General features: G+C 53.9%; 53 protein-coding genes and 2 pseudogenes (2 of these 55 running past the window's edge). 11 read left to right on the forward strand and 44 right to left on the reverse strand.

Features of this window, described 5'->3' with window-relative positions; all coding sequences use genetic code 11:
* The 14 genes and pseudogenes from JQR86_RS20245 to JQR86_RS20310 all read right to left on the reverse strand — a co-directional run.
* Positions 1 to 387, reverse strand: partial view of an RHS repeat-associated core domain-containing protein gene (locus JQR86_RS20245; protein ID WP_407363692.1) — the 5' portion only. The gene continues 228 nt to the left of window position 1, outside the view; 387 of the gene's 615 nt are visible here — the first part of the coding sequence; it begins with the start codon at positions 385 to 387; its stop codon lies beyond the left edge, outside the window.
* 6 nt (positions 388 to 393) lie between these two features.
* Positions 394 to 471: pseudogene (locus tag JQR86_RS20250) on the reverse strand (RHS domain-containing protein); the annotation flags it as partial.
* A gap of 418 nt (positions 472 to 889) precedes the next feature.
* Positions 890 to 1,420 carry a DUF4303 domain-containing protein gene (locus JQR86_RS20255; RefSeq protein WP_407363693.1) on the reverse strand — a complete coding sequence of 177 codons (531 nt, stop codon included), beginning with the start codon at positions 1,418 to 1,420 and terminating at the stop codon, positions 890 to 892.
* Between the two features lie 13 nt (positions 1,421 to 1,433).
* Positions 1,434 to 2,216 carry an RHS repeat-associated core domain-containing protein gene (locus JQR86_RS20260; protein ID WP_434155313.1) on the reverse strand — a complete coding sequence of 261 codons (783 nt, stop codon included), beginning with the start codon at positions 2,214 to 2,216 and terminating at the stop codon, positions 1,434 to 1,436.
* Positions 2,217 to 2,491: 275 nt separating this feature from the next.
* Positions 2,492 to 3,097 (reverse strand): hypothetical protein, encoded by a 606-nt coding sequence (locus JQR86_RS20265; RefSeq protein ID WP_407363695.1) that lies wholly within the window; start codon positions 3,095 to 3,097, stop codon positions 2,492 to 2,494.
* Positions 3,094 to 4,161, reverse strand: a complete 1,068-nt coding sequence (locus JQR86_RS20270) for an RHS repeat-associated core domain-containing protein (RefSeq protein ID WP_407363696.1) — start codon at positions 4,159 to 4,161, stop codon at positions 3,094 to 3,096. Before JQR86_RS20270 ends, JQR86_RS20265 begins: the two co-directional genes overlap by 4 nt.
* Positions 4,162 to 4,175: 14 nt before the next feature.
* Entirely contained in the window at positions 4,176 to 4,502 is a 327-nt protein-coding gene (locus tag JQR86_RS20275) for a hypothetical protein (protein ID WP_407363698.1), read from the reverse strand.
* A 94-nt stretch (positions 4,503 to 4,596) separates the two neighbouring features.
* Complete coding sequence (locus tag JQR86_RS20280; protein ID WP_434155314.1) at positions 4,597 to 5,163, reverse strand: tyrosine-protein phosphatase; 567 nt, start codon at positions 5,161 to 5,163, stop codon at positions 4,597 to 4,599.
* A 99-nt stretch (positions 5,164 to 5,262) separates the two neighbouring features.
* Positions 5,263 to 5,700, reverse strand: a complete 438-nt coding sequence (locus tag JQR86_RS20285; RefSeq protein ID WP_312271702.1) for a hypothetical protein — start codon at positions 5,698 to 5,700, stop codon at positions 5,263 to 5,265.
* Positions 5,701 to 5,712: 12 nt separating this feature from the next.
* Positions 5,713 to 6,429: pseudogene (locus tag JQR86_RS20290) on the reverse strand (RHS repeat domain-containing protein); the annotation flags it as partial.
* Positions 6,430 to 6,783: 354 nt separating this feature from the next.
* The gene (locus JQR86_RS20295) at positions 6,784 to 7,380 is read right to left on the reverse strand and encodes a hypothetical protein (protein ID WP_434136419.1); all 597 of its coding nucleotides are present in this window, start codon (positions 7,378 to 7,380) and stop codon (positions 6,784 to 6,786) included.
* Between the two features lie 16 nt (positions 7,381 to 7,396).
* Entirely contained in the window at positions 7,397 to 11,650 is a 4,254-nt protein-coding gene (locus tag JQR86_RS20300) for an RHS repeat-associated core domain-containing protein (RefSeq protein WP_434136418.1), read from the reverse strand.
* 62 nt (positions 11,651 to 11,712) lie between these two features.
* A complete protein-coding gene (locus JQR86_RS20305; protein WP_434155315.1) occupies positions 11,713 to 12,153 on the reverse strand; it encodes a DcrB-related protein in 441 nt (146 codons plus the stop codon).
* Between the two features lie 20 nt (positions 12,154 to 12,173).
* Positions 12,174 to 14,120, reverse strand: coding sequence for a type VI secretion system tip protein VgrG (locus tag JQR86_RS20310; protein WP_407363703.1), 1,947 nt, complete (start codon positions 14,118 to 14,120; stop codon positions 12,174 to 12,176).
* 398 nt (positions 14,121 to 14,518) lie between these two features.
* Between JQR86_RS20310 and JQR86_RS20315 the strand changes: the two genes are divergently transcribed.
* Positions 14,519 to 15,607: an NAD(P)-dependent alcohol dehydrogenase gene (locus JQR86_RS20315; protein WP_434155318.1), complete on the forward strand. Its 1,089-nt coding sequence runs from the start codon at positions 14,519 to 14,521 to the stop codon at positions 15,605 to 15,607.
* A gap of 107 nt (positions 15,608 to 15,714) precedes the next feature.
* Here the strand turns inward: JQR86_RS20315 and mapR are convergent, their stop codons facing one another.
* Positions 15,715 to 17,124, reverse strand: a complete 1,410-nt coding sequence (mapR, locus tag JQR86_RS20320; RefSeq protein ID WP_434155319.1) for a GntR family transcriptional regulator MpaR — start codon at positions 17,122 to 17,124, stop codon at positions 15,715 to 15,717.
* 121 nt (positions 17,125 to 17,245) lie between these two features.
* Entirely contained in the window at positions 17,246 to 17,368 is a 123-nt protein-coding gene (locus JQR86_RS20325) for a hypothetical protein (protein ID WP_010799001.1), read from the reverse strand.
* Between the two features lie 758 nt (positions 17,369 to 18,126).
* On the opposite strand from JQR86_RS20325, the gene JQR86_RS20330 reads away from it, so the two are divergent.
* The 3 genes from JQR86_RS20330 (at position 18,127) to JQR86_RS20340 (ending at position 22,702) form a co-directional block, all read left to right on the forward strand.
* Positions 18,127 to 20,418 carry a cellulase family glycosylhydrolase gene (locus JQR86_RS20330; protein WP_434155321.1) on the forward strand — a complete coding sequence of 764 codons (2,292 nt, stop codon included), beginning with the start codon at positions 18,127 to 18,129 and terminating at the stop codon, positions 20,416 to 20,418.
* A 270-nt stretch (positions 20,419 to 20,688) separates the two neighbouring features.
* Positions 20,689 to 21,546: an RNA ligase family protein gene (locus JQR86_RS20335; protein ID WP_407363707.1), complete on the forward strand. Its 858-nt coding sequence runs from the start codon at positions 20,689 to 20,691 to the stop codon at positions 21,544 to 21,546.
* Between the two features lie 16 nt (positions 21,547 to 21,562).
* Entirely contained in the window at positions 21,563 to 22,702 is a 1,140-nt protein-coding gene (locus JQR86_RS20340) for an AAA family ATPase (RefSeq protein ID WP_407363708.1), read from the forward strand.
* 3 nt (positions 22,703 to 22,705) lie between these two features.
* Here JQR86_RS20340 and JQR86_RS20345 read toward each other — a convergent pair whose 3' ends face one another.
* Together JQR86_RS20345 and JQR86_RS20350 are read right to left on the reverse strand one after the other, a co-directional pair.
* Positions 22,706 to 23,491, reverse strand: coding sequence for a hypothetical protein (locus JQR86_RS20345; RefSeq protein WP_122043799.1), 786 nt, complete (start codon positions 23,489 to 23,491; stop codon positions 22,706 to 22,708).
* 526 nt (positions 23,492 to 24,017) lie between these two features.
* Complete coding sequence (locus tag JQR86_RS20350; RefSeq protein ID WP_407363709.1) at positions 24,018 to 24,791, reverse strand: helix-turn-helix transcriptional regulator; 774 nt, start codon at positions 24,789 to 24,791, stop codon at positions 24,018 to 24,020.
* Positions 24,792 to 24,898: 107 nt separating this feature from the next.
* Between JQR86_RS20350 and JQR86_RS20355 the strand changes: the two genes are divergently transcribed.
* A complete protein-coding gene (locus tag JQR86_RS20355; RefSeq protein WP_434155323.1) occupies positions 24,899 to 25,711 on the forward strand; it encodes a carbon-nitrogen hydrolase family protein in 813 nt (270 codons plus the stop codon).
* Between the two features lie 103 nt (positions 25,712 to 25,814).
* Positions 25,815 to 27,137, forward strand: a complete 1,323-nt coding sequence (locus tag JQR86_RS20360; protein WP_434155324.1) for an APC family permease — start codon at positions 25,815 to 25,817, stop codon at positions 27,135 to 27,137.
* Positions 27,138 to 27,227: 90 nt separating this feature from the next.
* Here the strand turns inward: JQR86_RS20360 and JQR86_RS20365 are convergent, their stop codons facing one another.
* The 7 genes from JQR86_RS20365 to JQR86_RS20395 all read right to left on the reverse strand — a co-directional run bounded on the left by JQR86_RS20365 (position 27,228) and on the right by JQR86_RS20395 (position 33,884).
* Complete coding sequence (locus JQR86_RS20365; RefSeq protein WP_019366225.1) at positions 27,228 to 27,647, reverse strand: SRPBCC family protein; 420 nt, start codon at positions 27,645 to 27,647, stop codon at positions 27,228 to 27,230.
* Positions 27,648 to 27,749: 102 nt separating this feature from the next.
* Positions 27,750 to 28,553, reverse strand: coding sequence for a 2,5-didehydrogluconate reductase DkgB (gene dkgB, locus JQR86_RS20370; RefSeq protein WP_286787960.1), 804 nt, complete (start codon positions 28,551 to 28,553; stop codon positions 27,750 to 27,752).
* A 209-nt stretch (positions 28,554 to 28,762) separates the two neighbouring features.
* Complete coding sequence (locus tag JQR86_RS20375) at positions 28,763 to 30,175, reverse strand: MFS transporter (protein ID WP_434155328.1); 1,413 nt, start codon at positions 30,173 to 30,175, stop codon at positions 28,763 to 28,765.
* Positions 30,176 to 30,548: 373 nt separating this feature from the next.
* Positions 30,549 to 30,875, reverse strand: coding sequence for a DUF2790 domain-containing protein (locus tag JQR86_RS20380; RefSeq protein ID WP_019366228.1), 327 nt, complete (start codon positions 30,873 to 30,875; stop codon positions 30,549 to 30,551).
* 215 nt (positions 30,876 to 31,090) lie between these two features.
* Positions 31,091 to 31,891, reverse strand: coding sequence for a sulfite exporter TauE/SafE family protein (locus tag JQR86_RS20385; protein WP_019366229.1), 801 nt, complete (start codon positions 31,889 to 31,891; stop codon positions 31,091 to 31,093).
* A gap of 13 nt (positions 31,892 to 31,904) precedes the next feature.
* Complete coding sequence (locus tag JQR86_RS20390; protein WP_434155331.1) at positions 31,905 to 33,470, reverse strand: TIGR01244 family sulfur transferase; 1,566 nt, start codon at positions 33,468 to 33,470, stop codon at positions 31,905 to 31,907.
* Between the two features lie 78 nt (positions 33,471 to 33,548).
* A complete protein-coding gene (locus tag JQR86_RS20395; protein ID WP_010799015.1) occupies positions 33,549 to 33,884 on the reverse strand; it encodes an ArsR/SmtB family transcription factor in 336 nt (111 codons plus the stop codon).
* Between the two features lie 96 nt (positions 33,885 to 33,980).
* Between JQR86_RS20395 and JQR86_RS20400 the strand changes: the two genes are divergently transcribed.
* Entirely contained in the window at positions 33,981 to 34,844 is an 864-nt protein-coding gene (locus JQR86_RS20400; protein WP_434155333.1) for an MBL fold metallo-hydrolase, read from the forward strand.
* An 8-nt stretch (positions 34,845 to 34,852) separates the two neighbouring features.
* Here JQR86_RS20400 and JQR86_RS20405 read toward each other — a convergent pair whose 3' ends face one another.
* Both JQR86_RS20405 and JQR86_RS20410 read right to left on the reverse strand, forming a co-directional pair.
* Positions 34,853 to 35,161 carry a hypothetical protein gene (locus tag JQR86_RS20405; protein WP_312602122.1) on the reverse strand — a complete coding sequence of 103 codons (309 nt, stop codon included), beginning with the start codon at positions 35,159 to 35,161 and terminating at the stop codon, positions 34,853 to 34,855.
* 142 nt (positions 35,162 to 35,303) lie between these two features.
* Positions 35,304 to 35,621, reverse strand: coding sequence for a hypothetical protein (locus JQR86_RS20410; RefSeq protein WP_312602123.1), 318 nt, complete (start codon positions 35,619 to 35,621; stop codon positions 35,304 to 35,306).
* 384 nt (positions 35,622 to 36,005) lie between these two features.
* Between JQR86_RS20410 and feaR the strand changes: the two genes are divergently transcribed.
* Positions 36,006 to 36,947 carry a transcriptional regulator FeaR gene (gene feaR, locus JQR86_RS20415; protein WP_434136406.1) on the forward strand — a complete coding sequence of 314 codons (942 nt, stop codon included), beginning with the start codon at positions 36,006 to 36,008 and terminating at the stop codon, positions 36,945 to 36,947.
* 26 nt (positions 36,948 to 36,973) lie between these two features.
* Here the strand turns inward: feaR and JQR86_RS20420 are convergent, their stop codons facing one another.
* Entirely contained in the window at positions 36,974 to 38,476 is a 1,503-nt protein-coding gene (locus JQR86_RS20420) for an aldehyde dehydrogenase family protein (protein ID WP_434155335.1), read from the reverse strand.
* 357 nt (positions 38,477 to 38,833) lie between these two features.
* On the opposite strand from JQR86_RS20420, the gene hpaR reads away from it, so the two are divergent.
* Positions 38,834 to 39,310, forward strand: coding sequence for a homoprotocatechuate degradation operon regulator HpaR (hpaR, locus tag JQR86_RS20425; protein ID WP_219652150.1), 477 nt, complete (start codon positions 38,834 to 38,836; stop codon positions 39,308 to 39,310).
* A 63-nt stretch (positions 39,311 to 39,373) separates the two neighbouring features.
* On the opposite strand, the gene hpaI is transcribed toward hpaR, so the two are convergent.
* The 8 genes from hpaI to JQR86_RS20465 form a co-directional block, all read right to left on the reverse strand.
* Complete coding sequence (gene hpaI, locus JQR86_RS20430; protein ID WP_312271683.1) at positions 39,374 to 40,177, reverse strand: 4-hydroxy-2-oxoheptanedioate aldolase; 804 nt, start codon at positions 40,175 to 40,177, stop codon at positions 39,374 to 39,376.
* Between the two features lie 63 nt (positions 40,178 to 40,240).
* Entirely contained in the window at positions 40,241 to 41,044 is an 804-nt protein-coding gene (gene hpaH / locus JQR86_RS20435; RefSeq protein WP_122043778.1) for a 2-oxo-hept-4-ene-1,7-dioate hydratase, read from the reverse strand.
* Between the two features lie 2 nt (positions 41,045 to 41,046).
* A complete protein-coding gene (locus JQR86_RS20440; protein ID WP_434155338.1) occupies positions 41,047 to 42,354 on the reverse strand; it encodes an MFS transporter in 1,308 nt (435 codons plus the stop codon).
* A 47-nt stretch (positions 42,355 to 42,401) separates the two neighbouring features.
* Positions 42,402 to 42,794 (reverse strand): 5-carboxymethyl-2-hydroxymuconate Delta-isomerase, encoded by a 393-nt coding sequence (locus JQR86_RS20445; RefSeq protein WP_434155340.1) that lies wholly within the window; start codon positions 42,792 to 42,794, stop codon positions 42,402 to 42,404.
* Between the two features lie 67 nt (positions 42,795 to 42,861).
* Complete coding sequence (hpaD, locus tag JQR86_RS20450; RefSeq protein ID WP_434155341.1) at positions 42,862 to 43,719, reverse strand: 3,4-dihydroxyphenylacetate 2,3-dioxygenase; 858 nt, start codon at positions 43,717 to 43,719, stop codon at positions 42,862 to 42,864.
* A gap of 134 nt (positions 43,720 to 43,853) precedes the next feature.
* Complete coding sequence (gene hpaE / locus JQR86_RS20455) at positions 43,854 to 45,314, reverse strand: 5-carboxymethyl-2-hydroxymuconate semialdehyde dehydrogenase (protein ID WP_434155342.1); 1,461 nt, start codon at positions 45,312 to 45,314, stop codon at positions 43,854 to 43,856.
* 1 nt (position 45,315) lies between these two features.
* Positions 45,316 to 46,089: a fumarylacetoacetate hydrolase family protein gene (locus tag JQR86_RS20460; RefSeq protein ID WP_010799028.1), complete on the reverse strand. Its 774-nt coding sequence runs from the start codon at positions 46,087 to 46,089 to the stop codon at positions 45,316 to 45,318.
* A 10-nt stretch (positions 46,090 to 46,099) separates the two neighbouring features.
* Positions 46,100 to 46,756 carry a fumarylacetoacetate hydrolase family protein gene (locus JQR86_RS20465; protein ID WP_197871687.1) on the reverse strand — a complete coding sequence of 219 codons (657 nt, stop codon included), beginning with the start codon at positions 46,754 to 46,756 and terminating at the stop codon, positions 46,100 to 46,102.
* 151 nt (positions 46,757 to 46,907) lie between these two features.
* Between JQR86_RS20465 and hpaA the strand changes: the two genes are divergently transcribed.
* The gene (gene hpaA, locus JQR86_RS20470; protein ID WP_122043769.1) at positions 46,908 to 47,840 is read left to right on the forward strand and encodes a 4-hydroxyphenylacetate catabolism regulatory protein HpaA; all 933 of its coding nucleotides are present in this window, start codon (positions 46,908 to 46,910) and stop codon (positions 47,838 to 47,840) included.
* A 47-nt stretch (positions 47,841 to 47,887) separates the two neighbouring features.
* On the opposite strand, the gene hpaC is transcribed toward hpaA, so the two are convergent.
* Together hpaC and hpaB are read right to left on the reverse strand one after the other, a co-directional pair.
* Positions 47,888 to 48,400, reverse strand: a complete 513-nt coding sequence (gene hpaC / locus JQR86_RS20475) for a 4-hydroxyphenylacetate 3-monooxygenase, reductase component (RefSeq protein WP_010799031.1) — start codon at positions 48,398 to 48,400, stop codon at positions 47,888 to 47,890.
* 54 nt (positions 48,401 to 48,454) lie between these two features.
* Positions 48,455 to 50,017, reverse strand: a complete 1,563-nt coding sequence (hpaB, locus tag JQR86_RS20480) for a 4-hydroxyphenylacetate 3-monooxygenase, oxygenase component (RefSeq protein WP_407363739.1) — start codon at positions 50,015 to 50,017, stop codon at positions 48,455 to 48,457.
* A 174-nt stretch (positions 50,018 to 50,191) separates the two neighbouring features.
* Here hpaB and JQR86_RS20485 point away from each other — a divergent pair, with 174 nt between their 5' ends.
* Positions 50,192 to 50,875, forward strand: a complete 684-nt coding sequence (locus JQR86_RS20485; RefSeq protein ID WP_434155467.1) for an SDR family oxidoreductase — start codon at positions 50,192 to 50,194, stop codon at positions 50,873 to 50,875.
* A gap of 61 nt (positions 50,876 to 50,936) precedes the next feature.
* Here the strand turns inward: JQR86_RS20485 and JQR86_RS20490 are convergent, their stop codons facing one another.
* The 6 genes from JQR86_RS20490 to JQR86_RS20515 all read right to left on the reverse strand — a co-directional run.
* Entirely contained in the window at positions 50,937 to 52,379 is a 1,443-nt protein-coding gene (locus JQR86_RS20490; RefSeq protein ID WP_434155344.1) for an amidase, read from the reverse strand.
* A 24-nt stretch (positions 52,380 to 52,403) separates the two neighbouring features.
* Positions 52,404 to 53,624: an MFS transporter gene (locus JQR86_RS20495; RefSeq protein ID WP_434155346.1), complete on the reverse strand. Its 1,221-nt coding sequence runs from the start codon at positions 53,622 to 53,624 to the stop codon at positions 52,404 to 52,406.
* A gap of 9 nt (positions 53,625 to 53,633) precedes the next feature.
* A complete protein-coding gene (locus tag JQR86_RS20500; protein ID WP_019366249.1) occupies positions 53,634 to 54,563 on the reverse strand; it encodes a SphA family protein in 930 nt (309 codons plus the stop codon).
* Positions 54,564 to 54,616: 53 nt separating this feature from the next.
* Positions 54,617 to 55,621 carry a helix-turn-helix domain-containing protein gene (locus JQR86_RS20505; protein ID WP_019366250.1) on the reverse strand — a complete coding sequence of 335 codons (1,005 nt, stop codon included), beginning with the start codon at positions 55,619 to 55,621 and terminating at the stop codon, positions 54,617 to 54,619.
* Between the two features lie 112 nt (positions 55,622 to 55,733).
* The gene (locus JQR86_RS20510) at positions 55,734 to 56,534 is read right to left on the reverse strand and encodes an SDR family oxidoreductase (protein ID WP_407364011.1); all 801 of its coding nucleotides are present in this window, start codon (positions 56,532 to 56,534) and stop codon (positions 55,734 to 55,736) included.
* An 87-nt stretch (positions 56,535 to 56,621) separates the two neighbouring features.
* On the reverse strand, positions 56,622 to 57,364 hold the 3' portion of the coding sequence (locus JQR86_RS20515; RefSeq protein WP_074826026.1) for an SDR family NAD(P)-dependent oxidoreductase. 43 nt of this gene lie beyond the right edge of the window; only the last 743 of its 786 coding nucleotides appear in the window; its start codon lies beyond the right edge, outside the window; its stop codon occupies positions 56,622 to 56,624.

A 57,364-nucleotide genomic window follows, 5' to 3' on the forward strand; every position in this document is an offset into this window, starting at 1 on the left:
TCCAGGTAAAAAGATGCCATTGGGCGCGCCGTCACCATCGAATCCAATTGCTTTAAGCTTGGAAAATAATTTCTCATAAGCTTTGTGCTTCATCAGTTCTTCGGGGATAAGATGGTGATTTGCCATACCATCGCCAGACCTAGCACCCATATTTTGCCCAAGTTTCGTTGAGCACCAGCCTAAAGGGTCTAGCCAGCTTTGCGGATTTTTCCCGTACTGATAGAGATTCTCCCCACCCAACAAACCAATCGGATCCTGCGTTGTAAACCGTCCCACAACCGGATCGTAATAACGAAACGTGTTGTAGTGCAGGCCCGTCTCGGCGTCGCAGTATTGCCCCTGAAACCTTAGGCTCTGCTCGATTTCTCTGGGAGCCAGCGCTTCCAACGCACCTCATGTCTTGTAATAGGCGCGCCATACCATACCGCCGGTATCGTCCGTGACCTCAAGCGGCGTACCAATCTGGTCGGTATGGAAGTAGTAGCGCTAGGGCTCAGCGTCTGCTTTGCTTGGCTCTGTATCTACACGAGCGAGCGGGGCGTAGTTACTTGGCTCAAAGTGATTTGAGTCAGCTCGATATTTAGAGCCGCTAACAAAACCACTTTGTGGTTAGCTGATATAGGCAAGCATAAGCTTGATACTCGCTGAAATTTGTTATCTTCGGCCCTCTGCTTGTGCTTATTGATCAGGTTTTGGTGGTGGTTCTTAGTCGGGAATTTTAAAATAACTGGTCGACCTAAATTAAAGGCATAAAACATAATATCTTTATGCCTTTTTAGAAAATTCCATAAGAATATGTTTCAGAGCTTTCTATAAAAATATTTTATTGATTGTTATTCATCTGTATTTATATTCCAAATTGTAGTGGCGTTGTTATTTTCTTGAAAAATTAATCTTCAAGGGATTTCAACCATTCAGAGAATTCTTTGGCCTTATGTTTTTCATTTAAAAGACTAATCCATCGGACTTCTTCCTCTGGATTCTCGTAATCAGAGGCAGAGAAAACTAAGCAAAACTCAGAACTAGTCTCTTTGAATAAGCCTTCTGCTTTCAATTGAGATAAAGCGTTAACGCAGGCGCTAAAGAATTGGTTACGATATTCATCAAATCCCGCTTCGCTTATTTGGGGCGACTCTGTAGCTAGAGCTGAATTAATAATTTCAAAAAATTCATTTTGCTCTGGAGTTATGTCCCATTCTCCTACACTCCACCTATAATATTCAGCATCGTCACCATCTTCTTCAATGTGGTGTTTAAGGTTTCTAAGGGAATTTCCTAGTGCTTGGATGCTCATAACTCCAGAGTCAGAATAAAGTGCGAATCCGGAAACCTCGTTGCCATAATTTACTTTGAGCTCTAGAAAAGCATCTCTTGCAGCATTCTTCAAAATTTCTATCAATTTTTCGGAATCATTAACCATTAGAGTTTCCTTATTAGAATAGCGTGTGAATTGTATCATCTGCGAAATGCTTTCCAAGCGTGCTTAGCGTTTCGACTATAGACTCACGTGTGCCGATTTTATCTGCTTCCACTAAAGCGTCTCGCACCGCTTTTGCCGCTTGAGTACTATGGTTTTTGTTAGGTGCCCAAGTTAAATTTTCTTTTCCAAAAAGCCAGTCGATATCATACTTTTCAAGTATGGATTTGCTTTCAGCAAGATATTCTTTCATTTTCTTACCGCGGCCATTCTTGAAAACAATATGATGTGCGTGAGGATTCAGCATTGTAGCCGGTGGTTCTCCTCCCCCAATTTTTTTGAGATGGCCGCCCCAATTGATATTCTCGCCGCACCAACCCAAGGGATCGAACCAAGTTAGCGCATTAACTGTATACCTATATAGGTTAAGTCCGCCAATTAAACCTATTGGATCCTGAGTTATATATCTGCCTACGACTGGATCGTAATAACGAAACGTGTTGTAGTGCAAACCCGTCTCAGCATCGTAGTACTGCCCTTGAAAGCGCAGGTTCTGCTCGATTTCTTTGGGTGCTAGAGCTTCCAGCGCACCCCATGTCTTGTAGTAAGCGCGCCATACCATGCGACCGGTATCGTCCGTGACCTCAAGCGGGGTACCGATCTGGTCGGTATGGAAGTAGTAGCGCTTAGGCTTTTGATCAGGCTGGCTCGGATCAGTATCTAACCGGGCTAGCGGGGCGTAGCTGCCGGTTTCGTAGATATACAGGCTGTACAGATCCGCTTTTTGCTCCTGCAGCATGCGTAGGCCTTGCCAGAGGAAGCGGGTGGTTTCGGTTTTGTCCTTTGTTAGAAGATGCTTGGCGATACGGCGGCCAAGGCAGTCGTATTCGTAGCTGGCTTGGGTTTACTACCGTTTATTATAAATTTTATCTTTAACCCAAATCGTGTCATACACTAAGGAAAAGGTGTGTTTCGAATTTATGTGAAAATATACAACTGCCATGAGTATCTTGCATGTATTATTTATTTTAACTCTCTCTCACGCTGTGTTATTGGTTTAATTAATATGTAAATTTAGCTGGCTTTAAATGTATATATTTTTTCGCCATTAAACACATGATACAGGTTTTCTATGCCGCCTTTTGAGTTGTAAGTAATCTTTTTTCTTGCATATGGTTTTAAATGATTTGTTCCGCAGACAAGTGCCTCAGAGATTATATCTTCGGAATAAATATATTTCTCGAACGTATATTCTCCGTCTTCATTTAATTCTATAGATGATGTATATTTTCCGTTTTTTTTATTTACTTTGAAAATACGGATGGGTTCCTCCATATCGTCATACTGGATAGTAATAATTGAGTCTCCCTTTTGATAGGATATGTACTCGGAAACTATACGGCCATGTCCGTCGAAGTCAAAGATATTAGAAGGGAATCCCCCTTTCGTAATTCTTGCCGCGTAGACGTTTTTTAGAGTTTTTGGTTTTCTTTTTAATATAGAAGTAGTTTTGATTCCCCTAGACTCATTAAAAAATGGTATTGGGAAAAATGGCAAAGATTTAGACCAAATCAGATCATCTTGCTCAGGATCAAATATAGTGGGTCTAATCTCAGTGGAAGCTAAGATTTCTTTGATTTCTAAAAGAGCGTCAGCCACTTCTGTTTCATTAATAATCATTTGTTAAATACCATTCCTTTGTTAAGGCTTGACTTTATTTCCGAAAGTTCGGTAAGAAAAGACTTTTTATCAGCTGTATTGATAAGTTTATCGTAGACATATTGTTTATAAATGTTGCTATGAACCCCTTCGCCTTTGTGGGCAGTAGTTGTAGTTCCAGGTACTCGTGCTTTGCTAGTGTTTGGCAGCCAAATACCGTTCTTTCTATAATTGATATCGATGCCTAAGTCTTCCATTTTTTTGCGCAAGGCAACCATTCGCCAATCTCTTGAATTAGACATAATTATGTGATGAGCATCATACTGCCCACCGCCGATGGGCCTAGGTCCTAGGTTTGAAGCTAATTTACGAGCATCACTGGAACAAGTGAGTCCTGTAGGATCAATCCAAACGGCCGGATTGTCACCATAATTATAGAGGTTAATTCCGCCAAGCAACCCTATGGGATCTTGCGCTGTAAAGCGGCCTACGGCCGGATCGTAATAACGAAACGTGTTGTAGTGCAGGCCCGTTTCGGCGTCGTAGTACTGTCCCTGAAAGCGCAGGTTTTGCTCGATTTCCCTCGGGACCAGGGCTTCCAGCGCGCCCCATGTTTTGTAATAAGCGCGCCATACCATGCGGCCGGTATCGTCCGTGACCTCAAGCGGGGTACCGATCTGGTCGGTGTGGAAATAGTAGCGCTTGGGCTTTTGATCAGGCTGGCTCGGATCAGTATCTAACCGAGCGAGCGGGGCGTAGCTGCCTTGCTCGTAGATATACAGGCTGTATAGATCCGCTTTTTGCTCCTGCAGCATGCGCAGGCCTTGCCAGAGGAAGCGGGTCGTTTCGGTTTTTTCCTCTGTTAGGACATGCTTGGCAATACGGCGGCCAAGGCAGTCGTATTCGTAGCTGGCTTGGCTGAGCGAGTCATGGCCGCGATAGGTTTCGGCTTTAACCAAGCGGTTTTCACAATCGTAGGTAAAACGCTGATAACCACTGGAGCTGTGCCGCTCGCTCACGTTGCCCCAGGCGTCGTAGGTGAGGCGCAGGTCTTTCCAGGCCTTGAGACGGTTGTCTGGGCTCAAGGCTTGGGAGCCAGTCAGGTTGCCGGCAGGGTCGTAGCCGAAGTCCTCATACCGAGCTGAGGGTGGTGTGGTTCGCGGCTACGCAGTTGACCAATGGCATCGTATTTGTAATCCGTAATACCGCGGTGCTTATCAGCCTGCCGCAACAGTTCGCCCGCCTTGCTGTACTCATAGCGACGATGGATCAGCGTGGCGGGATGTTCAGGATGGCCGAGCAGGCTGTTCTTTTGCTCGTTGAGTTGCGAGAGCTGTTCATGTGGCAACCCAATAGCGGCTTGCCAGCGTTTACGGCCAAAGCTGTCGTATCCAAAGCGGCTGGTCAGGCTGCCCTGGGTGCGCAAGGTCTCCCTGTGTAGGGCGTCACGCTCAAAATCGCTGATCTATAAGCCAATATCGTGTTCTAGAAATACGATTATAAGTGATTTTAAAAATAGCTTAGTTTGGGGGAGAAAAGGCTTTAAAAATATTTTCAAAATCTACTTGGTCAAAATAAACTTTAGGGTTTCCTATCATTTCTAATGAATGCTTAATCCAGTCTCTATTGATATGCCCATCGCTAAGCAAATATTCATCTATTATAATCTCATTAGGAATATCAAGAATTTTTAACAAAGAAGCTATTACCACTCCTGTCCTGTCCTTTCCAGAATTACAGTGTACTAATATTGGATAACAAGTTGTAGATAAGGAAAGAGTTGCTAGAACTCTATTTAGCCACCTTCTTACATTTCGATCGGCTGTGTTATATTTATCTAAATTCTTTGATATGGGGAAATGAAAATTTTTAACGCCAGGTATATTAGGATCTTTACTGTTTCTTAGATTAATTATTGTGGGAGGGTAAGTTAGCGATACTGCTGCAGCTTCTTCTGTAAATTCTATTTTGCCTCCTCGTAAAATTTTGTTTTCCAATATAATTTGCTTCGAAGCAATCAGGTTAACAAAAGCCCCGACATCCCTAAAGTTTAAAATTTCATTTAAATTATATGAGGTTTCTGTCATGTTGATTTATGTGTGCTCTACCTAGCTGTAATTGTCTATATTGAAATATCATAATGTTATGACTATGTAATATAGATCGTGATGAATGAATATAAGGTTTTAGTATATTTCATAGTTGTACTCTGGGGATATTATTTCATAATAGCTATCATTGCCGGTGACTAAAAAGTGCTTTAGATTTAGCCTTTTTAAAGGGTCATAGATCGCGTTGAGTTTGTGTAGTTTTTCTGACTTAGATATCATATAAAAGCCAGGGTCTGGATGTATTTTATGTGTTGCCCAATATTTTTCTATATCATCTGCGCCTAGGTCTTCTAGTATTGTAAATTCACCATATTTAAATTCATAAAAGTTTGATGAAATGCACTTCATTTCTGCTATTAGGCTAAAGTGTATTTTCGCTGATCTGAGCAAAACTTTGTTTTGCTCTATGACTTTTACCCCAAGGCTTATAGAAAGGCCATCTAGTTCACTTAGAGATAGCTCAACACCTGTTGTGGATATTTTAAACGAGACTTTTTCTGGAATTAATTCCATTGGGTAACTCTCCTATTTGCAGCTTCCAATCTTTCTGATTAAGCCAGACCCGTCTTTGTTTTTGGTTACCGATATTGTTTTCATCGGAGACCTATTTTTAATGTCTGAAACAAGGTGTTTTGGAACTTTATCGTATGGTATCAAAATCGCATGATCTGGGAACTTTCCGGCTTCAACTAGAGCCGCAAGACCACGGTTGTTTATAGTCACAGCCTTTCCACTGGCCGGATCTATTGTATAGGAGATGGTGAAAATATTCGGATTGATTTTTCCTGACCTAATATCTTGTGCAACATCTGAAATAGGGCGTCCTACAATTGAATGATGGGCTTGGGAGGCTATAGTACTAAAATTTGGTGAAATTCTATCTTGTCCGAAATAGACATCTTTAGGGAAAGAGGTAATTTCACCGAACTCAAATGGGTCGAAGCTACTTAAACCCAATGGATCTAGCCTTGTAATGGAGTTGATTGCATATTGATGTAGGTTAATTCCACCCAATAGTCCTATAGGATCTTGCGCCGTAAACCGTCCTACGACCGGATCGTAATAACGAAATGTATTGTAGTGCAGGCCCGTCTCTGCGTCGCAGTATTGCCCCTGAAACCGTAGGTTTTGCTCAATCTCTCTCGGAGCCAGCGCTTCCAACGCACCCCATGTCTTGTAATAGGCGCGCCATACCATACCGCCGGTATCGTCCGTGACCTCAAGCGGGGTGCCGATCTGGTTAGGCTCTTGACGGATCAGTATTTAACTGCGCAAGTGGGCGTAGATGCATAGGCTACGTCGGTCATGCGCCTGCGTTACCGACAGATGCAGAGCCTCCTCGATGAAGTGGGCATTGCGGATGAAGTGGTCTGCCTGAACAAATACTTGTAAGAAGACGTAACAGTGCATAGTGCTTTTTTAAAGAGCGGAAAATATTTAGCTAAACACTTGCTCATACATTAGTGAAAAAAGTAGATCACCGATAAATTAAAACACTGAATTCATGAAATTGTGTCCATATATAATTTAATTTTATTTCGGGTTCTTGTAAATATATTTGCTTGATAAATAATTTTACGATGCGTTGTATATAGTTTAACCATAAAAATAGTCGAAAAAATTTCTATAATTTTCCTTCCCTAGCAAAGGTTCTATTCTTTGCTGTAACTTTTCAATAAAGTCTTCATAAAGCCCATCATCATCTCCAACTTCAAATATTTCGAATTCACCATAGACAATATCAATAAGAATAGCTAAAGCATCAATAAAATCAGCTAGGTTGTTAGCTATACGTATAGCTGGAGATGCATCGATACTAGCATATACGGAGGTCCCATTAGACTCTGTCGCTGCTATTATTGGATTTCCACCTCCAACGTTTTCTGCAATTACTAAAAACTCCGCTGGCCAGCTTCTAATATATTTTAAGTTTCCTGCTTCGTTTTGCCATTTATAGCCAATTTGCTTACCTTTCAGATCGCTTGCGCTGAATATAATTATTGGAATGATTCCAGTTTCAATTTTTACCCCTATAGGCTCAAAGTTTTCATATAGAAATATTAACTCAGGTGAGAGAGGCAATTCTTTTGGCCAGTTTTTTTCAATTTCGTGATTTTTTTGAAAACCACCATTAAGCTGATATTTTTGATGTAACAAAACTAGATTATTTAGCGAGTTCTCTATTTTTTTCATGGTATACCTCTATATATTAGCTGCAATTTCCTAACTTAATAGCTGTTTTGGCTCGATCAATTAGGCGGCCCCTTCCAGGGTTTTGGTAGTTTCCGCGGTGACCTTGGAGGCTATTAAGATGTTCATCAATACCGCTTGGATGATTAGCATTTTGTAAGAATACAATATTGCGTGGGTCTCCTTTCCATTCGGCTCCGATTTTACCATTACCCTCGACACTATTAATGTGGTGACCCGTATATCCAATATCCGACATAATAGAAGCGAGTTTGTTATTATTTCTTGTGTTCAGAATTATTTCTCGCTCTGCTGCATTCCAGTTCCTTGACCCACCACCTTGTGCAACTAAATCTCTCTCCTCGCCCCATGCACGGCTAATGGCAGTACTCCTTGCTCCCGGCTTCGGTGTAACAGAGGATCTCGGCTTATAACGGATTAGATCTTCAGGGCTTAAGCCAGCAGGGTCAATCCAATTAACAGCATTCTGTGCATACCTGTATAAGTTATTCCCGCCTGCTAATCCAATTGGATCCTGCGTCGTAAACCGTCCTACGACCGGATCGTAATAACGAAATGTATTGTAGTGCAAACCCGTCTCAGCATCGTAGTACTGCCCTTGAAAGCGCAGGTTCTGCTCGATTTCTCTGGGTGCTAGAGCTTCCAGCGCACCCCATGTCTTGTAGTAAGCGCGCCATACCATACCGCCGGTATCGTCCGTGACCTCAAGCGGCGTACCGATCTGGTCGGTATGAAAGTAATAGCGCTTAGGCTCATCTGCTTGGTTTGGCTTTGTATCTACACGAGCGAGCGGGGCGTAGCTGCCTTGCTCGTAGATATACAGGCTGTACAGATCCGCTTTTTGCTCCTGCAGCATGCGTAGGCCTTGCCAGAGGAAGCGGGTGGTTTCGGTTTTGTCCTCTGTTAGAACATGCTTGGCGATACGGCGGCCAAGGCAGTCATATTCGTAGCTGGCTTGGCTGAGCGAGTCATGGCCGCGATAGGTTTCGGCTTTAACCAGGCGGTTTTCGCAGTCGTAGGTAAAACGCTGATAACCATTTGAACTGTGCCGCTCGCTCACATTACCCCAGGCGTCATAGGTGAGGCGTAGGTCTTTCCAGGCCTTGAGGCGGTTGTCTGGGGTCAAGGCCTGGGCGCCGATCAGGTTGCCGGCAGGGTCGTAGCCGAAGTCCTCATTACCGAGCTGGGGGTGGTGCGGTTCGCGGCTGCGCAGTTGACCAATGGCATCGTACTTGTAGTCTGTAATACCGCGGTGCTTATCGATCTGCCGCAGGAGTTCGCCGGCCTTGCTGTACTCATAGCGGCGATGGATCAGCGTAGCGGGATGTTCAGGATGGCCGAGCAGGCTGTTCTTTTGCGCGTTGAGTTGCGAGAGCTGTTCATGCGGCAACTCAATGGCCGCTTGCCAGCGCTTACGGCCAAAGCTGTCGTATCCAAAGCGGCTGGTCAGGCTGCCCTGGGTACGCAAGGTCTCGCGGTGCAGGGCGTCACGCTCGAAGTCGCTGATCAGCAAGCCGTCGAGGTTTAGTTGGTGCAGATGCCCGCTGCCGTAATACAGATGATTGAGCGTACGACCATCCGGCAGGCTGAGCTGAGTAAGATTACCTAGCGCATCGTAAGTGTAAGCCAGTGCGCCCAAGGCTGACTGCTCTTCTGCCAAGCGGCCAGCCTTGTCGTAGCTGAAGCTAAGAAAATCCGGCCGTATGCCCAGCGTTTTACCGTGTTCGCTGGGCTGCCGTTCGATGGCTACGACCCGATCCAGCTCGTCATAGATGTAATCCAGGCGAGCATCCTGGGTCATTTTGCTAAGTAAACGACCTATGGCGTCGCGCTCAAATTCGCTTGAGCGTGTCTGGCCCTGTCTCGTCTGGTCAGCGGTATGCTCATCCATGCGGATTAGTGCGCCGGATACGTTGTAGTGGAAACGGCGACGCAGACCGTCTATACGAACTTCTTCAATTAGGCGGTCAGCTGAGTCATAGGCGAAGCGATAGGCCGCCCCGTTCTCGTTTACTAGGGCAGCCAGACGCAGCGCCTGATCATAGTGGTAACGAACCCGCTGGCCTTTGGCGTCCTTGCGCTCTACCGGCAAGCCCCGAATGTTTCGGCTTAGGTAAGTTGTATGGCCGTCAGCATCCGCATGGCTGAGTAGATGGCCTAGTGCGTTATAGCTGTAGTGATCTGTCGTGGCATCTGGATGCTCCACCCGCAGGATTTCGCCATCGGGTTTACGGTGCAGGCGGGTGGTCTGCCCTAGGGCATTGGTGATGGCACACAGGTGCTGGTGTTCGTCATAAGTATAGTGGGTACGGTTGCCTGAACAGTCCTGGGACTGAAGCACCTGCCCCAGCTCGTTCCACCACATATGGGTCTGGTTGCCGAGAGGGTCGCGTATGGTATGGATTCGACCGTCGTCATCGCTTATATAGTGAGTTTGTTCGCCAAGCGTATCGGTTTCTTTTAGAAGTATGCCGTTACGGTCGTACTGCCATTCATGAGTGCTGCCATCTGCGTGCTCAAGGCGAACGAGTTGTTCGTTATGGCGATTGTACTCATAGCGGGTTATACGGCCGAGGGGATCGGTTTCAGCAACCAACCGGCTGAATTCGTCGTATTCAAACTGCATGCTGCTGCCGTTTGGCAGGGTGATGCTCGTTGTGTTGCCTGCATCGTCTATATCAAAGGCATACGATTCGCCACCGAAGTACTGACAGGCCACGACTCGTTTGGCTTCGTTATAGCGAACCTTGGCACTACGACCTAGACCATCTGATACATAAGTAACCTGTTGCTTCAGGTCATAGTTGAACTGGTAGTGCTCACCATCGTTTGTCCAGTGTTCGATGACGCGATAAGTGCTGTCTGGAAACTCTGCATAGCGGTAGTGGCAGTGCAGCCCTAGCGCACTTTCGTGCAGGCTCATACGCCCTTGATCATAGGCGAAGCGCCGAATGATATCGCCGTTCCGGTTGGTTACAGATACCAACTGGCCCAAGGTGTCATAGCCATAACGAACCAGGGTTTCGACGGGGCGTTTGTTTACGATACGCTCAATGCGTACTAGACGATCACGTGCCTCGTTATAGCTCAAGTGCAGGTGTAATTCACCTGAGGCATAGAGATCGGTCAGCAGGTTATCTCGGTAGAGCAGGGCGATGTAATGGCCTAATGCATCTTCAATACGCTGTAAGCGGGCCGGCTCAGCATTCCTATGAAGTTCACCGAAATATAGGTAAACATCGTCCAGCGTTTTTAATAAGTAGTGGCCGCCTTCCGTACAGACCAAGGTGATTTTTTCATCAGGGTAGTAGATGCTCTCGCCGGGCTTCAAAGCATCGAGCCTGACGTCTCGCCCCTGACTGTCTTTCAGTAGGACAGCATCACCTTCGAGTTGCAGTGTTTGTTCCCAAGGCAACACCCAACCGCGACCTAGTAGACCTATTTGCTCAATGTCGCTCGCATAGAAGCGCGACCATGTAATAGGTAAAAGGCCGGGTAAGGCGAAATCTGTTTCAGACTCATCGAGTAGAACCTTACGCCCATTAACAGCGTCTACGGGGTTACCAAATAAACCGCTTGCAGCATGAAAAAGAGAGTTGGCACCAGCGCTCAAGGCCATGTTAAGCGCATAGCCTCCAGCAAAGACAGCAGCAAACTTCATGAGGCAGGGCTTAAGTGCCCTTACGTTTTTAAGCGATGCAAAGCTTAGGCCTCCGCGACCCAGTCCAGCCAGGAACATCCCAACGCCAACGCCGATTCTGAGCGCTGTGGATACTTCCTCCTCGACTTCCAGGTAGGCGCGACTTTCTGCCCCGATAAACACGTTGTGTGAGCCACTTTCAATAGTGGCTCCACACGTCGTACGGTCCCCCTTGCGCGCAGCGCCCAAGCCATTGAGCAAGACTTTTTCAGAGCCCTCCGCTACAAGCGGCTCATCGCTATGCTTGTCGCAAATGACTTCACTTTGTTCGGCATACGCGGCATTGCGCCCATTGATGAATACATTGGGAGACCCACTAAGGATGCTGCCTGTTACTGTCTGGTCTTTCTGCTTTATCTCTTCGCCCCACTCGGGCAGAAGCGTACCTATTGTGCTCAAGGCCAAACCTAATACAATGCCGCCCAAGCCAAATGTGCATGCTGCAAAGGCGCCGCCTATTACAAAAGCGGTACCAATGGCTGCGCCTATCAGAAAGCCTGTCAACGCCTCGGTATGGACAATGCTGTCGTGCAGCCTGGCTGCTTCGTACATCAACTATTCCCTGTCTGTTTAGCAACGGAACGCTTGCCTGCGTTAATGCGTCAACGATGCGATTAGGAAGGATCCTCCGACGCCAACTCAAACGTCGAAAGGATCGAGCTCCAGGTATTATTGTGGTAGGTGTCAAACGGGGACTGGGTGGTAGCAGAAATCACAAGAATTCGCTCGTCTTTCATCAAAAAAGCTGCCTGCCGCTGATAGATAAGGCGACCATCGCTCTGATGATGTGAGTCGATTTGTATACCGTTCACGGATTGGGTCTCTGACAGTACGGCTTCTTGCCTATGCACAAGCTTGAACTTGCGTAGCCGTGCCGACAGCATTCCTATTTGCCGGTCAATGTATTCAGGTAGTGTCTCGCCTGGGTGTAAGGCATCTCGGGAGATGCTGAACGTGAAGGAGCTTGGTACCCCTCCCAAAGCAAATATATTGACTGTCCGGTCTGCGAAGCCATCGGGCAAAAGGAAGCGGCCTTCCTGAATCTGATATTTCATGTATTGAATCCTTTCTACTTTTAAGAGGGCTGGCCAGAGGTGTTGAACACGGCGTCAACATTGGCATCTATGGTTTTCTTGACGCCTTCGCCAAAAGGCTCGGTTGCTGATTTGCCGTCTGGCATGTTGATGTCGAGCTTTCCGCCTGTAGTGTTGATTTGCCCGTTGCCACTGGCAGTAATATTGAACTCAACGCAGGACAGGTTGACCTGACCGTCTGCACTAAGCTCAATGACGCTTTCGCCACAAACAAGGCGAATACCTTCACCTGCCTCAATGAGATACGTTGAGCTGACGCTATCCACCTTCGAGCCGCCTACCAGCAGCTGGTCATCCACCTTGACGATACGCATGCGGTTCTGACCAATGACTACCGTTTCGTCCTGACCAATGGTTTTGGTTCGGTCAACCCCTACGGAGTGGGTTTCACAATTGCCCACTTCAATGTCCATGTCGCGCTGACCATGTACGTAGATCTGCTCCGCACCGGCTTTATCTTCGATTCGCAGTTCATTGAAGCCATTGCCGCCAGGCGTGCTTCTGGTCTTGAAGACTGTCCGGCTCTTGTTGGCGGGCAGGTTGTACGGCACCAGATTTGCGGCGTGATGCAGGCAGCCTGTAATGAGCGGCTGGTCTGGGTCACCTTCTAGAAAGGTCACCAGTACTTCCATTCCGATTCGGGGAATTGTGACGGCCCCATAGCCTTCATGGGCCCAGTTGCTGGCAACACGCAGCCAGCAACTGCTGTGCTCGTTCATCTGGTCCAATCGATCCCAATGGAATTCCACGCGGACGCGACCGTATTGATCGCAGTAGATTTCTTCTCCAGCGGGGCCGGTGACAATTGCGGTCTGGCTACCCAGGATTTTTGACTTAGGGTGCTTCAGGGCTGGTCTGAAGATCGTGTCCCAGGGCACTGCCGTAAAGAAGTTGCGATAGCCCTGCTGAAAGCCATCCTTGTCATCTACATGCGAGGATATGGATTCTTCTAATACTTGGGGTTGTTTGCCTTCATGTATTAGTTCGGTGAGTAACCAAAGATCGTTCCATTCACTGCGCGGATGTTCGGTCAGAGGCATGAAGTGACCAGAGAAAAGCGTCGGCAGGTCACTTTTACCGCGGGCGATCTGGTAATCCGAGCGATGCCTTTCCAAGGCACGCTGGCTTAACTGCTTGCCGCGGGCACGGTCCATGAACGCGCCAGGGTAGTCATAATCTTCCAGCTCTGGCGCCGCCTCGCCAGTCTGGGAAGCCTCCATGGTGAGCTTGGGTTTTTCAAAGTTATAGTCCCGGCGGCTGACCTTGGATGTCCGTGTTTCAACCTGGACTGCAAACTTTCGTATGACCTGATGATCTGCAACCAGTCCGGTATCTTGCTGGAAAAGCGCAGGGCTCAGTTTTGGGAAGCAGGTCTGATCATCACCAAAGACCATAATGTGTTCGGCCTGGGTATGCTCAAAGTGATAATGAATACCTTCCTCTTCACAAAGCCGATTGATGAAGTGAAGATCGGTCTCATCGTACTGAACACAGTATTCACGTTCTGGGTAAGCCGAGCCCAATTGGAAACGAAAGGCATTGGATAGGATGCCATGCTCTTTCAGAACGGTAGCGATGATGTCAGGCACGTTAAGGTGCTGGAAGATACGCTGGTTATGCCGATGGCAAAGATAGTGGACACGCGGCACGAGCGTGACACGGTAGCGCGTCATACGCTTGCCGGACTCGCCTTGTTCGGCACTGTGAATCAAGCCATTGAAGCCTGTACCCGTCTGGTCCAGTGTCAGGAAGGCAGGCTGGTTGAGTAAGGATTCAAGATCGAAGTCGGGTCTTTCGCTGATCAATTCAATATCGAAACGGAAGGCGGTATTCAATGCTTCCCGCCCTGCAAATTCCAGCACCTGAAAATCATGAGAGACGCCGGGAATCTCAAGTATGAACTGGGTTTCGTTGGCTGGGGAGAACATCCTGGTTCCTCTGCTTCCTGCTCGGTATACAAGTCATGTCCAGGCGGGCGGCGTGTCGCTTTTCTGGAGATGCGTAAATTAATCCCATGCGCGGGATTGGCGGTTAGAGATATGGCCGCAGGCTAAACGAAAGCCAGTGGCAGAATCTTGCGCAGTAGCTAGAGGTGAGGTGGGTGTTATTCAAAAACACGAACCAGTTCTTACAGGTTTTTAGGCAGCCATAAGTCGCTTTGGCATTTGGTGGGTTAAGCGGCCTAAGTCAGTGAGGCTCTCTGTGAGAGGTCTGATGGTTATGCTTGTTAAGTTTATGCATAAATGCCATGTTGAATGAAGGTTCAGCGCCGCTTTTATGCTTTGAGTGAGCCGTCTCTGCTCATACATTTACCAGGAGCCCCACAATGAAAATAATGGCCGCGGTTACGCACTCCAAAGGACAGCCTTTTAGTCTTGAGGAGGTTACGCTATCAGGTCCTGCCACCAACGAAGTGCTGATTCGGACCGTTGCGACAGGGGTTTGCCACACCGACGCCGTCGCGCGTGATCTGGGGCTGTCGCCTTATCCTGTAGTTCTTGGCCATGAGGGCGCGGGCATTGTCGAGCAGGTAGGCCGCAATGTAAGCGATCTGGAGATAGGCGATCATGTGGTCCTGTCGTTTGCGCACTGCGGTAAATGCGAAAATTGCCTGACCGGGCATCCTACAGTGTGCAGGGTCTTTAACGATCTCAATTTTGGCGGCCGCATGGAGGACCATACCTGTCGGCTTCGCCAGGGAGATACCGAGCTCTCTTCCTTTTTTGGTCAATCATCCTTTGGCACCTACGTGGTTGCCAGTGCACATAATGTCGTCAAGGTCGATAAGGACGTGGACTTGGCGTTATTAGGGCCGCTGGGCTGTGGTATCCAGACGGGTAGTGGAACAGTCCTCAACCGCCTTCGCCCAGGGTTTGGCGATAGCCTTGCTGTATATGGCTGCGGTGCTGTGGGTTTGAGCGCGATCATGGCGGCAAAGATTGCAGGGTGTGCTCAGATTTTTGCAGTTGATGTGCATGAGAGCCGACTTCAGCTGGCCAAGGAGCTGGGCGCTACGCATGTGTTCAACGGTAGTCAGGTTGATGTGGTCAGGGAAATCAAGGCTGTCTCTTTGGGCGGTACGCACCATGCGGTTGAAACTACAGGGGTTCCGCCGGTTGTTCGCCAATGCCTGCAGGCGCTGCGGCCATTAGGGCAGGCGGCGATTGTAGGCGTAACCCCCGAGATGACCATTGATGTTCATAACGAGATCATGGCGGAAGGAAAGACCATGATGGGTGTGATTGAAGGTGATGCCGTGCCACGCCTCTTTATTCCCAAGCTGATCGAGTACTACAAGGCGGGGCGCTTTCCGTTCGACAAGCTTGTCAGGTTTTATGATTTCAAGGACATCAATCAGGCATTTGAAGATTCCAAGCAGGGAATCACCGTTAAAGCCGTCCTGAAATGGAATTAATGCCCGACCAGTTACATTGCTAACGCCTGGCCTGATTGGCCTGTTGCAGTTGAACTTTCAGTTGCAGCAGGCAGAGGCTAAGAGTGGGATAAAGGACGCTGGGTTGTTCAGAACGTATCGATCATGCGGCCTAGCGTTTCCATTGCCTTCTCACTCTCAGCCGTCCAGGGATGGCCATAATTCAGCCTTGCACAGTTTCCAAACCGTTGGCTGGCCGAGAAGATAGGGCCGGGAGCAAGGCTGATACCCTGAGCGATGGCCATACGGAGCAACTGAAGCGTATCGACCCGTTCTGGAAATTCAAACCATAGGAAATAACCGCCGGTTGGGCGGGTTACGCGGGTTTCGCTCGGAAAGTGCCGTGCGGCTGAGTCCAGCATGGCGCTCTGCTGGGTTTCCAATGCATGGCGCAATTTTCGTAGGTGTCGGTCATAGCCACCATGTTGCAGATAGTCTGCAATGGCCGCTACAGCAGGAACCGAAGGAGAAATGGTCGTCATGAGCTTGAGGCGATCAATGGCCTCGGTGAAGCGTCCGCCAGCAACCCAGCCCACTCGATAACCCGGCGCCAGACATTTCGAAAACGAACCGCAATGCATGACCAGCCCATCATCATCAAAGCTTTTCACGGCTCGTAACGGTTGGTTGGAGAAATTCAACTCGGCATAGACATCGTCTTCAATCAATGGAACCTGATGCTGCTTCAAGAGTATGTACAGCGCCTGCTTCTTCTCGAAACTCATGCTGGCGCCCAAAGGATTTTGCAGGCTGCTCATGAGCCAGCAAACTTTGATAGGAAGATGAGAGAGGCTGTGCTCCAGCACATCAAGATCAACACCTTCCCGTGGATGAACGGGGATCTCGACGGCCTTCAATTTTAAACGCTCCAATACCTGAAGCGTCGCGTAGAAAGCAGGTGCCTCTATTGCAACCAGGTCGCCGGGGCTCGTTGTACTTTGCAGGCATAGGTTCAAGGCTTCCATCGCCCCGTTGGTAATAACCAACTCCTCAAGCGGGAGACAAGTACCGTTGACCCTATAACGAAGGGCTATTTGACGGCGCAACTCATTGCTGCCTGCCGTCATGTCTGCAATAGCGGCCTGGGTTGAAAGGTGTCTTAATGCGTGGGTCATGCTGCGGGCAAGGCGAGGAAGCGGAAACAATTGTGGACTGGGAAAGGCAGACCCAAATGGAGTGGTCGCAGGGTCCTTGATAGAGTTCAGGATGGAGAAGACCAGTTCGCTGACATCCACCTCAGTGGTTTCAGCCTTGTGACCAGTAATTTCAGGCTCATGCAGCGGGCGCTTGGCATGCTCACGTACGTAATAGCCTGAGCGGGCGCGGGCAATGATCAGCCCTTTATCTTCCAGCAGGTAATAGGCCTGGAATACGGTCGAAGGGCTGACCGCGTAGGTACGACTGGCATGACGTACCGATGGGACTTTTTCACCCGCCTTAAGTACACCGGTTCGAATCAGGTTCGCAATTTCGTCAGCAAGTCGCTCGTAACGTTTCATGCTTTTCGCTGCAGCGCTGGTAGTTGATGCCTATACCGTATTGGTGTCTATACGAGCGCTTACGACTTAAAACAGAAGATTGAAAGCGGTTGCGTCGAGACACTGATGGCCTTTCTATGCATTAGCGGTCGTTCTTCTGCACGTCCTTTCTATCTTTGTTTAGCTGTACGCCAGCGTAAAACCCCCATCCCAGTAGAACGAAGGCCAGAAAGCCAAACAGTGACATGAAGAATACGTCGCTCATGATTGAAACCTCTTGCGATAGCAGGGAAGGGTAAGCATTGAGACAGGCATCGTAGCGAATGGATGTGTTTGCTAGAGCAGCTCTCTACCGGCATTACCCATGTGGCTACAGTAGGGCTCTAGGCGTGCGCAAAACAGATTCAGATTCTTAATAAAAAATCGTATCAGATGTTGAGTCACCCTTTTTTGGCATTGTTGCACGCCGCTAGCTGAGTAGTCTCAATACGCGTTGACTCTGGTAGACCGCCTTCAGCTTGGGCTGATTTGTCTTAAAGGCACGACCCTTGTGACAAAAAATGTCACTGCTGGTCCCAAACCGTTACGCTTGGCCAACAACATTTTGTCAACTCTTTCATGCTTGGTAAGCGTGTAAATTTTATGAATTTTTTAAAACTGCTTTCTCTATCCCTAAATTTTGTGAACGTTGTCGAAAGTAATTTGTATTTTTTGGAAAAACCTAAAACAACTGTTTCACAAACAGCTGTTTAATACAGTGAAAACATTTTTATAAGCTATTGATTTTAAATAAATTTTATATGTATCGACGAAAAACAATAGTGTCATATTGATATTAATTTCACTGCTTTTTGAGTGGCACGCTTTTCTCAATCCCCCAGTAGTACAGCCACGCTCGGCCACCAAGCAAGGTAGTTAGTTCTGCCTGAAGACCAAAACGATAACAGTCTTGATACGAGCCTTTTAGGTTCGGCCGTTAAGTGCGCACTTCAGAAATGACACTTTAGGTTTATTGGGGAATTCATGAAAAGCTCAAGCAGGCGTTCCCGTAGTCTGGCTTTCAAAGTAATGAGGCAATGCGCGCTACCATTGGCGGCGTTACTGGTTTCGTCTTCGGCTGTGGCATCGGTCGACCTGGTGGGGCTGAACTTGTCTGGGGCTGGCTTCGCATCACACGTGCTGCCCGGCATCAACGGAACCAATTATATATTTCCGACAGAATCGTACTTCAAGCAGTGGAGTGAGAAGGGCATAAAACTGGTGCGCTTCCCAATTATCTGGGAGCGGCTGCAGCCTACGCTTGGCGGTGCGCTGGACGCTAAGTATGTGCAATTGATCGATAGCACGTTCAGCTATGCAGAAAAGCATAACGTAAAGATCATTCTGGACCTTCATAACTATGCTCGATATCGCGGCCAGATCATTGGAACAAGCGGTGTGCCTTATGCGCGATATCAAGAGATCATGACAAAGATCGCGCAGCGTTGGAGCAGCCAGAAGTCGCTTTATGCCTACGACATCATGAATGAGCCTAATGGTGCGCTGAACTATTGGAACACGGCAGCTCAATACGGCATCAATGGTGTACGTGCGGTTGATACCGTTCGCCCCATTATTGTCGAAGGCAACGGGTGGGCCGAGGCTACGCGCTGGGAGCAGTGGAATAATACGTTGCTCGATCTCAAGGATCCTTCAAATAACCTTATCTTTTCTGCGCACACCTACTTTGATAACAATGCGGGCGGCAATTACGAGTCCGTTGACGTCAGCAAGCTTGACCCCATGTATGGCGTTGAGCGAGTCAAGCCCTTTATCGAATGGCTAAAGAAGCACGGCAAGAAAGGCTACATCGGTGAGTTTGGCATCCCGGACAATGACTCTCGCTGGAATACCATCATGGATAACATGCTGGCATATCTGGCGCAGAATTGTATTCCGGCCACCTATTGGGCGGCAGGTCCGGGCTGGGGTAACTATTTTATGTCTGTGGAGCCTATAAATGGTGTTGAGCGTCCTCAATGGCCAACTCTCAAAAAGTACGTCAATAACACCAGATGTACTGCGTTTGGACCTATAAACGGTACTGACGCAACAGCACCAAGCCAACCCGCTAAACCGGCTCAGCCGGCAGTACCTACGCAGCCTGCTACTCCATCAAAGCCTGCCACTCCTGCGCCGAGTAAGCCTGTTACGACAACACCTGCTACACCGAGTCAACCCGTGACTGCACCTGCTACACCTGCCATGCCAGCAAAACCAGCGACTCCTGCACCTGCACCTGCACCTGCACAGCCTGCTACGCCTAGCCAACCGGCGAAACCTGTCGTGCAACCGGTAACGCCTATCACACGCAGCGGGATAGATCTGGTCGGCTTGAATTTGTCAGGCGCAGCGTTTGCTCCACACGTCGTACCCGGCAAAAACGGTGTTGACTACCTGTATCCCACAGAGGCGGATTTCAAGCAGTGGAATCAGAAAGGGATCCGTCTGATCCGCTTTCCTATTTTATGGGAGCGCATACAGCCTAAGCTCAGCACAATGCTTGATCCCAACCAGGTTGGCTTGATCCAGACCACTATGAACCTAGCCCAGAAATACAACATCAAGGTTATCCTGGATGTGCATAACAATGGGCGCTACAACGGCAATATCATTGGGGCGGGGCAGGTTACCTACACCCATTTCTGGGACCTGATGTACCGAATTGCTTACCGCTGGGCCAGCCATCCTGCCCTGTATGGGTATGACATCATGGCCAAGCCGCATGACATGGATAATTACTGGCTCAAGGCTGCCCAGTCCGGAATCGATGGCGTACGAACAGTGGATCATACTCACCCGGTGATTGTGGAAGGTAATGCCTGGTCCAACGCATCGCTATGGCCCTATTACAATGACAGTCTGCTCAGCCTCAAGGACTCGGCCAATAACATTATCTTTGCAGCGCACGTCTATCTGGACAAGGATGGGAGTGGTACTTATAGCCCGGAAGATACTAGCCAGCTCAATGCAATGTTGGGTGTGAATCGTGCAAAGCCATTCGTGGATTGGTTAAAGAAGAATGGCAAAAAGGGTTACATCGCCGAGTTTGGCGTGCCGGATGATGATGCTCGCTGGTTGCCGCTGATGGATAACCTGCTCTCGTACCTGCAGCAAAACTGCATTCCAGCCACTTATTGGGCGGCCGGCCCCGGTTGGGGCGGTTACAAGCTGTCGGTTGAGCCCGTAAATGGGCAGGATCGCCCCCAATGGACTACGCTGCAAAAGCATGTACAAAGTAGCAATAGCTGTACTGCCGTCGGGCCGCTGAAATAACGTGAGCTATACAAGAGCCGCCCTCGGGCGGCTTTTTGCACTATTTGACGGACATAACGAATAGCTGGTTTTATGTTTGACAGACGAAGCTTTAATCGGGCCTAATTCGTGCCCTTCGTTTGACCCCCTTTCCAACGTGGTGAAGCCAGTGCCCTGCATCAACCTTTACATCTGATCCGACAACGGTCCTGGTAAGCGGTTGGTCTGCGCGTAGCTGTCATCTATCGTTCCTGAGCGTTGTCGGTTTTCCCTGTTTGATTGCAGAAGACCATGACTCTCGACCCGCGCGTCTATGCGCAATTACATGAATTATTTAAATACCCGCGAACGCCTCACCTGGAGTCGTCGCGCCTGCAACCGGGTGACTGCGATCATGACCAGGTAAAGCTAAGCACGCTGAAAGATCAATTCATCGTGGTGGAGGAAAAGCTTGATGGCGCTAATGCGGCAATCAGCTTTTCCGCTAATGCCGAACTCCTGCTTCAGTCACGTGGGCACTACCTTATCGGAGGCTCACGGGAGAAGCAGTTCAACCTGTTCAAGCAATGGGCACGCGTCCATGAACTGTTTCTGCTTGAGAGACTTGAAGATCGCTACGTGATGTTTGGCGAGGTAATGAGCAAGAAGCATTCGGTTTTCTACGATCAGTTGCCGGGTGTCTTTTTCGAGTTCGACATCTGGGATCGTCGTAGGCAGATCTTTCTGTCAACCGCTGAGCGCCGCGTGTTGTTAGCCGGCGGGCCTGTCCTATCTGTACCTGTGTTGTATGAGGGTCCTGCGCCTGTAAGGCTCAAAGACCTGCGGGCACTGGTTGGCAAGTCCTGGGCCCGAACCGATCGGTGGAGAGAGCGGTTCGAAGATACAGTGCGGCGTGAAGGGCTGGACCTGAGTAAGGCATGGTCTCAATGCGATACCTCTGATCTGATGGAAGGGCTTTACCTGAAAGTCGAGACAGCCTGCGAAACAGTCGCACGGATGAAGTGGGTCAGGCCAGACTTCGTGCAGACCATTCTGGACGCCAATGAGCATCACTTGCGTCAGCCCTACATTCCCAATGAGCTTGCGCCCGATGTTGATCTCTATGCACCAGTACCTATCGTGACGTGGGAATGTTTGAACAAACAATAACAAGGAGAAATGGAATATGGATTTTCAAACACTTGAGCGCCTGGTTGCTGCACCAGGCCAGCAGCCCGACTTCAAGGGGTGCGTAGAAGCAATACCGGCACTGACTCGGTTGGCAAGTACGCCGCAGGAGCCTGCCTATCATGGCGAAGGCGATGTCTGGACCCATACCTGTATGGTGGTTGAAGCCATGGTAGGTGGAAGTGCCTATGAACGCGCAAGTGCTGAAGAGCGTTTCGTACTGTTCTACTCGGCACTTTTGCACGACATTGCTAAGCCGGACACTACTGTTATAGATGAGGTCACTGGGCGTATCGGCCAACCGGGACACTCTCGTCGTGGTTCAATTGATGCCCGCATATTGCTCTGGAAGGCAGGCGTGCCATTCTCGTTGCGAGAAACCATTTGCCGAATCATCAGTGTGCATCAGGTGCCGTTCTGGGCGTTGAGCGGTGATCGCTCAGGACATTCTCCAGAGTTTCTGGCGCATCGCCTGTCCTGGGAGCTACCACTCTGGATGTTGATCGCTATGGCCATCGCGGATATGGAAGGGCGTATCTACCCGAACAAGCAGCACGTACTGGATGATATCGTGTTGTTTCAACAGTTGGCGGAGGAAGAAAGCTGCCTGTATTCAGCCAAGGCTTTTCCTGATGATTACACGCGGATGAGCTATTTTCGCGGTGCCCGTATTCATCCGGCGTTCAGTCATTATCGGGAGCAGGAGGGCTCCGATGTGGTAGTCATGGCGGGTCTGCCTGCCAGTGGCAAGAACACATGGGTCGCAGAAAACCTGTCAGAGCTGCCGGTCGTTTCTTACGATGATGCACGGGACGCACTGGGGCTTGCTCATGGCAAGAACGAAGGGGCCGTCGCTCATTATGCGGTGGATACCGCTAAGTCGTTGTTACGGAGCAGGGAGGCCTTTGTCTGGAACGCAACGCATCTGTCCGGCCAAATGCGCAAGAAGACCCTGGATTTGCTCTACCAATACAACGCCTCAATACGAATCGTTTATCTTGAGCAGCCGGAGCGGGTCATTCTTCAGCGTAACGCCAGGCGAAACACGTCATTGCGAAATCAGGATATCCAGCGGATGCTCTATCGGTGGGAAGTACCGCTGCCGAGCGAGGCGGACTGTGTCGAGTATCTGGCCTAACGCTCACACCTCGCTCTTGTCGTAGAGTGGCTTCTTTTTCCATTCGCTGCCCTCTTCAGGCTCAGGTGCCTTTTCTTCAACAGGAGGCGCCTTGAGTTGCTGTTCGGCCTGGGTCTGTTTCTCGATGGCATTCTCAGCGGTCTCTATACCGCTCTCAAAAGCTTCGCGCTGGGCTTGAAACGCCATTTGATCAGATTGGTTGCGAATATATTGAAGGCCACGTTCATAAGCGCGCTTTGCCAGGCGGGGCTGGTCTGACTCAAGCGCTTGGGTGGCCATGTTATCGAACATTTCGATATTGCTGAGCGCAAGCCAATATCTGACTGACTTGAACCAGCCGGAAGCATCCGCCTTGGTAAGCAGACCATCCTGTACGGCGCGGTGAATCTGACTATTAAGGGTTTCCAGCTGAAAGCTCACCTCTTTGAAGGCCGCCTCGCTTGACAGAGGGCATGGTTGATTCTCGATCGAAATGTCCAGACCGAGTTTTTCCTGCTCCTGCAGGAGGGACTCGCGCTCCGTCAGGGCTTCGGTAGGTTTTTCCAGGCGGCCGATGCGCTGAATAAGGTTGAGTTCTAGTCTGACCAGAAGCTGTTTGAGTTCAGGTGTCATGAACTGGGCTGGAAAGGTTTCCGACAAGGTGCCGATACGGTAAATCCGGTCATTCAGGTCTGCTCGCAGACGAGCCTTATCCAGTTGATAACGGTCTGCAACCTGGTCCACATAGGCCATGAATAAAAATAAAAGGATGCAGCTGACAAACATCAGCGCCAGTGCTGAGGTGGACATGTGTCGTTATACCTTCTGTTCGAGCAGGCCTTTCCAAGACCTGAATGCCTCTAATGAGAATGTGCGCCCGGAAACTTCAACCCGAGTGCAGTGCCTTCCTGGCGTCTCATGGTTTGCCAGTTGGAGGCTTTCATTAGAAGGCTATCGGTATAGCGTTGGTTTTCTTGAGGAAAATAAATGAAAAAAGAGTGAGCTGTCTGAGGCATGCCAGAGCCCTTTGGCACACCGTTGATTGAAGCAGACCGGAGCAGGGCGAAACGAGCCGGTCACGTGCTCGGCTGAGTACAATCAATCCTCCTGCTTACGTTTATTTACCCCTAATACCCTCTGCAAAAACTCTATTCAGGCTGATACGACTTCGGCGGTTAAAAGCGCCGAGGGCATATATCAATAGCAATTCTGCTTGGGAGTAACCTTGGGTGGAGAATACGTACAGGTCTCCAGAATTACGACGTCTGTCTTAATTCCTGCCGGTTGTTGATGAGGCTCAGCATTGCCAGCACGGTAGCTACCCAGCCGGTATACATCAGTTGATTTGAAAGAACACCGCGAACAGCTCGGATTGGGATTTGATGTTGAGCTTGGCGTAGATGTGTTTTCGGTGGACCTTGACGGTCTCGACAGAGATGTCCAGCTTCCGCGCAATTTCCTTGCCTGAGCAGCCGCTCAATACGAGGCGTGCAACGTCCATCTCACGGGTGGTCAACGGCATTTCGCTGCGTTGGCTGGTTGTCTCCAGCCGGTGTTGCCACGCTGGAACAGAGGGCGTAGTGGAACCTTGCTCGAAGCGTAGGCGCTGACGCATGAGACCCATTATCCAGGGTTGAATCAGACCGAGCAGGGCTATCTGGTCAGGTTTGAAACGCTGGCGCGAGCCAAGGGACAGGCAAAGCGTCTGATCAGCATCGATCTGGCAGTTGATCTGGATTTCGTCAGCGACCACGTTCAACCGAAAGTACAGACGATAATAATCGGTTTGCTCAAAACATTCTGGTGCGACGTCGTCAAGCCGAACCAGGCCATTGTGGGCTCGCTCACGAGAGGCGATGTAGAACGGGTCCAGAAGATACAGGCCGTTGATGTAGTCCTGAAACAGCGGATCAGGTCCGCCATCACTGGTCGGACTTTCTGCCAGTACAACGGGCCTGCCAGCACTGAAAAGCAGTGCTACCCAGCTGTCGAAGGGCAGATAGCGCGCCAGTAATCGTACCAGCCTGATCCAGAAGTTGGGCGCATCGAGCGCATCAATCAGTTGACCAACCGACTGATGCCAGGCGATATCCTTTAGTTCCATACCCATGCCTACCTCAAAAGGGTTAACCCACCGGCGTGATTATCATGCCAAACCGTGGGCACCATACTGCCAAACCAATGTGTTCGATACGGCTGATGTATCAAGGAGCATTCATGAAGATTGAACTGGCCCAGGTGGCTGGCCGTGATGGCGACAAGGCTTACAACCTGCAAACGGCATTGGCGGCTATCGAAGCCTGTGCACCGGATACACAGCTTATTGTGTTTCCAGAAACGCACCTCAGCGGTTTTCCAACCCATGAAAACGTGGCAGATATCGCCGAGCCCATTGATGGCCCGACGATCAGTCGGGTTCGTCAGGCTGCACATGCCAGACAGGTCTCGGTCGCCATCGGCTTTGCTGAAGCGGATGGCGAGCGTTATTACAACACCACGCTTCTGATTACCCCGAATGAAATTGCGCTGCGTTACCGGAAGACGCACTTGTGGTCGTCGGATCAGGGAGTGCTATCGCCTGGTGACCGCTTTGCGACCTGTCTGTGGAACGGTGTTCGGGTCGGTCTGCTGATCTGCTATGACATCGAGTTTCCCGAAACCGCCCGCGCGCTGGCGCAACTGGGTGCACAGCTCATTATCGTAACCAACGGCAACATGGACCCTTATGGGCCTGTACACCGAGCCGCGATCATGGCTCGCGCAATCGAAAACCAGGCGTTTGCCGTGATGGTGAACCGCGTGGGTGAAGGCGATGGTGACCTCACTTTTGCAGGAGGCAGTGCGGTAGTCGATCCCTTTGGAAACATGCTGGTCGAGGCCGGTCGGGAAGAGGCGCACTTGAGCGCATCGCTGGACCTGAGCCAGCTTCAGGCGGTGCGCAAGGATTATCGGTATCTCAATGACCGTCGCCTGAGTTTGCCGGGAGAGCTGATCGAGCAACCGGGAGGGATTCGCGAACTTATTATCTAGGCCAATAAACGTATAACAACAATTATCTTTTTTGCTGATTCAGCACTGCCACAACACCCGACCGCGTAAGCGCGGTATCAACAATCACTATACGGAGTTGTTCATGGCCCATCTGCAACGCACCCTTTCGTTAGGGGCGGTGATGCTGTTCGGCATCGCTTACATGACGCCCATCATTGTGCTCGGCACGTTTGGAATTCTTGCCCAGAGCACAGGTGGGCATGTACCTTCCGCCTACCTGGTAGCGCTGGTTGCCATGTTGTTTACCGCCATCAGTTATGGTCGCATGGCGGCGGCGTTTCCGGTTTCAGGTTCCGCGTATACCTATGTACGCAAGGCTATAAGTCCCAAGCTGGGCTTTATCGCCGGCTGGGCGGTTCTTCTGGACTACCTGTTTCTGCCTATGGCGATCTGGCTGATTGGAGCTGCCTACCTGAGTTCCGCATTTCCCGCTATCCCTCAAGCGGTTTGGGTATTGGGCTTCATCGCACTTACTACGATGATCAACGTAGTGGGGCTCAAGCTCGCCAGTACGATTAATACAGCCTTGATGCTGGTTCAATTCCTGGTACTGGCTGCCTTTGTGGTGCTGTGCGTCCATTATGTACAGGGCTCTGGCGAGCCGTTGTTCACGCTGGCACCGTTTACGGACGGTCATTTGCAGTGGCCGCTGGTCATGAGCGGCGCGGCAATAGCCTGCTATTCGTTTCTTGGATTCGATGCCGTAAGTACCCTGACGGAGGAAACCCGGAATGCGGAGCGTACGATACCCAAGGCAATCCTGCTGGTTACTCTAGTCGGCGGACTGGTGTTTATCCTGGCATCTTACTGGGTCCAGCGGGTACACCCAGGCATGGCGTTCGCCAATGTCGACTCTGCAGCTTATGAGATTGCCCGTAACATTGGCGGCGATATCTTTGTTTCGCTGTTTCTGATGGGGCTGATTGTGGGGCAGTTCACGTCTGGTATGGCTGCGCAGGCCAGCGTCTCACGGCTACTGTTTGCCATGGGCCGTGACGGTGTGCTTCCCCAGTCGTTTTTCGGTCAGCTTTCAAGGCGCTTCGGTACGCCAGTCAACAATCTCGCCCTGTGTGGCGTTGTTGCGTTACTGGCATTGAAGCTGGATGTAGCGACATCGACCTCGTTCATCAACTTCGGCGCATTTCTAGCGTTCAGCCTGGTGAACCTTGCAGTAATCTTTCACTTTTATCTTGGTGCGACTCAGCGCGGTATACGTGAAATCCTGTTGTTTCTCATCTGTCCGTTGCTGGGGCTCAGCGCAGATCTCTACCTCATGATCAGCCTGGACTCGATGGCCATTCTATTAGGGTTGAGCTGGCTCGCACTCGGAGTTATCTACCTGGGCAAACTCACGCACGGGTTTCGTACTCAGCCGCCGGAAATGCAGTTCAGTGAAGCGGAGTAGCGGGCCGTTCAGGTTTATCACGGCAGGCCTCGAAGGGCCGCCGTGAGGTTGCAAAAGCAGGCGTATCGTTGCTTTTATGTTTTCAAGCGGCTACCGAGCCTCGACTGCCTGCTTGAGCGCCGTCAACCCATCTTGGTAGAACTGCGTGAATAGACTTTCAGCCTCCGCCTGGCTGATATGGGTCGCTGTAAAGGTACAGAACCATTCAACCTTGGCGCTCTTTCCTGATACATCCGTGAGTACACGCAGCGTAGAGTCGTAGTCCTTGATCGGGGCAGGTCCTTCGATGATGGTGTAGCGGTAGCTTTTTTCAGCCTCGTTAAAGCTTAACAGCCGCTCAATGATGACGTTACCTTCGATATCCTTCAGATGTCGGACCCGACCCCCTTCACTCAGCTGACTTTCGACTACAAACGGCAGCCAGTCAGGCAGGGAGCCGAAGCCTCCCATAAGTTGCCATATCTGATCAGCATCCACATCGATCTCGATCGAAGCATAGGCGTTGGTCACAGCGATTCTCCTAGCATGAAAGAAACAGGGCAGGTCAGCATACGGCCTGAAGACAATAGAACGGCATTCGAAGAGTACCGTACGTTACGGTCATGCAGGTGATTAATCCCAAGCGGGTGCAAGCCCTTCAGGGCTGACTTCACGAGCGTTTCGCTCAAGTAAGGCGATTTTTGCCATGTCCTCCTGATCCAGACGCAGCTCTTGGGCTAACAGATTGCTGGCCAGATTCTCTAACTTGGTCGAGGAAGGGATGACTGCATATCCCTGCTGTAACGCCCAAGAGAGGGTAACCTGCGCTGGCGTTGCCTGATGCTTATGGGCAATGGCCTTAATGACAGGGTCCTTGAGTACCTTCCCGTAGGCCAGAGTCATATAGGAGGTCACTGGAATATTCTGCTCCTGCAAATATTGAACAAGCTTACGGTTCTGCAGGTAAGGGCTAAGCTCAATCTGGTTGGTGGCAATGGCATCCGTACCAACAATGTCGATGGCTTGTCGGGTCAGTTCGATGTTGAAGTTAGAGATACCGATCTGGCGTGTCAGGCCCTGGTGCTGCGCCTGGGCCAGTGCTTCCATAAATTCGGGTAGCCCCACACCATTACCCGGTGCGGGCCAGTGGATCAACGTCAGATCCACGAAGTCGGTCCGGAGTTTTTTCAGGCTTTCCTGCAGGCTGGGAATCAGTTTGTCTTTGGCGTAGTGGTCTACCCAGATTTTCGTCGTGATAAAGAGTTGGTCGCGTGCGATACCGCTTTCGGCAATCGCTTGCCCAATGTCTGCTTCGTTGTTGTAGATCTGTGCGGTATCGATTGCACGATAGCCCAAGTCAAGAGCGTGGCGTACCGAGTTGATGACGGTCTGTCCTGTGAGACGGAAGGTGCCAAGGCCAAAGGAAGGAATACTCATAACGGGCTCTCCGAAAGGATTGGAGGGACACGGCTGCGTCCCAAGCAAAGGGTTCGGAGCTCAGTGTGATCGGTTGATATCATCTGAATAAGCCCTTAATCCTCAGAATACTTTTGATTTTTACTCAAGGATTAAGGGGAGAAGGCCTTTCTGAAGTCAGGCGGGGCAGGACGTTGGTCGTCTGCCCCAGCGGAACTTGAGGTGATCGATTACAGAGGCGCCTCACCTTTGAGCGCCGGCGGTTGATCACTGGAGCGCTGGATGGGCCCGTGTGAGGAACCATGGTCATGTTGCCTAATGGGCGTCGCGTTATGTGAGGGGGGTTTAACGTTGAGAATCAGCAAGGCGGCCAGGATAGCCGGAATAGCAGCCAGCGCAATGATGGTTTGGGCTGGCAAATGCAGGCCGAGCAGCAGACTACCCAGCAGAGGCCCCAGAATCGAGCCAAAGCGGCCAATGCCCAGCGCCCAACCTGCGCCAGTTGCACGTACCTGCGCGGGGTAGAAATTGCTTGCGAAGGCATTCAAGGTCAGTTGACCGCCTATGGTGCAAAAGCCTGCGGCAAATACGAATACCAACAGCAGGGCCTGATACTGATGGGTCAGCCCAAGCAACACGGTAAATGCGGCTGCGCCCGCCAGGATACAGCTCAGCAAGCGAACCTTGCTGGCCACCCGGTCCATGAAGTATGCCAGGAGCATGGCACCCAATGTACCGGCAAACAAAAACATCGACGTGGCAAGGTTTGCCGAGTTTCGCTGCATACCGCTTTCCTGAAGGAGAGAGGGCAACCAGCTGATCATGAAATACAGCAGGATCAGGCTGACAAAAAACGTCGCCCAGAGAAACAGGGTAGGTCTCGCGTATCCGTTGCGAAAGAGATCCACCACGGCTATGGCAGAGGCAGGCTCCTGTTGACTGTCAACGGTTGGTGCTGGCGGCTGCCAGCCGGCAACCATGCGGGACGTGACAGCGGTCAGCCGGGCGTAGGGCGGGGCATCCCTTAGCAGACGTGGCAGAGACTCAGGTAGCAGCATGAGCAGGAAAGGTAAGAGCAGCAGCGGGGCTACACTTCCTATGACGAATACGGCATGCCAGCCGAAACGATCCATGAACGCCACTGCTACGAAGCCGCCCGCTGCGCCGCCAAACGAGAACCCACAGGCGGCCAATGTGACCATTAGGGTACGCAACCTGGGTGGTGAGTAGTCCGACATCAGTGCCATTGCGCTGGGCATAGCGCCGCCCATCCCCAGGCCACAAAAAAAGCGCAGTATCGCCAGTCCCTGCAACGAGTCGATATAGACGGTGACGAAGGTAAGGCAGGCATACAGCAGAACGCAGCCCATGAGCACTCGCCGGATACCTACGCGGTCCGCAAGTGGTGTAACGAGCAGAGCGCCAACGGTCAGGCCGATCAGGTTTGCACTGAAGACCGGTCCAAAGGCCGATTTCTCCAGTCCCCATTCCTGGGCGATAGATGGCACCACGTAGCCCAGTAGCTGAGCGTCATAACCGTCACTGATGAGCAAGAGCGCCAGCAGCGCCAGTATCTGCCATTGATAGCGTGATACGGGATGTGAATCGAGAGCATCGCGAAAGCTGGTTATTTGGTTCTGCATTGCCAATACCTTTTGTTTTTATTTGTGCAGGCAAAATGGGCGCGCGGATCAACTAGCGGTCAGAGAAAGGCAGTTCTGGAGATCAATCAAAATATCAGTCGAAATCGTAAATCGATTACGTTCTGTGTAATCTTTGGTGTGGTGGGGAGGTCTGTCAAGTTGATCGTGCTGCGGTGTGTATTCGCAAGGGGCGCAGCGCTAGGCCATGCGGATGAGCATCGGATGTCCGATGGCCGGATCGAGAGGTCAGAGCCGCCTGAAAATCTGCTCTGGAGGTGTGATAGGGATGTTGCGCTTAGTCGGGAGCAGGGCGTGTTGCTGGTGCAGGCCAAGTCTCAAAGCCCCGCGTGGCCGGGGCTTTGTACTAGTCGTATCAACCATTCGTATTTTGCCGTTCAACGCTTTCCAGGTACTGCAATTTATGCACGTTGCCTTGATGATCCTGATACACCATGGTGGCAGGTTCGGCGTTGTTGAGGTCGTTCGTGTCGGCCTTTTCGATCGAAATGACTTTGGCGACATCAACCTTCATGCCGTAGTGATACTGTTCCACCGGAAGGTTGTCTTGTGCCGAACGGGAATCTGCAGCAAACGCGCCGGTAGCGAAAGCTGAGGCAAGCAGGGCAGTAGCAATGGCGTATTTCATAATAATGACCTCTTCGATGGGGTGGTTGGTTTCGATGAGGTCATTGAATCGCACGCACCTACTATGTGTGAAATCGATCCTACTGGTGCCAATTATTGCTATCAATGATGGGTGAAGCGTGGAAGTGTGCTGGCTAAGGGCTAAGATAGTCGTCTGCTGTACTAAGCGTTCCCGTGGTCTTACGGTAGTAAGGGTCTGTCTGAAACCCAGATCAGTTTGATCGATTGAATCCTCTCTTGCGGCTAAAGGATCAGATTAATCGGAGCTGATTAGAAAACAGTCATGAACAGGTAAACGCAGACACCCAGGCAAAGCACCGCAAACGACCGCTGCAAGAGGTGGGCCGGTAAATGCTTGCACAGCAGGCGCCCGGCAAGCATGCCTAAAAGCGTGGCACCTATGAAAAACTCCGCTTGCAAGCCAAGCGTGACGCCGCGATAAAGCGCGCCGGCTGCGGTACCCAGGGAAATCAGCGCCACCATCATCAGCGAAGTGGCCACGATGCCCTGCATGCGGATATCGCTGCATTGGCGCAAGGCCGGAACGATCAGAAAGCCGCCCCCCACACCGAGCATACCGGTCAACAGGCCCGACAGGCTTCCGATGATCGAAAGCGTAGCCAGGCATCGACCATTCCAATGCAGGCGTCCGGTCGTTGGATCCAGCATGCAATTCTTTTGAAGCGGGCCGTGAGTCGTACAGGCTTGATCTACCGTAGCCCGACTCTGAAGCAGCATGCGGATGGCAACAAACAACATGATCAGGCAGAAGCAAAGCATGAGGGTACGATTGGGCAAGTGATGCGCCAGCTGACTTCCAAGTGGCGAAAAGCAAAGTCCCAACGCGGCCATGAGTAGCGCCGCCCGATATCGCACCAGACCTTTGCGCAGCCCGTCCACCGCACCCAGGGTCGCTGCGGTGCCGATTGCAAGCAGCGCAACGGGAGCAGCCTGAGAGAGGGCCCAGCCCAGCCCAAGCGTCAATGCCGGGATCGCCAGGATACCTCCACCTGCGCCTGTCAGGCCTAACACAAGGCCAATACCGATTCCGAGAAGAGAGGCCAGCAGCACGAAGCGGGTTCCCTTAATTCTGGGCGCAGCGGGTAAGCCACTCGCGGCCCTTGAGCATGCCGTTCCAGTAGAAGCGGGGCAGTACGCTGGCCTTCAGCAACCAGGCGGATTTACGCGGCACTTTGGGATCAAAGGGAAAGGTCGGCAAAAGCTTTCCACCATAACCAAACTCGGCCAGGATCACCTTGCCTTTTTCGACGGTAAGTGGGCAGGAGCCGTAACCATCATATCGGCTTGGCAGGGGGTGCCCCTTGCGCAAGGCCAGCAGATTTTCTGCTACGACTACGATCTGCTTGCGTGCTGCTGCAGCCGTCTTGGCGTTGCTGGTACCGCACACATCACCCAAGGCAAATATGTCTGGATGACGAGGATGCTGAAGGGTGGCCGGATCGACCTCAAGCCAGCCCGCCGCATCGGCCAGCGTACTACGCCGAACTACATCAGGTGCCTGTTGCGGTGGCACCACATGCAGCAGGTCGAACGCTTTGGCTTGACGGCTCACGCTACCGTCATCGGCGGTAACTTCGAACCAGGCGGTTTTGCCAGGGCCGTCGACAGCGACCAGATTGGACTGAAAAGCCAGTGATGCCTGATATTTCTCTACATACGCCATCAGAGGTGGGACAAAGGCCGGTACGCCAAACAGCGCTGCGCCTGCCAGGTTGAATTCGACCTGGATGTTCTTCAGCACCCCTTGTCGCAGCCAGTGATCGCAGGACAGGTACATGGCTTTTTGGGGCGCACCGGCACATTTGATCGGCATCCCCGGTTGAGTGAATAGCGCCTTCCCATGCCTCAGGTTTCGGACCAGCTCCCAGGTGTAAGGGGCCAGGTCATACCGGTAATTGGACGTCACACCATGTTGGCCCAGCGTGTCTTCCAGCCCAGTGATGCGCTCCCACGCCAGTTGCAGACCGGGACAGATGATCAGTTGCTGATAACCCAGTTGCTTACCGTTGCTGAGCAGCACGCTCTGGCGCTCCGGGGCGAACGCGCTGACCGATGCCTGAATCCAAGTGACACCGTGCGGCATGACGCTGGCCATCGGGCGAACCGTGTCCGCTGCGTCGTAGGCTCCACCCCCTACAAGCGTCCAGGCGGGTTGATAGTAATGATGATCGCTGGGCTCGACCACAGCGAGTTTCAGCTCAGGGGCGCGGCGCAGCAGGCTGGCAGCGACGCCGATGCCAGCTGACCCACCGCCCATGATGACGACGTCGTATTGGCTGCTTGCCGCTTCGTTCTCGCACGCCATTCGGTACAGCTGAGTAGAGCGGTTACCTGTGCGACAGAACGCCAGAATCGGATGGGGGAGCGTGCTGAGTAACGCCTGTAACTGCTGGGCCTGCCCCTCATGAAGGGTGCTGGGTATGACAGGGAGATAGACAAAGCTCAGGCCCAATGCTTCGGCCTGGCGCCGAAGTTGTTCGCTAAGAGGCTGTTCTGGTCCACCTTCATGATCCGGTCGATTGCAGATGATGCTGCGGTAGCCTTGCTGAGCGATGCCAGGCAAGTCATCGAGCTGTAGCTGTCCGCACGTAGCGAACGTTTCATCGAGTCGGTTGATGGGGTGGTCCATGGGCAACTCCAGACAGCGTAGGAAACAACAAAAAGTCTATGGCGCTAGCGCAGACAGGTTGAACGTAGAGATGACTCTTTACTGCACGCTTTTCAGGGCCTGACCGCAGTACAGGCTGGACAGTGTCTGCATGACGGAAACGACCTCGAAACTGGCAAGGGCGTAATAGATGTACTTGCCTTCGCGACGCGTATTGACCAGTCCTTCTTCCCGAAGGACGCTCAGCTGTTGAGAAAGCGTCGGTTGGCGGATACCCGTCAGGTCTTCCAGCTCGCCCACATTGCGCTCACCCTGAGTCAGCTGACAGAGCAGCAGGAGGCGGTCTTCGTTGGCCAGCGCTTTCAGCAGCGTGCAGGCTTTTGAAGCAGAGGCCCTGAGCAGAGCGACTTCGGTGGTAGAAAGCTGAGTTGCCATTGGTCCCTTCCTCGTCATGCGTCCAATCAGTCTATTTTCATACAATATATAATTCAATATATTGTAAAAAGGTAGATCGATGGAGAGGTAATAGACATGACTCCTTTAGTAGAGGCATTTTTCGATGCCGACACGGCTACCATCAGCTATGTGGTATTCGAGGCGGATGGTTCGGAATGCGCCATCATCGATTCGGTATTGAATTACGATGCCAGGGCCGGGCGAACCAGCACACATGGGGCTGACCGGATCATTGCATTTATTCAGGAGCATAGTCTCAAGGTGCAATGGTTGCTTGAGACCCATGCCCACGCCGATCATCTTTCTGCATCGGCTTACCTGAAACGTATGCTGGGAGGCAAGATTGCCATTGGCGCTCCCATCCGCCAGGTTCAGGGCGTTTTCCGTGATGTTTTCAACCTGGAGCCTGAGTTCCGGTTGGACGGCTCACAATTCGATTATCTGTTCGAGCCGGACGAGCTGTTTCACATTGGCCGTTTAGCGGCGCGTGCGCTGCATGTTCCAGGGCATACACCCGCGGATATGGCCTATCAGGTAGCGGAGCATTCGGTATTCGTAGGCGACACATTGTTCATGCCTGACGTAGGAACCGCACGGTGCGATTTTCCCGGTGGCAGTGCCCGTCAACTGTACCGTTCCATCAAGCGGATACTGGCGCTACCGGCCGAGACGACATTGTACCTGTGCCACGACTATCCACCCGCTGGACGAGAGGTATGTTGGAAGACGACGGTGGCTGAGCAAAGGTCCAGCAATATCCATGTGCACGACGGTATTGCCGAAGAGGCCTTTGTCGAGATGCGCAGCCGTCGGGACGCAACGCTATCGATGCCGACGCTTATCCTGCCCTCAATCCAGATCAATATCCGGGCGGGTGAAATGCCACCTGCAGATGAGTCCGGGGCGACCTTCCTGAAAATTCCGATCAATCGCCTTTAGGCGGGGTGTCAGTCTTCTTCCCAGAACGTCGGGCAATTTAGTTTCAATGCGCGGGCTTTGGCAGCGTGCATGGCCGCTTCGAGTTCCTCCGGGGTGGCCTTCTGCTCGGTCTTGGCGTATGTCCAGGTTGCCAGGGCGACGTAGCAACTGGAGTAGAGCTCGGCAAGGGAGCGGCATTCCGACTGGCGGCTGACCTGATCAAGCGGGAGGGGACTCGCCTGCAAGGTGGTTTCAACGGGTGTCAGCGAGCGGCTCTGGCATCCACTTAGTAGCAGGACTGCCATGAGCATAAAACCAGTGAAAAGGCGATGGGTCATGTGTTCTGTTCGTAGCGGATAGGATGGCAAGTGTAACGACCCAGGCAGGCTTGGCCTATCGGCGGCAGTAGTTATCCGGGATCGATCACCTGATACAGGCGCCAGGGCAAGGTCATGCCTTACGCTGGCGCCCTGCAACGTATTAGAACGCGGTTTTCTTTTGTGGCCCCTTGAAATACCGACCGCGAGGCAGGCGGCTGCCATCGGCCAGCTTGTTTTGCCACTCGGCAAACGCAACGCTACGGGTACGGTAGGTTACGGACTGCTCAACAGGCTGTGCCTTGGCAGCCGGTACGGGAGCAGCAATCTCCTGAGCCTGAGTGTCGGTTACTGTTGCCGCCGCATAAGCCGCCGAGCGCAGGCATGTCTTGCAGGTAACCTGATCAGGCTGGGTGGAGGCATTAGGACTGCTGCGGCCGCAAGCAACTTGATCAGTGCCGGTGGAGTAGTGCATTACCATGGTATTACTTCCTTTCAGTACAAGCTAAAACAGTCGCCGCTTTGCAATGCGACGAGGTATTGCAGCGGATTGAGGACGGCCTCGGGGCGATGGCCTCAGGGCAGCGTGTGCTCATTGGCGTGAGTAGCACCTCGCCTTCGAAATCACCCCTCGACTTTCAAAATCCAAACAAAAAAAGGCACAGTTTAACGGGTTATCGCCATTTAGTCTTTTTTAGCGGGCGCAAACTGCCGCAGTGGCAGCGAACATGGCATAGTGAAATCAGAGGTCGGTCATCAGCTCATATGGAATCAGGGCTTGCACCTCTGTAGTTTCGTAGTAAATTGGTAACATGTTAACTATCTACAAGAACAACAGGCTGAATGACAGCCGAGGTGAAATGCCATGCAAGTCCAACGTCTCGATGCGTTTTCAATCTGGCTAGAAACGATTCGCGCTTTTTGTGGCCGCCGTTTTACCGCGCAGCCCTCGTTGACCGGTTCGCTGTTTATCGGCGAGCTTGCCCAGCGGCGTATAGCCGGACTTGAACTGGCCATGGTCAAGACCAACGCGGCCTGTCTGGCTCGCAAACGAGGGCATGATCAAGATGGTGATCGATACTGCTTTCTGGTCATGCAGCGATCCGGGCGAGCACAGATCACGCAGCATGGGCATACCATCGATCTGGTGCCCGGTGAGATGGCGCTGGTTGATTCTGCAGGCACCTGCGAAATCACTCCGCTTGGTTTGATGGAGCATTGCTCGATTCATCTTCCCCGCGAGGCGGTGTCCAGGCATCTGGCCGATCAACAGCATATTTTTGGCAAACTTAATTCAGGCAGTGCCAGCGGCCGGTTGCTTCGGCTGATCTGTACCCAGCTGGCCGAGGGTATGCCGGCACAGGAATGGCAGGATGATGAAGGGGAGGCGCTCCAGGATTCGCTGATCAGCCTGTTGAAACCCGCCTTGACAGCCAGTGCGCCCACAATGGCCGTTGAGCTCCAGGCCAAGGGCGGCGTACTGCGAAGCGGAGTGGAACAACTGATCCACGACCAGCTGGCCGATGCGTCCTTGAGCCCTGCCAAACTGGCGGCGCAGCTGGGCATTTCCATCCGCCAGCTGTATCGGCTATTCGAAGAAGAGGGCGATAGCGTCTGCCGTTATATCCAGCGTGCCCGACTTGCACGCAGCGCTGCCGATCTGCTCGATCAGCGTCTGGTCAACGAGTCGATCACAGACATTGCTTTCAAATGGGGTTTTACCGACTCGGCTCACTTCAGCCGGACGTTCAAGAAGCATTTCGAAAGGTCCCCGCGGGACTACCGTAGCCAGTCGATGACGGCCTGAGCACGCTCAGGCCGCGTTCATCAGGCTCAGTAGGCAATACACACGGATTTGAGTTCGGTAAAGGCTTCGACAGCGCCGCGGCCGAACTCCCGTCCGATACCGGATTGCTTGTAGCCCCCAAAAGGCAGGTTCGGGTCGACCGGTACGTGGCTGTTGACCCAGACCGTGCCCGCCTCGATGCGGGGAATGAGGTCCATGGCACGGGTCAGATCATTGGTCCAGAGACTGGCCGTGAGACCGTATTGGCTGTCGTTGACCATATGGATGGCTTCATCCAGTGAGTCGTAAGCGATAACGGACAATACCGGTCCGAAAATCTCCTCGCGCGCCGCCGCCATGTGGTGCTCAACGTTGGCCAGCACAGTAGGCTGGACGTAATAGCCGGGCAGGTCGGGTGCATTGCCTCCCGTCGTGACAGTAGCCCCTTGCTGGCGTGCCAGCTCTAGATGCTGAAGAACGCTGCCTTGGTGCCGGCGTGAAACGACCGGGTTGATTTGTGTGGTTGGGTCCAGCCCCGGCCCGATCTTCATGCCGTTTACCGCGGCGCTAAGCGCTTCGACATAGTCTGCTTTTAGCGCCTGCGGCACGTAGATGCGCGAAGCGGCGGCGCACACCTGACCCTGATTGAGTAGGCCGCCCATGAGCGCGCCTGCAACTGCTTTTTCAAGGTCGGCGTCTTGTAGCAGCACCATAGGGTTCTTGCCACCGAGCTCCAGGGAGAATCGTGTCATGTTTTGCAGGGCGGCAGTCCCGATCTGCTTGCCGATGGCCGTAGAGCCGGTAAAGGACACCTTGCTGACGTTGGGGTGCGCCACCAGTGCGGCACCTGCTACCGAGCCGCGGCCGATCAGTACGTTGAATACACCGGGCGGAACGCCGGCCTCTATGGCCAGCTCGGCTACCCGCAGCACGGTAAGAGGCGTTTCTTCCGAGGGCTTGATGATGATGGAGCAGCCACAGGCCAGAGCCGGCATGATCTTCCACAGGGCGATCATGAGCGGGAAATTCCAGGGGACGATGCCTGCCACTACGCCAACTGCCTCACGGCGCGTATAGGCATTGTAACGGGCGCCGGTTGGAACAGGTATCGAGACGTCGAGCGTCTGCCCTTCGAGCTTGGTGGCCCACCCGGCCATGTAACGCATGTATTCAACTGCGCCGCCGACTTCAATCGCGCGGGCAATATGGATCGATTTACCTTGTTCCAGCGTTTCCAGTTGCGCCAGTTCCTCGCCGTGGGCTTCGACGAGATCAGCAAAGCGCAGGAGGATGCGCTCACGATCAGCCGGTCGAGCCCTGCTCCAGGTGCCCGCGACAAACGCAGCGCGGGCGGACTCGACGATACGGTCTACTTCTTCCCGCTCGGCCAGCCTTACCTGTGAAATGGCCTGGGCCGAAGCGGGATCGTTTACCGCAATGACATCGCCGCGAGAAGCGGTGCTGGGCTGGCCATCCACGAAGCTGGAATGCGTAAGCGACAGAAAACGGGTAACAGTCTCGAGGGGCGTAATGAGTTCGGCAGTAGACATAAGGGATTCCTGGCTATTCTCAAGGCTCTAAGGCAAGCGGTGAGGCTTCATGTCCAGAGCTTAGGAGTCGTCAATCAAGAGAGCTTGCATGTCGCTGCCGCAGGGTTTGATCTTCTCTGCCACCCGCAAGGCATCACCCGGTGTGATGAGGCAAGGCGGCTTGCGCTGCCGTGAACGCAACAATCGATTTGAATAGGGTGAGGGACGAAGAGGAATTCAGAATGGTTGATTAATATGTTAATTATATGCGATGGTCCCGCTCCGTTGGTAAATGGCGGTATATCTGCCAATCTATTCATTGGGCTGCCGTCCGGCCCGTGCAACGATATCTTTCATGGCTCCTGGTGACTAATTGTCATGCTGAAACCGCGTCCTTCTCTTACGCTTACCTTGTTGCAGGCCCGCGAAGCGGCCATGGGGTTTTTCCGTCCGTTGTTGAATGAGCACGGCCTTACCGAACAGCAATGGCGCATCATTCGGATACTCTGGCAGCGGGGTGAAATGGAGAGCCATCAGCTGGCAAAGCAGGCCTGCATTCTCAAGCCCAGCATGACCGGTGTATTGTCTCGCATGGAGCGTGACGGGTACGTGCAGCGCTGGAAAACACCCAAGGATCAGCGGCGTGTTTACGTGAGCCTGACGGATCGTGGCCGGGCGTGCTTCGAATCCATGGCCACGGGTATGGAGGCCAACTACCAGCGCATCCAGGAGCAATTTGGTGAGGAAAAGCTCAAGACGCTAATCGCCTTGCTGGAAGAACTCAAACAGGTGCGGCCTGGCTCGGAGGATGACGACGAAGAGCGCCTTATCTATCCCGATCGGGATGACAGTTGATCAGCTGGGCAGGTAAAGCGGCCCAAGGGCCGCCGGTTCAGTTCAGGCTCGGTGCTTCATACCTTAATAGACACCGCCACCATGTGTGGGCTTTGGAGTGTTGTGCTTGAAATGGCCTAGCAGCGTTTGAAGGCCTTTCATCAGCACCGTCGTGTCGACCCCCACCGCTACAAAGACTGCGCCCAGCTCGATATAACGCTGGGCGAGCGTCTGATCGGCTGAAAGAATACCTGCCGCCTTGCCGGCTTTAGCAATACGAACAATCGCCTCTTCAATTACGGCTTGAACGTCTGGGTGGCCTGGATTGCCACGATGCCCCAGTGCGGCAGACAGGTCAGCAGGACCGATGAACACTCCGTCCACTCCATTGACCTCCAGAATGGCATCCAGATTATCCAGGCCGGTTCGGTTCTCGATCTGGACTAGAAGACACATCTGTTCATCAGCATGATCCAGGTAGCCGGGGATCGTGTTCCAGCGTGAGGCGCGTGCCAGGGCGCTGCCTACACCGCGAATACCCTCCGGCGGATAGCGCATGGCCTTTACCAATTCCCTGGCCTGATCAGCGGATTCGACCATCGGCACAAGCAGTGTCTGGGCGCCAATATCCAGAAGCTGTTTGATAAGCACAGGATCGCCAATGGGCGGCCGTATAATCGGGTGGGTGGCATACGGCGCAACGGCCTGTAGTTGAGCGAGTAGGCTGCGGACATCATTGGGCGCATGCTCGCCATCAAGCAGCAGCCAGTCGAAACCGGCGTTGGCGGCTAATTCAGCGCTGTAGGCATTGGCGAGGCCAATCCAGAGGCCAATCAGCGGGTCACCGCCTTTGAGGCGCTGTTTGAAGGTGTTGATAGGAAGCTGCATGGTAAATCCTCACGGCGGGAGGTTGGCCTGGGCATGAGCGCGCTGCCGCAGGCCAAACCGGTCTTAGACGAAGCGGCAGGCGATGCTGCCGAGCTGGTCGTAATCCACATGGAAAGTATCGCCCGGGCTTGCGTGCACGGGGCGTGTAAATGAGCCGCCCAGGATGATTTGGCCCGCCTCCAGCGTGACGTCATAGGCGGCCAGTTTATTGGCCAGCCAGGCAACGCCCTTGGCCGGGTGATTAAGCACCGCTGCGGAGACACCCGATTCCTCGATCACCCCGTTGCGGTAAAGAATGGCCGGTACGCGCCGCAGATCGATAGCGTGAGGGCGAATCGGCTTGCCGCCCATGACGACGCCGGCATTGGCGGCATTGTCGGAGATGGTGTCGAAGACCTTGCGCGTAGCCTTGGTATGGGGGTCGATCTGTTGAATACGCGCATCGATGATCTCAAGTGCCGGAATGACATACTCGGTGGCATCGAGCACATCGAAAATCGAGCAGTTCGGACCCTTCAGTGGCTTGCCCAGGACGAAGGCCAGCTCGACTTCCACGCGTGGCACGATAAATCGATTAAAGGGAATGTCGGTTCCTTCTTCGAAAAACATGTCGTCGAGCAGAGCGCCATAGTCCGGCTCTGTGATATTGGATGACACCTGCATGGCGCGGGAGGTGAGGCCTATCTTGTGGCCAACCAGTTTGCGACCATCCGCGATCTTTTTTTCGACCCAGGCGCGCTGGATGGCATAGGCATCTTCAATAGTGATCCCTGGCTGCTCCAGGGACAGTTGACCGATCTGTTCCCGGGAGCGCTCGGCCTGGTCAAGACGTTCAGCGGCCGCACGGATAAAGGCGTTGTCGAGCATGGCTAGTTTCCTTGTGGGTTGACGATGGCGGCAGGGGTGCGCAGTACCAAAAAGGCACCGACAGCGATGAGCGCCGCCAGAACATAGAGCGCCAGGCTGGCGCTTTGCGTGGTATCGCGCATCCAGCCAATGAAGTAGGGAGCGAGGAATGACGCCACGCTGCCAAAGGAGCTGATCATGGCAATGCCGGCCGCCTGGGTGCCTGACGATAGAAACGCCGGGGGCAACTGCCAGAACATGGGCAGCGCGGAGCTTGCGCCCATGCCTGCAATGACCAGGCCCAGCATGACAAGGGTTGTGTTTTGAGGTGCCAGCCCGGCGATGGCGATACCGGCCGCACCCATGAGGAGGGGGACGCAAAGGTGCCAGCGGCGTTCGCGGTGGCGATCGGAAGAGCGGCCTGCAGCGATCATGAAGAAGCAGCCTGCCAGATAAGGGATGGCACTGAGCATGCCAACGTTGCTGTCTTGACCGATGCCAGCGCCGTGAATAAGAGCTGGCATCCAGAAGGCGAGGGTATTGACGGCCAACATGACGGCAAAATAAATCGCCACGAGCAACCACACCTGTCCGTTGCGAACAATGCCTGAAAAGGAGGTAATTGTTTTGCGCTGCTCCTCTCCTGCCAGCGCATCACGGAGTTGACGCTTTTGGGTAGGCTCAAGCCAGCTGACGCTCTCGAAGCTGTCCGGCAGGGCTTTGAGGACGACCAACCCAAGCAACACCACTGGCAGACCTTCCAGCATGAACATCCACTGCCACCCCCGCAGACCGCCGCTGTCCTTGAACAGCTCCAGAATCCAGCCGGACAGGGGGCCGCCGATGACCCCTGCCATAGGGACGGCAATGGCAAAGAGTGCAGTGACCGACGCCCGCCGATGGGCCGGAAACCAGCGGTTGAGATAAACCAGGATGCCAGGGAAAAAGCCCGCTTCCGCCACGCCCAACAGAAAGCGCAGGGTATAAAAGCCGGTGGCGGACTCGATGAACATCATGCCGGTGGACAGGATGCCCCAGACCACCATCAGCGTGGCAATCCAGCGGCGCGGCCCGACACGGTCCAGCATCAGGTTGCTGGGTACGCCAAACAGGGCATAGGCAATAAAGAACAGGCCTGCGCCAAATCCATAAACGGTATCGCTGAAGTGCAGGTCGCTGCTCATTTGCAGCTTGGCGAAGCCGATATTGATGCGATCGAGATGAGCGAAGACATAGCAGACCAGCAGCAGTGGCATCAGTCGCCAGGTGATGTACCGGTAAGTTGCATCGTTTTTTTCCGAAACCGAAAGCGTATCGATTGCCTGTGCCATGGTGGGTGCCTTTTATTGTTGTTGTCAGGACGCAAACGGAGCGCTGCCTAACCGGCCTGCTCGCTCAGAAAGGCATGGATATTGTTGTGCTTGTAATTGAGTTCGGCCGAGAGTTCGGTCATCTCGAACGACAGTGCCAGCAGGCGTCTGCTCTGAAGCTCGGCGAAGTGATGCTTGATCACCTCGAACAATGCATCAGCTACTTGACTCCTTGTCTCCAGGTCGCGGCCAGCACCTACCTTCAGCGTCATATGAACGAACGCATAGTCATGTTTTCCATCAGCCATGCGGAACGTATCCATGCGGATCGCGCGGCTACGAATACCGCCTAGGGGGAAAGCACCACTGTTGCCGAGACAGGCGTGGACTTTTTCAAACAAACCCGGCAGGTCTGCGTCATGTTCAAGATTGGCTGAATATTCGGCAATAAAGTGGGGCATGGTTTTTACTCCAGCGGACGTGCATCCTCCAGGAGCCTGTGCGGACCCTGGAGGCTGCTAACACCAGTCAAACAGGAAAGATGGCGTTGATCTGACCGGTGCCCGAGCTTCCGAACGGCTCGGTCACGATTTCGACGGGCTTGCTGTATTCAGGGCCGCCCAGCAGGCCCAGCAACATGGCCGTATCGTGCATCTTGCCTTCGCCATAGCAGTGCTCGGCGTAGTCTGGAAGCATGGCGCAGAACTCTTTGAAGCGACCTTGCCGCCACAACTCCACCACATGCAGGTCGACCTGCTTGTCGAATTCGCGGGTCCACTTGTGGATATTCGCCTCGGCGACCCGATCGTCCGAGAACCGGTGGGAGAGTGATCCAGATGCCAGTACCAGTACCTTGCGGTCGCTTTTTTCAATGGCGCGACGAACCGCAGCACCAAAGGCAAAGCTGTCTTCCAGCCGATGCCAGGCGCACCAGGCGGCAATGGAAATGACCTTGAGCTTTTGGCTGTCCGGTACGCCCATGTGCATGTAGCGCATGGGAACGAGTGTTCCGTATTCAAGCTCCAGGCTAGGGATGTTATGGGCCATGGTGCGGATCCCCGCGGCATTGGCTTCCCCACCGATCAGGGCTCCCAGCTCGGGATCGCCCGGATATTGATACGCCATGTCCTTGATGAAGTGCGGGAGCTCGTTACTGGTGTAGATCCCTTCGAACTGCTGCCCGCAATTGATGTGGTAACCACTGTTGACCATCCAGTGAACATCGAACACGACGGCCGTGTCGGCGCCCAGGTCGCGGGCGCGCTGACCGATGAGCTTGTGACCGGCGATGGCTGCCTCGCGGCAACCCTGGTGCTTTCCGGGCAGTTCAGACAGATACATGGATGGAACATGTGTAATCTTGGCTGCAAGGACGACTTCGCCCATGACAGTTCTCCTTGTTAGCCCCGAACAGAAGATCAGGGCGCTGTGTTGTAACTGCTTGGCCGTGATAAGCCCGAAAACCCGGGTGCTTGCCTGCCGATACCGCTAGCAGGCGCTGGCCCTGGGGACGGGAGTGGTTACACACCCCAGCGCGGGATGTGGTGACTGCCCATGGAGATGCACACGTTCTTCACCTCCGTGAACACCTCGAAGCTGTACTCGCCCCCTTCACGGCCGGTACCAGAGCCTTTCACGCCACCGAATGGCTGGCGCAGGTCCCGTACGTTCTGGCTGTTAATGAACACCATGCCGGCCTCGATGCCACGGGCCAGACGGTGCGCCTTGCCGATGTCCTGGGTCCAGATATAGGACGCAAGGCCGTATTCGGTATCATTGGCCAGGCGCAGGGCTTCGGCCTCATCCTTGAATTTGATGAGGCAGACGACGGGGCCGAAAATCTCTTCCTGAGCGATACGCATCCTGTTGTCGACGTTGGCAAATACGGTGGGCTGGATGAACTGCCCCTTTGTCAGATGGGCGGGCAGGTTCGCTGGACGCTCCAGACCACCTGCCATGAGCGTGGCGCCTTCTTCCAGACCGATCTTGATGTAGCCTGTGACCTTGTTGTAATGAGCCTGGGTAATCATCGAGCCGACCTGGGTCTTTGGATCTCGCGGATCACCCACGATCAGGCGCTTGGCGCGTGCAGCGAATTCCTCGACGAACTGGTCGTAAACCGTTTCCTGGATGAAGATACGGCTGCCCGCCGTGCAACGCTCACCGTTGAGCGAGAAGATGGTGAAGAGAGCGGCGTCCAGCGCGCGGCCTAAATCGGCGTCATCAAAGATGAGCACAGGCGATTTGCCGCCTAACTCCATGGAATACTTCTTGAGTCCTGCCGTTTCCATGATTTTTCGGCCGGTAGCGGTGCCGCCAGTGAATGAGATGGCCCGCACGTCCGGGTGACGAACCAGGGCGTCTCCAGCTGTGGCGCCATAGCCCTGCACGACGTTCAATACGCCTGGCGGAATGCCTGCTTCCAAGGCCAGACGGCCTAGTTCGTTGGCCGTAAGGGGCGACAGCTCGGACATTTTCAGCACGGCGGTATTGCCCAGTGCCAGACACGGCGCCGTTTTCCATGTCGCTGTCATGAACGGTACGTTCCAGGGTGAAACCAGGCCGCAGACCCCTACCGGCTGGTGCAGGGTATAGTTCAGCATCTGGTCATCGACCGGATAGGTATGCCCATCCATCCGTGTGCAGACTTCTGCAAAGAAGTCGAAGTTATGGGAGGCTCGGGGTATGAGTACGTTCTTGGTCTGATGAATTGGAAGCCCCGTATCCAGGGTTTCCAGCTCGGCCAGATTTGGCACGTTCTTGTCGATCAGCTCGCCCAGCTTGCGCATCAGCTTGGCCCGTTCCTTGGCTGGGGTGTTGGCCCACTTGGGGAAAGCTTCCTTGGCAGCCGCCACGGCTTGGGCGACTTCCTCGGCGCCGCCGCTGGCCACTTCGCCCAGTGCCTCGCCGGTCGCCGGGTTGTAATTGGTGAACGTTTCCTTGCTCTCGACCTCACGGCCGTTGATCCAGTGCTTGATCATTTCAGACCTCTTTGGCAGCTGCGGCGAAGAAAGCTTCTTCGCTGACGATGGTATTGACGAGGCGACCGACGCCTTCCACTTCCACGACGACTTCATCTCCAGGCACCACATCGGCAAGGCCCTCCGGCGTGCCGGTGGCGATCATGTCGCCGGGCTGCAGGGTCATGAAACTCGAAAAGTATTCGATCAGGTAGGGGATATCGAAGATCATGTCCGCCGTGGTGCCTTCCTGCTTCAGCTCACCGTTGATCCAGGTGCGCAGGCGCAGGTTGGACGGGTCTGGCACATCGGCGGTGTCGACGATCCAGGGACCGATCGGTGTGGTGCAGTCGCGGTTTTTCACCCGCAGGTTGGGGCGGTAGTAGTTCTCGAGGTAGTCGCGGATCGCGTAGTCATTGCACACGGTATAGCCAGCCAGATAGTCCAGAGCGTCCGCGCGCTTTACATGACGTGCCGGTTTGCCAATGACAGCCACCAGCTCACACTCGTAGTGCATGTACTTGACGTTGTCAGGCCGCCAGGTGATCTGCCTGTGTCCGGTATAGGTGTTGGGCGATTTGATAAAGGCCAGTGGCTCGGTGGGTGCTTTGAAAGCCAGCTCTGCCGCGTGGTCCGCATAATTGAGGCCCAGGGCAAACATGCTGCCTGTGGCGGGCGGCAGCCATTCCACCTGGTCTTCCAATAGCCGTTCGCCACTGGGCAGACGTACTGCATGGTCATCGTCGACGGTAACGGTATGGATCTCACCCTGATAGCGAATACGTGCATGTTTCATGGGGTGCTCCTTATTCCGCAACTACGGTATTGATGAGGCGGCCGATGCGGTCGATCTCGACCTCTACGCGATCACCCGGCGTGACATCGACGCGGCCCTCAGGCGTACCGGTGATCAGCACGTCGCCTTCGTTCAACGTCATGAACTCGCTCAGCTCGGCGATCAGCTGAGGGAGGGTGCGTACCCAGTTAGCCGTCGTGTTTTCCTGGCGCAGCGTGCCGTTTACATAGAGCTTGAGGGTGAGCAGATTCGGGTCGCTCACGGCCTCTGCCGGCACCAGCTCAGGACCTATGGAACAGAATCCGTCCCGGCATTTGGCCTTCACCGCAGGCCGGTAGTAGCTCTCTTCCGGCAGGCTGAATTCGTTGACGACGGTATACCCCGCCACGTAGCCCATGGCCTGGTCTTCAGTTACCCGGCTGGCCCGTTTGCCAATCACTACTCCCAGGGCTGGGCCTGCCTGCAGACGCTCCCCCTGGGGCATGATGACGGGCTGCTGGTGCCCGTTACGGGTGTTGGGCGTCTTGATGAACAGGACCGGTTTCAGTGGGGGCTGTTGGTAAGGCGGTTCGTGAAATTCTTCAAGTCGGCTGCGCAAAAGGCCTTGGAAATTCAGGGCGACGCCGAACAGTGTTCCATTGGCAGATTCGCTAAGTGATCGCGACATGGCGCTCTCCCTTGTTATTGGTGTGGAAACAGGGCATACCTGTTTTGGAGTAAATAGTTAATGTGTTAACGTTATATTTAATATGTTAACTAAGGTCAAGTGTTCCCTGAGTTCGCGTATGCTTGGTTCAACAACAAAAAGAATGATGTTCATGAAAAGTCCTGCGTCCGTGTCTATCCAGCCGATCCCCAACATCAACATCGGTCAGGTCTACGACCAGCGTTATGCCGATGCCGAGGTGCATTACGATGCGCTAGGCAGACTGGCGGAGTTCTTCGGGCGCAACATGCGTGCCCACCGGCATGACCGGTTCTTTCAGGTGCATTACGTGAAGACCGGCAAGGTTCGGGTGTACCTGGATGACCGGCAGTACCAGGAGCAAGGCCCCATGTTCTTCATCACCCCGCCTCCGGTCCCCCATGCCTTTGTGACGGAGGAGGGCAGCGACGGGCATGTCCTGACGGTTCGCCAACAGCTGGTATGGTCGCTATTGCAGGAGGTGCCTGATCTCTGGACCGCATCGGGATTCCTGCCGATCTGTGTAGGCCTGGCCAGCCTGGAGGCTGAGTTTCGCGAGGAGGCCGAGCGGCTGGCCTCGTTGTTTGAGTTGCTAAGGCTGGAGGCGGGTACACCTCGTCCTGGCCAGGCCTGTGGCCTGATAGCCCTGACTCGCCTGATCTTTATCAGCATGCTTCGTCTCTCTCCAAAATCAATCGCGGCACAGCCTGCGCGGCAGGATGACCTGCAGTTGTTTCGGCGCTTCAATGAACTCATCGAGGCGCACTACACCGAGCATTGGCCGTTGTCCCGGTACGCTGATCAGTTGGGCCTGACGGAATCGCGGCTGAACGACATCTGCCGACGTACCGCAGACATTCCCTCGAAACGGCTCGTCCATGACCGCCTTATGCAAGAGGCCAAGCGGCTGTTGGTGTTCACAGGGAGCTCAGCCAACGAAATATGCTTTCGCCTGGGCTTCAAGGATCCGGCCTACTTCAGTCGCTTCTTTACGCGCCAGGCAGGTATTACGCCCAGCGACTATCGGCTCAGCCGTCGCGCCAGCACTCTGGCAACCGAGTCGTAATCCCTAAAAAAGCCGCGCCACGTATGACGCGGCAAGGGGGCGACCGGTCAGGCAGCGCTGTGCTCGCGTTGCAGTCGATGAAAATTACGGCTGAAATACACCAGGCTGTCGCATCGCTCGCGGGTACAGATTTCATCAAGCTCTACGAGAAGCACCGAGTGGGTGCCGACTTCCTGGGTATCGGTAATCCTTCCCTGCAGGCTGGCCAGGGCATCGTCAAGAATCGGAACGCCCTCGCGGCCCTCCTTCCAGGCGTGACGCTTGAAGCGCTCATCCATGTCGATACCAGTCATCCCGGCAAAATGACGGGCCACTTCTTCATGTTCGCCCGCCAGGACATTCACGCACAGCCGCCCGTTCTGCTTGAAGACACCATTCATGGCACTGTTGCGGTTGATGCACACCATAACGGTGGGCGGCGTGTCCGTGACCGAGCAGACGGCAGTGGCCGTAATGCCACAGCGTCCACCAGGGCCATTGGTGGTCAGGACATTCACGGCGGCGGACAGCGACGCCATGGCATTGCGAAAGGCTTGTTGGGTTGGACTGAGTTGGGTCATGACCTCTACCTCCACGGGGCGCCGGATCAGCGATCCGGCGACAGCATTGCAGGATTACTGGCGAATACGGTCCAGCATGTTGATATCGTCCGGATTGGTCAGGTGCGGAACGGTCCAACCGTTTAGGTCGTAGTCCGACAGGCACTTCTCTACCATATCAGTCATGCTCTTCATCGCACCGGTTCCTTGTGCATGGCGCAGCGCCTGCATGCGGATCTCGTCCTGGCTCCCGGCATAGTTGATTTCGTACAGCTCATGGCGTCCGCCAAATTCCGTGCCGATGGCATCCCAAAGCAGCTTCAGGATCTTGATACGTTCCTCATGGCCCATACCGCCGGACCCGCGACAATAGGTACTCAGGTATTTGTTCAACGTCGGGTCCTTGAGATCACGCGATCCGGTGGGCAGGTAGATCAAGCCGCTGGCCACGACCTGTTCAATGATCTTCTTGATCTCTGGATAGGCTTGTGGCGCCAGCACACGGTAGGCTTGCAAGGCTTGAGCGCTGGGTAGCCAGGCGCCGTTTTTCCACTCGGAAGCATTACCGTACATGGCGTCGGTAAGTGACCAGAAAAGGTTACGCCATGCGACCACTTCGCCCATTTGTGCCTGCACGCCACGGAACTCCAGCGAGCCGGTGCATTGCAATGCCTTGAACAGTGCACCGGTGATGAAGTCCAGTTTGACGGCCAGACGGGTACAGCCTTGCATGGGGAACAGTCGACCAAAACCGCCTTGTGGAAACCATTGCTTGCAGCGATCGAAATCTCGATAGATCAGAATGTTCTCCCATGGGATGAACACCCGGTCCATGATGAGGATGGCGTCGTTCTCGTCGAAGCGGCTCGACAACGGATAGTCAAATGGAGAACCCGTCATCCCGGCCACCAGCTCATAGGAGGGACGGCAGATCAGCTTCATGCCCTTGGTATTCATCGGGGCGATAAACATCAAGGCGAAATCTGTGTTGTCTCCGAGCAGCTGCGCAGAGCCTTGCCCCACGAAGTTATAGTGTGTCAGGGCCGAGTTGGTCGCCACGACTTTCGCGCCGCTGACGATGATGCCACCGTCAACTTCTTCATCCACGGAGATGAATACGTCCTTTACCTGATCGACCGGCTTGTCGCGATCGATGGGCGGGTTGACAATAGCATGGTTGAGGTAGAGGCACGCTTCCTGGATACGCTTGTACCAGGTGCGGGCATTCTGCTCGAATTTGCCATAGAACTCGGCGTTCGCGCCCAGTGCGCTGCCAAAGGCGGCCTTATAGTCCGGTGTGCGGCCCATCCAGCCATAGGTCAGACGCGACCACTCGGCGATGGCATTACGCTGTTCGCGCAGTTCATCAGCGTTACGGGCGAAGCGAAAGAACTTGTGTGTATAGCCGCCGTTGCCCGTGTCGGTTTCCCAGCAGAGCGTTTCTCTGGTTTCGGGATCATGGAGGGCGTCGTACAGCTTGGCCATGGAGGCCGCGGCGTTACGGAAGGCCGGATGGGTAGTGACATCCTTGACGCGATCGCCATAGATGTAGATTTCACGATCATCACGCAGGCTGGCCAAGTATTCTTCGCCCGTCAGTGGACGGTTTTTCTCGGCACGATAATCTTCGGGCATCATGAGGGCATGTCTCCGTATCATTGTTCTTATGCAGGTAATGCGTAACGCTTGGAAGAGATCATGAGCCTGCCGCCGCGGCGGAAGAATGGCTTTTCCAGACAACCGCTTGTACTTTTCATGGAGCGATTTCATCTGCCATTTCGGGCTGATGAATCGCCAGGGGAGCTGAACGAAATGAATGTATTGATCGTGGGTGCGTCACGGGGTATCGGATTGGCGCTGGTTACGCAGTACCTGGAACGCGGTGCGCAAGTCTTTGCGCTGGTTCGTCGGTCTGATAACGAAGCCTTGCAACAATTGAGCGCGACTTACGGCGATCGGCTGGTGCTGCTGTCCGGCGATATGACGGACCCGGCACTGATTCCTTCTCTCAAGAAGCAATTGCAGAACACAACGCTGGATCGTCTGATCGTCAACGCAGGGATTTATGGACCTGATCACCAGGACGTCATGGCAATCAATACCGAAGAGATTGCAGAGTTGTTCTCGACTAATACGGTTGCGCCGCTGCGTATTGTCGAAGGGTTAAGCCATTGCATCGCAGACGGCGGTGTGGTGGCGTGTATGAGCTCCCAGATGGGAAGTGTCACGCTTGATCGTGCCGCAGATATGCCGTTGTATGGAGCCAGCAAGGCGGCCCTAAACAGCCTGCTCAGGAGCTGGGCATCCTCGCATATCCCGTTGTCGTTCAGTGTGTTGGCGTTACACCCGGGGTGGGTTCAGACCGACATGGGCGGCCACTCGGCACCACTGACCACAACCGAAAGTGCTAAGGGTCTGATTGCCGTCATTGAGCAGCAGGCGGGTCGCTGCCAGTGTGATTTTGTCAGCTACCAGGGCGAGTCGCTGCCCTGGTAAGTTGAGGCACGTTAGTACGGAAATAAGGCACAGGACCTGCTCCGTCCTGTGCCTCGTACCTTTATGCACAGACCAGTGGCTTGCGGTTCGCCCAGGGTTGGGCGCGTTCGAGTTGTGCCCCCAGCGCAAGCAGGGTGTGCTCCTCACCAAAGCGTGCCGCAAAATGCGAGCCGAGTGGCAGTCCATTCTCTGTCCAGTAGAGCGGAACGGACATGGCCGGTTGGCCGGACGCATTGAACAGCGCCGTGAAGGGTGAATAGCTATGGAAGGCTTCGATTACTTCGGCCAGGCTGAGGCTGGGGTCAAAGGCGTCCAGGTCACCGATCAGGGGTGGTTCCCGAGTCAGGGTTGGCGTCAGGATCAGATCATGGTCAATCAGGAAGTAAGCCAGCTGCCTGCCCAGCGCATGGATGCTTTCTACCGCGGCGGCATAACGTGCGGCCGGAATATCACCCCGCTCGCGTAAAATGATGCGCGTACGGGGGTCCAACTCTTCGTCTGCTACAGGTTGCCCTCTCAGCTGGCCGACCATATCCAGAAAGTTTCGAGTGCTTGGGCCAATGATATTGAAGAGGTGGTCCAGAAGTCCCGGCAGATTGACGGGTAGCGTGGCAAGCTCCACATGATGGCCGAGCTGCTCGCACAGCCATGCAGTATGACGTACCGCCTTCAACGCCTCCGGACTTGTTGGCCACGGTCCCAGTTGCTCGATCACCGCGATACGAAGCGGTGCGGGATCAGCCGAGACGGCCTGGACGAACGGCATCGCTTGAGCCGGCGCTGCGTAGGGCGCACCCAGGTCCGCCCCAGCGGTGGCGTCCAGCAGAAGGGCACTGTCGCGTACGGATAACGTAATGGCATGGGGCGTCCCCATTCCGGCCCACCCTTCGCCTACCAGCGGACCGGAAGGCAGTCGGCCTCGGGTGGGTTTCAGACCGAAGACCCCGCAACAGGATGCCGGGACACGCAGTGACCCGCCCCCATCGTTACCATGAGCAAACGGGATGGCACGGGCAGCGACCAGGGCGGCAGCACCACCGCTGGACCCGCCGGCACTGCGTTCCGTATTCCAGGGATTTCGGGTAGCGCCGAAACGGGTCGACTCGGTGGTGTAGGAGGTTCCGAATTCCGGTGACGTGGTCGTGCCTGCAAACACACAGCCCGCGCGACGCAGACGGGCAACCACTTCACAATCAAGATCAGCGCGTGCCTCACCCATGACGCGCGAGCCCTGTGTCATGCGGGCGCCCTGGACAGGGGAGAAGAGGTCCTTGATGAGGGTCGGAACACCGGCCAGTACGCCTTGTCGGGCTTCCGGTCGTTGTGCCATCTGCCGGGCCACGTCATAGCACCGCTCGCTGATGGCGTTGAGTTGCGGGTTCACCCGGTCGAGCCGCTGGATCGCCGCGTCGAGCAATTCGATTGGCGTCACTTCACCTTGCCGTACGAGCAGGCTCAGGGCTGTGGCATCCAGGGTGTCCAGCAGGTGGTCGATGTCATTCATAAGCGGAGCTCCTTGTAACTGAATTCAGGGATGGGTGGAGCGGGCCGGGCTGGTGATTCCACGGCGCAGGAAGCTGAGCAGCGCCCACACCAGGGCGGTGATGGCGCTGGCGACGGCAAGTAGGCCAATGGCATGGTGCAGATCACCGGTTTGGCCAAGCAGAGCAATGACGATCAGTGGGCTTGAGAACTGGCCCAGGTACAGGCAGGCGGTGAAGATACCGAGTCCCCGGCCACGGGCGGTCGCGCTCAAGGCATTCATCACCGGTGCCATGGAATTGGAAACCAGCATGCCGGCGCCCAGACCGTGAATCGTCACGGCGAGCAGAACCTGGTAATAGGTGTGGGCGGTAATGAGTAGCCACAGTCCGCTGGCCATGAGCAGTAGCAGCAGCACATTGCACCCCGCGAGCCCTATACTTCGACGAACTAAGGGCCAGAGCAGCGAGCCTCCCAGTGAAGTGAGAAGCCCCAGCCCTGCGCACAGCCCGATCAGCGTACTGGACGTAACCCCCAGCCCGACCAGCAGGGTGGGGCTTTGGACTGGGACGATGAAACTCAGCACCATGCCAAAGAACACCAATAGATAGTTGATGATTAACGGCGGAAGGGAGGACTGCCCAGGCTCGGTTGAATGCATTGCCCGGGCATGATGAGCCTCGGGCTCCCAGAGCAGCTTGAGCATGGCCGGGACAAGCAGGAGGGGAAGCAGGTACAGCAGAAACGGTGTTCGCCAGGAGTGTTCCCCCAGTGCGCCACCGATGGCAAAGAAGATCGAGCCTACCAGACCAATCGTGATGACTTGCCCGTTTACGTAGCGCATGCGTTGTTCGCCATGCCAGTAATCGGCGATGAGCGTGACGCAGCAAGTCATGACTGCCGCCTCGGCACAGCCAAAGAGCAGTCTCAGACCAACAATTTCTTTCAGGCTGTCCAAAAATGCAGGTGCGGCGCCGCAAAGTGCATAGACCAGTGTCGCCAGAATCAGCAGACGTTTGCGTCCGAGCCGGTCGGCCAGCCAACCGGCCAGCGGTGCGCAAAGCGCAATGGCCAGCGCCGGCCCCGTAATGGCCAAAGGGATGAGAACACCCGTCTGGGGCTCTACCGGCCCGAATTCTGCGGCAATCTTGGGTAGAACCGGCGCGACCATCACGGAGCCCATGATTGTCAGGCTGCTACCAAGCATGAGGACAGCGCCCTGCGCGCGACCAGCGGTATGCCGGCCTTCTAGATAGGACTGGGACATGGTAATTCCTCAGAAACTGTGGGAAAAACGCACGGCGACGGCATAACCCTCGGTACGGTTACGGGCGTCGAACTCCTTGTAAGCATGCACCCAGACAGGTGGCAGCCCCGGCTGGAAAAAGCTCACTGCAGGTCCGATGGCCAGTACCCGGGCGCGGTTGCCGTAGGTAAGGTTGGGTGCGTCATCATCGCTGAGCTGGCGGTAGTAGTAACCGCCAATACCGGCTGTCCAAGGCCCGAAATGCTGGCCCACTGCGAACTCGTGGCGGTACTCAGTTCCGCTCTTGTAATCCGTAGAATGGTTACGGGTGTTCACGTCCAGCTCGAAGCTGGATGACACCTCGAATCCTGAATCACTGATATAGGTGGCGTTGACGATAGGTGAAAACGTCCAGTGGTTGAGGCCGGGGCTGACCAGACGGTTCTTGTCGTAATCGCCGGTGGGAGCCTGAATCTGGAACTGCGCGTTGATACCAAGGTTACGTGAGGGCGTCCATTGTAGAATCAGTGGCAACACCTGCAGGTCCGCCTGCCGGAATACGTGAGTGCTGTCCGAAAAGACGGTGGTGCCGCCCACCTTGACCTTGAGATCAGCGTCCATGTCGAAAAAAGGCGCGATCACACCAAACCCGTATTTTGCACCCAGCAGTTCGGTATCGGTCATGCGGATATAAGCCAAGCCGAGTGAGAGGACGCCAAGGGAAAAATCAGTCCCGTTGTCTCGGCCGTGGCGGTCTTTGACAGTATTAGCCCAGTAGTAGTTGGTACGCAGGCCAACGGTGCCTGTTGGCGACGGTGGCGGTGTGAACCCGGCGCCAAAATCATAGACACCAAAGGCTGTTGTAGGGGCTCCGCCCTCAGTCGCCTGGGCGGGATGAGTCAGAAATAAAGTGGCTAACAATACGGAGCTAATTGTTGTGATCTTATATGCTTCGTACATCGAAACCTCTCCCTTTGTTTTTTCTTAGAGTGGGGGAGGTCAAGCGAGGGTTGTTATCCGGATTTGGCAAAACTGGTCATATAGTCTTCACGAACACGGCGTAAAGTGGCGGATGGTTTTTCGCCAAACAATTTAGCGTAGTCGTTGGCAAAGCGGCTCAAGTGCCAAAAGCCCCATTGGGCTGCTACGTCCTGCACCGAAACCGTGCCGTCACTGTGACAAAGCGCACGGTGCGCCGCATTCAGGCGCAGCGTACGCAGATAAGTGGTCGGGTTGACGCCCAATGCCTCCTGAAAACAGTACTGCAGTTTGCGTCGGCTGGCGCCGATGCGGTTACAGAGTTCCAAAATCGAAGGCGGCGTTTCCTGACACGAAAGCGCATACTCGCGGGCTCGGTCTACCATCCGCTTGCGGGCTGTGGGAGTCAGTGCCGGAACCTCTTCGCCAGCATCGAGCAGATCCAGAAGGTGCAACAGAACGGTTTCCCGGATACCGTTTCGGATAGCCTCGTGCTTCAAGAGGCCTTGACTCTGGCTTTGCGTATTTGCGATGTCGTCAAGCAACCTGACGAACTCGCTGTAGCGCTGATGGGGGCGGAGACGGTAACACTTCGGCAAGTCGTCAAGTGTGAACGGGCTCTGTTGCTGCTCTAGTATGGGAAGCAGCTCGGCCTCTGCAACGGTGATGCATAGCAGGTCGAGATTGGCAGGCGTCTGCAACTCTGGCAGGTGAGCGCCGCGGGCGACCAACAGGCTGGCTTCTCTCAACGAGTGTCCGGCGCAATGAAGCTCGCACGCTTCGTTGAGGGGCAGGCTGAATGCAATCGCACCTGGCCATGCCGAGCCGTTCTTGCGCAATGCCTGATTGCACCGATCGCGGGTCAGATGCATCCAGTCCAGCTGGATATCGATCAGTTCGCCCTCGAAGCGTCCGGACGAGACCTGGTCATAATGCAATGCCCAGCCTGTCATGGCGTGGGAGTGCTCCGATACGTCCTGAGTATGGGTGTGATGCATTCGAGCCTTTACCGGTAACGCAGCCTTGATGTCTTGGTGCATTTTGGAAACCTTTCTGCTCGTTAAAGGCCTTTCCTGCGTACTGAGGCAAGTTCTGTTCCTCAACGTACCATCCAGATGTAGATGTGCCAAAAATGGCTATTTGGTAGCGCGTTCACACCAGGGCCATCTTGGATTCAGGCAGCGTCATGCCACCGTCAACGACTAGGGTCTGCCCTGTAATGAACGAGGCGGCCTCTGAGGCCAGAAACAGCATGGCACTGGCAATGTCGGACGGCTGACCAAGACGCCCGAGCGGGATACTGGCCCTGATCTGTCGGGTGACGTCGCTGTCGCCCAAGTTGTCCATGGCAGGTGTCTGGATCATCCCCGGCTCGACGCCATTCACCCGAACGTTATAAGGTGCCAGTTCCAGGGCGGCATTACGAATGAATCCGTTCACGCCAGCCTTGGCCGCCGCGTAATGACAGAGTCCGGGATAAGCCACTCGAGGGCCTGTCACAGAAGACGTAACCAGTACACATCCCTTGCCCTGTAGCCGGAACAGTGGCAATGCCTGCTGCGTCAGCCAGAACAGGGATGACAGATTGACGGCCAGGGTACGTTCCAGCACTTCAGGTGTAATATCGGCGAATGGAGTTAGTGGAAAGTAGCCGGCGTTGTGTACCAGGGCATCCAGCCGGCCGCAGGTTTGCTTGACGGTTTCCATGAGTGTCCTGATCTGATCGCGCTCGGCCAGGTCTACCGGATGGGCGGTCACGTGTCTTCCCTCCTTTTGCAATCCCTGCGCGACCGCTGCTGCGTTCTCCGCATTGAGGTCGGCAATGACGACCTGTGCGCCAGCTCCGGCAAAGTGCTCGACAATTCCTCGCCCGATGCCTTGGCCGCCCCCGGTGACGAGAACGACCTTGCCGGTAAAGTCGTGTATCGATCCTGCTGATGTCTGATCCTGCATCATCCTGCTCCTGCGGTTATGTCGAATGAAAGTAGGCCCGCCACTGGGCCTGTGTTTACGTTGGCTGTTGCGCTGGCGTGGCTGGCCTTACAGGTGCTCGTAGGCAAGCGTGGGCACATCGACGATGCTGGATCCACCGTCCGCCACGATTGAAGCGCCTGTGATGATCGAGGCTTCAGGAGAAAGCAGAAACCGGCAGACTTCAGCGATCTCCGCTGATGTGGCGGGGCGGCGAAGAGGGACATCGCGGGTTACCCGGCTATACGCCGCCTCAAGACTTTCGCCGTAATGCTGCATCAGCGGCTGCATCTCTTCGTCGGCCATCGGCGTTTTCACCCAACCTGGGCAGACCGCATTGACGCGGACGCCGGCAGGGCCATAATCCTTGGCGAGTGAGCGGGTCAAGCCGATCAAGGCATGTTTGGCGGTGGTATAGCTGCAAACTCCCCCTCCTGCGGCCAGCGAGGCGATTGAGCCTAGCAGCACGACAGCGCCCCGTCGCTCGATCAATGAGGGCAGGCACGCCCTGACGCTGTAGAAAGCGGTGTCCAGATTGCTTTGCATTGCTTGCTGCCATCGGGTATCGCTGGTCTCGAGTGCAGTGCCCTGGCCCAGACCGCCCGCTGACGCCACAAGGCCATCGATTCTGCCGAAGCGCTCGATGATCCGAGGGATGAACGTCTCCCAATCCGCACTGCTGGCCGCATTACCCGTCAGTACCAGCCCACCTGTACGAGCGGCTACCTCCTCCAGCGGTTCCCGACGGCGACCAATGAGTACAAGCTGGGCGCCTTCATCGGCAAGGCGATAGGCGCACGCCTCACCGATAC

The sequence above is a fragment of the Pseudomonas sp. JZ134 genome, assembly GCF_051027695.1.
Lineage (GTDB): Bacteria > Pseudomonadota > Gammaproteobacteria > Pseudomonadales > Pseudomonadaceae > Chryseomonas > Chryseomonas luteola.

Excerpts from the sequence above, each read along its gene's own strand:
- JQR86_RS20255 (WP_407363693.1), bottom strand. The coding sequence starts at position 1,420 with ATGGTTAATGATTCCGAAAAATTGATAGAAATTTTGAAGAATGCTGCA.
- JQR86_RS20260 (WP_434155313.1), bottom strand. The coding sequence starts at position 2,216 with ATGCTGCAGGAGCAAAAAGCGGATCTGTACAGCCTGTATATCTACGAA.
- JQR86_RS20265 (WP_407363695.1), bottom strand. The coding sequence starts at position 3,097 with ATGATTATTAATGAAACAGAAGTGGCTGACGCTCTTTTAGAAATCAAA.
- JQR86_RS20280 (WP_434155314.1), bottom strand. The coding sequence starts at position 5,163 with ATGACAGAAACCTCATATAATTTAAATGAAATTTTAAACTTTAGGGAT.
- JQR86_RS20285 (WP_312271702.1), bottom strand. The coding sequence starts at position 5,700 with ATGGAATTAATTCCAGAAAAAGTCTCGTTTAAAATATCCACAACAGGT.
- JQR86_RS20295 (WP_434136419.1), bottom strand. The coding sequence starts at position 7,380 with ATGAAAAAAATAGAGAACTCGCTAAATAATCTAGTTTTGTTACATCAA.
- JQR86_RS20300 (WP_434136418.1), bottom strand. The coding sequence starts at position 11,650 with ATGTACGAAGCAGCCAGGCTGCACGACAGCATTGTCCATACCGAGGCG.
- JQR86_RS20305 (WP_434155315.1), bottom strand. The coding sequence starts at position 12,153 with ATGAAATATCAGATTCAGGAAGGCCGCTTCCTTTTGCCCGATGGCTTC.
- JQR86_RS20310 (WP_407363703.1), bottom strand. The coding sequence starts at position 14,120 with ATGTTCTCCCCAGCCAACGAAACCCAGTTCATACTTGAGATTCCCGGC.
- JQR86_RS20315 (WP_434155318.1), top strand. The coding sequence starts at position 14,519 with ATGAAAATAATGGCCGCGGTTACGCACTCCAAAGGACAGCCTTTTAGT.
- mapR (WP_434155319.1), bottom strand. The coding sequence starts at position 17,124 with ATGAAACGTTACGAGCGACTTGCTGACGAAATTGCGAACCTGATTCGA.
- JQR86_RS20325 (WP_010799001.1), bottom strand. The coding sequence starts at position 17,368 with ATGAGCGACGTATTCTTCATGTCACTGTTTGGCTTTCTGGCCTTCGTT.
- JQR86_RS20330 (WP_434155321.1), top strand. The coding sequence starts at position 18,127 with ATGAAAAGCTCAAGCAGGCGTTCCCGTAGTCTGGCTTTCAAAGTAATG.
- JQR86_RS20335 (WP_407363707.1), top strand. The coding sequence starts at position 20,689 with ATGACTCTCGACCCGCGCGTCTATGCGCAATTACATGAATTATTTAAA.
- JQR86_RS20340 (WP_407363708.1), top strand. The coding sequence starts at position 21,563 with ATGGATTTTCAAACACTTGAGCGCCTGGTTGCTGCACCAGGCCAGCAG.
- JQR86_RS20345 (WP_122043799.1), bottom strand. The coding sequence starts at position 23,491 with ATGTCCACCTCAGCACTGGCGCTGATGTTTGTCAGCTGCATCCTTTTA.
- JQR86_RS20350 (WP_407363709.1), bottom strand. The coding sequence starts at position 24,791 with ATGGGTATGGAACTAAAGGATATCGCCTGGCATCAGTCGGTTGGTCAA.
- JQR86_RS20355 (WP_434155323.1), top strand. The coding sequence starts at position 24,899 with ATGAAGATTGAACTGGCCCAGGTGGCTGGCCGTGATGGCGACAAGGCT.
- JQR86_RS20360 (WP_434155324.1), top strand. The coding sequence starts at position 25,815 with ATGGCCCATCTGCAACGCACCCTTTCGTTAGGGGCGGTGATGCTGTTC.
- dkgB (WP_286787960.1), bottom strand. The coding sequence starts at position 28,553 with ATGAGTATTCCTTCCTTTGGCCTTGGCACCTTCCGTCTCACAGGACAG.
- JQR86_RS20375 (WP_434155328.1), bottom strand. The coding sequence starts at position 30,175 with ATGCAGAACCAAATAACCAGCTTTCGCGATGCTCTCGATTCACATCCC.
- JQR86_RS20390 (WP_434155331.1), bottom strand. The coding sequence starts at position 33,470 with ATGGACCACCCCATCAACCGACTCGATGAAACGTTCGCTACGTGCGGA.
- JQR86_RS20395 (WP_010799015.1), bottom strand. The coding sequence starts at position 33,884 with ATGGCAACTCAGCTTTCTACCACCGAAGTCGCTCTGCTCAGGGCCTCT.
- JQR86_RS20400 (WP_434155333.1), top strand. The coding sequence starts at position 33,981 with ATGACTCCTTTAGTAGAGGCATTTTTCGATGCCGACACGGCTACCATC.
- JQR86_RS20405 (WP_312602122.1), bottom strand. The coding sequence starts at position 35,161 with ATGACCCATCGCCTTTTCACTGGTTTTATGCTCATGGCAGTCCTGCTA.
- JQR86_RS20410 (WP_312602123.1), bottom strand. The coding sequence starts at position 35,621 with ATGGTAATGCACTACTCCACCGGCACTGATCAAGTTGCTTGCGGCCGC.
- feaR (WP_434136406.1), top strand. The coding sequence starts at position 36,006 with ATGCAAGTCCAACGTCTCGATGCGTTTTCAATCTGGCTAGAAACGATT.
- JQR86_RS20420 (WP_434155335.1), bottom strand. The coding sequence starts at position 38,476 with ATGTCTACTGCCGAACTCATTACGCCCCTCGAGACTGTTACCCGTTTT.
- hpaR (WP_219652150.1), top strand. The coding sequence starts at position 38,834 with ATGCTGAAACCGCGTCCTTCTCTTACGCTTACCTTGTTGCAGGCCCGC.
- hpaI (WP_312271683.1), bottom strand. The coding sequence starts at position 40,177 with ATGCAGCTTCCTATCAACACCTTCAAACAGCGCCTCAAAGGCGGTGAC.
- hpaH (WP_122043778.1), bottom strand. The coding sequence starts at position 41,044 with ATGCTCGACAACGCCTTTATCCGTGCGGCCGCTGAACGTCTTGACCAG.
- JQR86_RS20440 (WP_434155338.1), bottom strand. The coding sequence starts at position 42,354 with ATGGCACAGGCAATCGATACGCTTTCGGTTTCGGAAAAAAACGATGCA.
- JQR86_RS20445 (WP_434155340.1), bottom strand. The coding sequence starts at position 42,794 with ATGCCCCACTTTATTGCCGAATATTCAGCCAATCTTGAACATGACGCA.
- hpaD (WP_434155341.1), bottom strand. The coding sequence starts at position 43,719 with ATGGGCGAAGTCGTCCTTGCAGCCAAGATTACACATGTTCCATCCATG.
- hpaE (WP_434155342.1), bottom strand. The coding sequence starts at position 45,314 with ATGATCAAGCACTGGATCAACGGCCGTGAGGTCGAGAGCAAGGAAACG.
- JQR86_RS20460 (WP_010799028.1), bottom strand. The coding sequence starts at position 46,089 with ATGAAACATGCACGTATTCGCTATCAGGGTGAGATCCATACCGTTACC.
- JQR86_RS20465 (WP_197871687.1), bottom strand. The coding sequence starts at position 46,756 with ATGTCGCGATCACTTAGCGAATCTGCCAATGGAACACTGTTCGGCGTC.
- hpaA (WP_122043769.1), top strand. The coding sequence starts at position 46,908 with ATGAAAAGTCCTGCGTCCGTGTCTATCCAGCCGATCCCCAACATCAAC.
- hpaC (WP_010799031.1), bottom strand. The coding sequence starts at position 48,400 with ATGACCCAACTCAGTCCAACCCAACAAGCCTTTCGCAATGCCATGGCG.
- hpaB (WP_407363739.1), bottom strand. The coding sequence starts at position 50,017 with ATGATGCCCGAAGATTATCGTGCCGAGAAAAACCGTCCACTGACGGGC.
- JQR86_RS20485 (WP_434155467.1), top strand. The coding sequence starts at position 50,192 with ATGAATGTATTGATCGTGGGTGCGTCACGGGGTATCGGATTGGCGCTG.
- JQR86_RS20490 (WP_434155344.1), bottom strand. The coding sequence starts at position 52,379 with ATGAATGACATCGACCACCTGCTGGACACCCTGGATGCCACAGCCCTG.
- JQR86_RS20495 (WP_434155346.1), bottom strand. The coding sequence starts at position 53,624 with ATGTCCCAGTCCTATCTAGAAGGCCGGCATACCGCTGGTCGCGCGCAG.
- JQR86_RS20500 (WP_019366249.1), bottom strand. The coding sequence starts at position 54,563 with ATGTACGAAGCATATAAGATCACAACAATTAGCTCCGTATTGTTAGCC.
- JQR86_RS20505 (WP_019366250.1), bottom strand. The coding sequence starts at position 55,621 with ATGCACCAAGACATCAAGGCTGCGTTACCGGTAAAGGCTCGAATGCAT.
- JQR86_RS20510 (WP_407364011.1), bottom strand. The coding sequence starts at position 56,534 with ATGCAGGATCAGACATCAGCAGGATCGATACACGACTTTACCGGCAAG.